This window comes from Pseudomonas sp. AP42 (assembly GCF_001728935.1).
Lineage (GTDB): Bacteria > Pseudomonadota > Gammaproteobacteria > Pseudomonadales > Pseudomonadaceae > Aquipseudomonas > Aquipseudomonas lactis.
The window spans coordinates 1-55778 of sequence record NZ_LYSO01000010.1; the positions used below are offsets into that span (position 1 = coordinate 1).

The following is a 55778-nucleotide window of genomic DNA, read 5'->3' on the forward strand; positions in this document are numbered from 1 at the left end:
TAAGATCAAAAGCCAGATCAAGATCACAAGCAGATCAAGAGCAAGAGCTACTCGCTTCGCATCGTGGTTAGCGTTGGCTGCTAGAGCTTACAAAGTTGTATAGACACTTATGCTGCGATAGCGGTGGGTCAGTTTGCTGATTATTCGCTGATACTCCGCCATCGCAGGCAAGCCAGCTCCCACATTGATTAGTGTGTTGCTCTGGGCACCATTCATCACGCCGTCAACAAACCTGTCCATATCCCCTGCGAGGCTGGGTGGATGACTGATATAATCCCAGGCCTTTCGTGGAGAACAGACTTTTATGCCGACGTCCTTTCTGGAAATTGTTGAACTGCCTGACGGCCGAATCGAACTGCGCCGGGCGGAGGACGAGGGTTCTCTGGTTATTCTGGATTTCTCCGAAGACGCCAAGGTCTTCCTGCAAGGCCAGCACGTCGAAGTGGCTAAAGCCATGTTGAGCGTGGGCGTGCAGATGGCAGGTCGCCTTGCCGAAGGTGAGCCGGAGAAAGAAGAAGGGCCGCGCGTTCTTCACTGAGTCCTTGGTGAAGGCTGTTTCTGTGGCGCGCCCGTCATTACCCCAATCGAATATTCAAACTCTGCGCATCACCCGTGCGCGCAGCGCTGATCAGTTGCTGCCTGGCGCTGGCATTCAGCGGGTTCAACCAGCTCACCACTGTATGGCTGCGGCCCAGGCGCAAGGCTTCGCAGGTTAGCTGCTGGGCACTTTGCGCGCCGCGTGGTTGCAGCAACAGGATGCGCTCACGGTTGAGCCCGGCGTCCCGCAGCCAGGCCTGGGTAAGGCTGGCGGGCGGGGCGATCAGTGTCAGCCAGCGGGCGTCCTGATCTTCGCTTAATTCGCGCAGGATAGGTGCCAGCAGGTTCAGGCAGCTCTCAGCCGCACCGCGCAACGACAATTCACTGAACGCCTCAGGTTCGCCGCCCCAGGGGGCTTCGACCGTGTCCTTGAGGATTGGCGCAAGGGGTTGGGCCATGAAGGCCTCGAACAGCGACAGTTGTGTGTGTTGTGGGGTGTGCACGAGCTGCATGATGCCTCCTTTAGCGGCGAATGACGCCGACACTCAAGCCTTCGATCACCAGGTCCTGGTCTTTCAGGTTGACTTCGATCGGGGCAAACTCAGGGTTTTCGGCCAGGAGCCAGACCTTGCTGCCTTCGCGCTTGAAGCGTTTGACCGTGACCTCGTCGCCGATACGGGCCACGACGATCTGGCCATTGCGGGCTTCGCGGGTGGTATGGACGGCCAGCAGGTCGCCGTCAAAGATACCCACGTCCTTCATGCTCATGCCGTGCACACGCAACAGGTAGTCGGCGCGAGGATGGAAGAAGGTCGGGTTGATGTTGCAGGATTCCTCGACGTGCTGTTGCGCCAGGATCGGCGCACCCGCGGCGACGCGACCGATGATCGGCAATGTCGACTCGTCGGCCTTGGCTTCGAAGCCAGGGATACGGATACCCCGCGAAGCGCCCGGGGTCATCTCGATCGCACCTTTGCGAGCGAGGGCCTTGAGGTGTTCCTCGGCGGCGTTCGGGGACTTGAACCCCAGTTCCAGGGCAATCTCCGCACGGGTAGGCGGGTAACCATTGTCATCAAGGCAGCGCTTGATAAAAGCCAGAATCTCAGCTTGGCGTGGCGTCAGTTTTAGCATGTTGATCGCTCTGTCTTTTTATACAGTGACTGGGATTATATACAGTGAACTGCGCTTGGCAATCATCCTTTTTAGCGGCTCCGCTGGACGGTCATCCGTCAGCCGTCGTACACAGCAGAAACGGCGCTGCCTACAGAGCTGCGAGGATGTGATTAAATAGCGATGAAACAGATGACCGACCAGCCGCAAAGCGGACCCCCAGGCTTGACAAGACACACTCTGAAACGTATGTTTCAAACAAGTGTTTGTTTGTCAGGCGGAGTAGCCATGGCCCAGTCGGAAACCGTTGAACGCATTCTCGATGCTGCCGAGCAATTGTTCGCGGAAAAAGGATTTGCTGAAACTTCATTGCGGCTGATCACCAGCAAGGCTGGGGTCAACCTCGCCGCCGTGAACTATCATTTCGGCTCGAAAAAGGCCCTGATCCAGGCAGTGTTCTCGCGCTTTCTGGGCCCGTTCTGCGCAAGCCTCGACCTTGAGCTGGAACGCCGCCAGGCCAAGGCCGATCACAAGCCTAGCCTGGAAGAGCTGCTGGAAATCCTCGTGGAGCAAGCGTTGGTCGTGCAGCCTCGCAGCGGCAACGACCTGTCGATCTTCATGCGCCTGCTGGGTTTGGCGTTCAGCCAGAGCCAAGGCCACTTGCGCCGTTACCTGGAAGACATGTACGGCAAGGTGTTCCGCCGCTATATGCTGCTGGTCAACGAAGCGGCCCCGCGTATTCCGCCTATCGAACTGTTCTGGCGCGTGCATTTCATGCTCGGTGCCGCCGCCTTCAGCATGTCCGGTATCAAAGCGTTGAGGGCGATTGCCGAGACCGATTTCGGCGTGAACACTTCCATCGAGCAAGTCATGCGCCTGATGGTGCCGTTCCTCGCCGCTGGCATGCGTGCCGAAACCGGCGTCAGCGATCCGGCCATGGCTGCCGCCCAGTTACGCCCACGCAGCAAAACCGTACCGGTCGCCGCCAAGGTTTGATCGCTGCGGGTGGGCGCGGCCGCTTGCATCCGCTAAGCTAGCCGCCATGCCGATTTCAGCTATTTATTCGCAACCCGTCGTCCTTGCCGTGCCTGGCAAGGACGACGGGTTGTGTGCGTTATTTAAGGAAGGTTTATGACTGCTGCCCTGCAAGGTTCTTTGATGGTCGACGTCGCCGGTACCTGGCTCACGGCCGAGGATCGTCATCTGTTGCGCCAACCGGAAGTGGGCGGCCTGATCATTTTTGCGCGCAATATCGAGCACCCACGCCAGGTTCGCGAGTTGAGCGCAGCCATTCGTGCAGTGCGCCCCGACCTGCTGCTGGCCGTGGACCAAGAAGGCGGCCGCGTGCAGCGTCTGCGCCAAGGCTTTGTACGCCTGCCGGCCATGCGTGCGCTGGCGGATAACCCCAACGCCGAATACCTGGCCGAACAATGCGGTTGGATCATGGCCACCGAGGTGCTGGCGGTGGGCCTGGACCTGAGTTTTGCCCCCGTGCTGGACCTGGATTACCAACGCAGCGCCGTGGTCGGCACCCGCTCCTTTGAAGGCGACCCCGAGCGCGCTGCCGTGCTCGCCGGTGCCTTTATCCGCGGCATGAACAGCGCCGGCATGGCCGCCACCGGCAAGCACTTCCCTGGCCACGGTTGGGCCGAGGCCGATTCCCACGTCGCCATTCCCAACGACGAGCGCAGCCTGGAACAGATTCGCGCCAATGACCTGGTGCCTTTCGCACGCCTGAGCAAGCAACTGGCCGCCGTGATGCCGGCGCACGTCATCTACCCGCAGGTCGATGCCCAGCCTGCCGGCTTCTCACGCCGCTGGTTGCAGGACATCCTGCGCGGTGAGTTGCAGTTCGACGGGGTGATCTTCAGTGATGACCTGTCCATGGCCGGCGCCCATGTGGTCGGCGATGCGGCCAGTCGGATCGAAGCGGCCCTGACCGCCGGCTGTGACATGGGCTTGGTGTGCAATGACCGTGCGGCCGCCGAGTTGGCGCTCAGTGCAGCGCAGCGGATGAAGGTCACGCCCTCGGCGCGGATTGCGCGTATGCGTGGGCAGGCGGTTGCGTCGACGGATTACAAACAGGATCCACGCTGGTTGGCGGCGCTCACAGCGTTGCGAGACGCTCAACTGATTGAATAAACGTCGCCTGCGCTGTTAAAGAAAGAGGCTTGGTGTAGGAAGCGTCTGGCTGTTGCTATAGCTATCTCTTACCGCTTTGTGGGAGTCGGCCTGCTTTAAATCGCGTTGCCGACCGTTGTAGAGTGCTGCCCCATGAATGACCTGATCGCACGTATCGTCGAGTTGGATTGGCAAGAGCGCTTTGACCCTCGTTCACTGGAGCGTGGTTTCGAGTACGCTGGCGAAAGTCGTCTCGAAATTGTCGAAGTGGGAAAACACCGGTTGATCGCGCGTTGCAAGGGCTCCGGCCGCAACGTCTACAACCAGGTGATCACCCATGTTGTCACATCAAATTGGGCGACTGTCGAGTGTGTGTGTTCTTGTCCGGTAGCGATCAATTGCAAGCACGCGGCCGCGGCGCTGTTTATGTTGACTGTCCTGCACGAAGACCTGAACCCGCCTGTAAAACAGCAAAAGACACCGGTTGAGCGCCTCAGCCCCCAGCTCGAAAAGTGGCTTGAAAGCATCCCTGAACCCACGCCTGTGGATGAGGAACAACCCAGGAATACGGGCACCTCTTTGCTGTACCAGCTCTCCCCCGACCCCTATTCGACGAGGTGGTCATTAGAGCTATATCGAGCGCGTGTGACGAAAAAAGGTGAGTACAGCGATATCAAGCCGCTGTACTCGATCGATGAGACATTGCGACGTGCTCCCGCCTATATGCATGAGCTGGATACACGCATTTGTCGATTGCTGTTGTTGAGCCGGTCTTATAGTTCCTATAACACCCGTTATCAGCTGGCCGGCGAACCAGGGGCCGAAATTCTTCAATTGGCGCTGAAAACCCAACGTCTGTTTATTGAGCAGGGCTCTGGCCTGGCGCTTAAGCCCGGCCCGGCCCGGCCCGCGCGTTTTGATTGGGCCATGTTGTCCGATGGCAATCACATTCCCAAGTGGATCAGCAACGGGCGCGAGTTGGGCGAGGTATTGCCCCTTAAACCGCTTCATTATCTTGACCGCGATAACCTGGCTATCGGGGTGGTCGAGCACGGGCTGGACGATAATCTGGCCATGCATCTTTGCGCCTTGCCGACGATTCCAGCTGATCAGGTCGCGTTATTCAGCCATCGCATCAGTTCGATATCCAAGGTGATTCCTCCGCCGCGGGAGCTGACCGAGCGTGTGGTGGATACGTTAGAGCCTCAAGGATGTCTCACTCTGGGAAGCGATGAGTCCTACGTCTACAGCCAGGCGCACCATCGGCAAATGCTCACTTTTGAACACCGCGCCGCCTTGGCTTACCGATACGACGCCTGCCTGGTCAGCGGCAAGGGCACTGAGGACATCCTGTTTCTCAACGGCACCGAAACCCAACATATCCAACGCAAGCCGGTGGCTGAAAAAGCCCTGCGCAAGACCCTCACAAAGATCGGCCTTAAAACGGTCACTCGCAAAACCCGTGCGTTGCCTGCCAGTGCGGGAGAGATGTTCGATCTACCCACTGATGAAGCCTGGCTGCGTTTTGTTGAACGCGATTTGGCGGTTTTGCGCGAGGCCGGGTGGGAGGTGGTCATCCATCCGGGCTTTTATTACGACGTGGAGGCGGTGGATCACTGGTACGCGGATATCGAAGAGACGCCGGGTCATGAATGGTTCAACCTTGAACTGGGCGTCGAGGTCAATGGCGAGCGGCACAGCCTGTTGCCAATCATGCTCGAGTTGATGCGTCGTCAACCCAAGCTGCTTGATGCCACTTACATGGCTGAACGCGACGATGATGAGCGGGTATTGGTCAGTTTGGGCGCCGGCACTCACACCAAAGTCGCGCTGCCTTACGGCCGTATCAAACCCCTGATGGCGACCCTCGGCGAACTCTACCTGCGCGCACCTGAAGGCGATGCACTGCGGTTGAGCGCGCCCGACGCGGCACGGCTCAGCACCCTGGATGCAATACCCTTGGTCTGGCAGGGCGGCGAGCGGCTGCGTGATTTCGCCAAGCGTCTCAAGGAGGCCACGCACGTCAATGTACCTGCTCCTCAGGGCCTGAACGCCGAACTACGTGGCTACCAGCTCGAAGGTCTTAACTGGATGCAAGCCCTGCGCGAGCTGGACGTCGGCGGGATTCTTGGGGATGACATGGGCCTGGGGAAAACCCTGCAGGCCCTTGCCCATTTGCTCTGTGAGAAACAGGCCGGCCGCTTGCAGGCGCCTGCTCTGGCGGTGATGCCCACCAGCCTGGTCCCCAACTGGATGGATGAAGCCGCGCGTTTTACCCCTCAACTCAAGGTCCTGGCGCTGCACGGCTCGCAGCGCCAGGCTGACTTCGCGCGCCTGGCCGATTACGACCTGGTACTCACCACTTACGCGCTGCTGTCGCGAGACCTTGAAGTGCTGCAGCCTCAATGTTGGAGTGTGCTGATCCTCGACGAAGCGCAAAACATCAAGAATCCCAACAGCAAGGCAGCCCAGGCGGCTCGTGAGTTGGAGGCCGGCCAGCGTTTATGCTTGAGCGGTACGCCGTTGGAAAACCACTTGGGTGAGCTGTGGTCACTGTTTCATTTCTTGTTGCCGGGCTGGTTGGGCGATAGCAAGAGCTTTAATCGCGATTACCGCACGCCCATCGAAAAACACGGTAATGCGCAGCGTATGCAGCACCTCACGGCACGTATCAAGCCGTTCCTGTTGCGGCGCAAAAAGGAACAGGTTGCCACGGAGTTACCGCCCAAGTCGGAAATCGTGCACTGGGTAGAGCTCAGCGATGCGCAGAGGGATGTCTACGAAACAGTGCGTGTGGCCATGGATAAAAAGGTGCGCGACGAGATCAGTCGTCATGGCGTGGCCCGCAGCCAGATCATCATCCTCGAAGCCCTGCTCAAACTGCGCCAGGTGTGCTGTGACTTGCGTCTGGTCAAGTCTGTGCCGATGACTAAAGCGGCCAAGGCCGACACTGGCAAGCTGGGCAGTTTGATGGACATGTTGGAAGAGTTGCTCAGCGAGGGGCGGCGGATTTTGCTGTTCTCGCAATTCACCTCGATGCTGGCGTTGATCGAAGAAGAGCTCAAGCTGCGTGGGGTTGAGTATTCGATCCTGACGGGAGACACCGTTGACCGACGTACGCCCGTTGAGAACTTCCAGGGCGGCAAGACACCACTATTCCTGATCAGCCTGAAGGCAGGCGGGACGGGCTTGAACCTGACGGCGGCGGATACGGTGATTCATTACGACCCGTGGTGGAACCCGGCGGTGGAAAATCAGGCGACCGACCGTGCGTACCGCATCGGGCAGGACAAACCGGTGTTTGTGTACAAGATGATTGCCCGGGGTACGGTGGAGGAAAAGATCCAGGCGTTGCAACTGGAGAAGGCTGCGTTGGCCGATGGGGTGCTGGAAGGTGGCGCCAGTGCGGGTTGGAAGCTGGAGCAGCGGGATATTGAGGCGCTGTTTGCGCCTTTGCCAGGCTGAAGATCGCGGCGCGGCCATCGCAGGCAAGCCAGCTCCCACACTTGAATGTGTTTACAAATCAAAATGTGGGAGCGGGCTTGCTCGCGAAGGCGGCCTAACAGTCAGCGCTTCTCTTGCTTGTTGGGCAACGGCGCAAACAACGCCTCAATCTCTTCATTGCCCAACTGCCAATCCCCCGTGGTTCGTCCATCCAGCACGCCCGCCGCCAGATCGGACTTCTCCTTCTGCAAGTGCTGAATTTTCTCTTCCACCGTGCCCCGGGCAATCATCTTGTACACGAACACCGGCTTTTCCTGCCCGATGCGGTACGCACGGTCGGTGGCCTGGTTTTCCGTGGCCGGGTTCCACCAGGGGTCATAGTGGATAACCGTGTCGGCTTCGGTCAGGTTCAAACCCACGCCGCCGGCTTTCAGGCTGATCAAAAAGATCTGCAGCTTGCCGCTCTGGAAGTCTTTCACCGGTGTACGTCGATCCCGCGTCTGGCCGGTCAACAGGGCGTAGGCAATCCCGCGTTTTTTCAGTTCGGCCTCGATCAGGCTCAGCATTGAGGTGAACTGTGAGAACAGCAGGATCCGGCGGCCCTCGGCAAACAGCTCGTCAAGCATGTCCATCAGGCTGTCGAGCTTGCCCGAGCTGCTGCCACGGGCGGGCAGGGTAGCGTCGTTGACCAGGCGCAGGTCGCAGCACACCTGGCGCAGTTTCAGCAGGGCTTCAAGGATGATGATCTGGCTGCGGGCCACGCCCTTGCGGGTGATTTCGTCGCGGACCTTTTTATCCATGGCCAGGCGCATGGTTTCGTACACGTCGCGCTGAGCCTCGTTGAGGTCGACCCAGTGGATAATCTCGGTCTTGGGCGGCAGTTCGGTCGCCACTTGCTCCTTGGTACGACGCAGCAGGAAGGGTTTGATCCGACCGTTAAGGTGTTGCAATCGCACCTCGCTGGCGCGTTTTTCAATCGGCACGCGGTAATCACGGTTGAAACTCTTCACATCGCCCAGCCAACCCGGCAGCAGGAAGTGGAACAGCGACCACAGCTCGCCCAAGTGGTTTTCCAAGGGCGTGCCGCTCAGGCACAGGCGCTGGCGGGCATTCAGCTCGCGCGCGGCCTGGGCCGCCTTGCTGGACGGGTTCTTGATGTACTGTGCTTCATCCAGGATCAAGACGTGCAAGGGCAGGGCGGCGAGCTGTTCGATGTCCTTGGGCAGCAGGGCGTAGGTGGTCAGCAGCAGGTCGTAGTCCTGCAGGTTGGCGAAGTGTTTCTTACGCCCGGCGCCATAAAGTGCCTGCACTCTCAGTTGCGGGGTGAAGTGCGCGGCTTCATCCAGCCAGTTCGGAATCAGACTGGTAGGCATCACGACCATGCACGGCCGATCAAGGCGCCCAGCGATTTTCTCGGTAAGAATATGCGCCAGGGTTTGCAGGGTTTTACCCAGGCCCATGTCATCCGCGAGTATCCCACCCACCTCCAGTTGGCGCAGTGACTGCATCCAGCTCAAGCCTTCCAGTTGATAGGGGCGCAAGGTCGCATTCAAGCCTTCAGGCGCCGCGCAGGTGAAGTCCTTGATATCGCGCAGGCGCTGGGCGAAGTTGCGGATCTTCTCGCCGCCTTCCCATTGCAGTGGCAGGTCTTCCAGCGGGTTGAGGCGAATCGCGTCGGCCTTGGCCAGGCGCAGCGCGGTGGTGCCGGCTTCCTGCAGGTAAAACTCGCCGAGGGTCGCCAGCACCGGCTTCAAGCGGCCGTAGGGCAGCGCCACTTGCAGCGGGCCGTGGCCGTTGGGCAGGCCGGGGATGTTCACCAGGATCAGCTCTTCATCGCGGCGCCGCGCAAGCTTCTCCGGGTTGAGAATCTCGGTATGGGAGCGCATCAGGTTCAGCAGGATCGGCAGCAGGCTCAAACGTTCGCCGTTGACGATGATGCCCAGCTCCAGGTCGAACCAGTCACGTTCCGGCCCTTCATCGACCGTGGCATACCAGTCATCGACCGGGCTGAGGTCAAAGCCGAAGTCTTCATCGATCTGCAGTTCCCAGCCCTCGGTACGCAAGGTCGGCGACACATTGAGGGTGAAGTTCAGCCAGGCGCTGTCATTGACCATCTCGAACAGCTCGCCGGCACTTTCCGGCAGGGCCTTGCTCTGGCGCGTGGCGATCTTGAAGCCAAGCAGGCGCAGGTGTTCGCGATAGGCTTGTTCTTGCTCGGGTTGGCGCTTGATCCGCAGGCTCTGGGTCTCCTGGCGCACAATGATGTCGGCATTTTTTTGCCCGCTGACATAGTTGCCCAGGTAGTTGAACGACAGCGCCGCACGGTGCTGGATATAGCGCTGCATCTTGCCGTTGCGCGGCTCGAACGCGCTGAACTCCACGCTGGCCAGCCACAGGCGGGGCACCGGTTGCACGTCGTCCATCACCACCTGGGGCAGGACCACGCGGTTATCCAGCACTGCCTGGAGCTTTTCCAGCAGTTGCGCATCCTGGGCCGCTGCCGGGTAGGCCAGGGTTTCCTGAACCTTGAGCAGCACCGCCGCAATGTGTTTGCAGTTGGTGTGTACCGGGCACGTGCAGCGGCTGTCCACCAGGATCAGCAGGCCCTTGGCCGATTCGCGCAGTGAGATGGTCTGGCGGTAAACATTGCCGCCCGAGCCTTCGCAACTGGCGGTGATGGTGCTGTCGCCGCACTCGACGATGCGCACGCGGTTTTCCAGGGCGTAGCGCCGCCCGCGCTCAAGGCTTTGCTCTTTGAAGCGGTTGGCCCACGAAGGGGCCAGGGGTTTGGTCAACGACGACGTCAGGGGCATGGCGCGCAATCAGTCCTGAAGGTCGGGCGGTGGTGCGCTGGGTGGCTTGGCGGTCAGCGAGGTGATCTTGATCAGCAGCGCCAGGTGGCCGCCGTCCAGGTAGTTGAGCTGGTTGTTCTTGGTGCGCACGTCTTTCTGGCTCAAGTGTTCGCTGTTAATCACGCTGCCGTTGCCGTCGAACTGGTTGATCCAGAAATCCGCGTCGATATCGGTAAAGCGCCCCAGTTGCAGGCTCAACACGCCTTCGATAGGGAACTGGCCGAATTGCTCCTGGCCATCGGTGATCGCCACCTTCACCGGTTGCTCGCCCAGGTTCTGTTCCCAGGCTTTGTGGGCGAGCACCGTGTAGTTGGCGTCGGCGCGCAGCTTGTCGACGATATTACTCAGGCGCGGCGGGCTCATTCGCTCACCCAGGCGCGGCGCGCCCGCATCCCAGTTTTCCGGGGCGGCGCGGCTGTTGATCACAGGTTCCGCATTCTGGCGCACCAGGATCATTTCCACCTGATACAGGCTGTCGGCAAAGGCCGAAGGTGCGAGTACCACCAACAACAGGCTCAAAATGCGGAACACGCGCATGGGGGCGTCCTTAAACGGATTTCGGAATGAGGCGTTCAAACAGCGCCTCCAAGGTGTTGAAGCGTTCTTCGGCACGTTCCATCGGCACCATGAACTTGAACAGCGTAGCCCCTTCGAACTTGTAGCGGTTGGGCTGGCCCTGGATCAGCTTGATCAGCACCAACGGGTCGACCGGCGTCTGCGCTTCGAACTCGATACGCCCGCCTTGCGGCCCGGCGTCGACTTTCTTGATGCCCAACTGCTCGGCCTGCAACTTGAGCAGGGTCAGGCGCACCAGGTTCTTGGTCGGCTCCGGCAGCAGGCCGAAGCGGTCGATCATCTCTACCTGCAAGTCCTTGAGGCCTTCTTCGTCGGCCGCCGAGGCAATGCGCTTGTACAGGATCAACCGTGCATGCACATCCGGCAGGTAGTCTTCGGGAATCAACGCCGGCAAGCGCAGGTTGATCTCCGGGCCGCCGCCCAAGGGTTGGTCGAGGTTCGGTTGCTCGCCTTTGCGGATGGCTTTCACCGCGCGTTCGAGCATCTCCATATACAGCGTGAAACCCACCGCCTGGATCTGCCCACTCTGGCCATCGCCGAGCAACTCGCCGGCACCCCGGATTTCCAGGTCGTTGGTGGCCAATACAAAGCCGGCGCCGAGGTCCTGGGTATTGGCGATCGCTTCCAGGCGTTTTTCCGCATCGGAAGTGATCTGCTGGCGCGGTGGTGTCAGCAGGTACGCATAAGCCTGGTGGTGACTACGCCCGACGCGGCCACGCAATTGGTGCAACTGTGCCAGGCCGAACTTGTCGGCGCGCTCGATGATGATGGTGTTGGCGCTCGGCACGTCGATGCCGGTCTCGATGATGGTCGAGGCGATCAGCACGTTGAAGCGCTTGTGATAGAAGTCGCTCATCACTTGTTCGAGTTCGCGCTCACGCATTTGCCCATGGCCGATGGCGATGCGGGCCTCCGGCACCAGTTCGGCGAGGTCGGCGGCGCATTTCTCGATGGTCTTTACGTCGTTGTGCAGGTAGTACACCTGGCCGCCACGCAGCAGTTCGCGCAGCAGGGCTTCCTTGACCGTGCTCTTGTTCTGTTCCATCACGAAGGTGCGCACCGACAAACGACGCGCCGGTGGCGTGGCGATGATCGACAGGTCGCGCATGCCCGACACCGCCATGTTCAGCGTGCGCGGAATCGGCGTGGCGGTGAGGGTGAGGATGTCGACTTCGCTGCGCAGGGCCTTGAGCTGTTCTTTCTGGCGCACGCCAAAGCGGTGTTCTTCGTCGATGATTACCAGGCCCAGGTTCTTGATCTTCACATCGTCCGACAGCAACTTGTGGGTGCCGATCACGATGTCGATCTTGCCTTCGGCCAGATCGGCGACGGCGGCATTCACTTCCTTGGCGGACTTGAAGCGGCTCATCACCTCCACGGTCACCGGCCAGTCGGCAAAGCGGTCGCGGAAACTGTTGTAGTGCTGCTGGGCGAGCAGGGTGGTGGGCACCAGGATCGCCACCTGGCGACCGCCGTGTACCGCAATAAAGGCTGCACGCATGGCCACTTCGGTCTTGCCAAAGCCCACGTCGCCACACACCAGGCGGTCCATCGGCTTGGGCGCGAGCATGTCGGCGCGCACCGCTTCGATGGTGGTTTGCTGGTCGGGGGTTTCTTCGAAGGCAAAACCGGCGCTGAAAGTGGCGTAGTCGGCTTTCGGGTCGGCGAACGCATAACCTTCGCGGGCGGCGCGACGGGCATAGATATCCAGCAGTTCGGCGGCCACGTCGCGCACCTGTTCGGCGGCCTTGCGCTTGGCTTTCTGCCAGGTCTCGGAGCCCAGGCGGTGCAACGGCGCCAAGGCGTCGTCGCTGCCGGTGTAGCGGGCGATCAGGTGCAGGTTGGCCACCGGCACGTAGAGCTTGGCGCCCTCGGCGTATTCCATGGTGAGGAATTCGGCGGCCTGGTTGTCGATCTCCAGGGTCTGCAAGCCCAGGTAGCGGCCTACACCGTGGTCGATATGCACCACCGGCGCGCCTTCGCGCAGCTCGGTGAGGTTCTTGATCACTGCGTCGTTGTTGGCGTCGGCGCGTTTTTCCCGGCGTCGGCGTTGCATTACGCGCTGGCCGAACAACGGGCTTTCGGCGATCAAGGCCAGCGCCGGGTCATCCAGTCGCAGCCCTTCGTCCAACGGCGCGATGGTGATCGCCAGGCGCTCTTTGCTGGCGACAAAATCCGGCCAGCTGTCGACGGTTTTCGGCCGCAGCTTCAGGCGTTCCAAAAGCTCCAGCAGCACTTCGCGGCGCCCCGCGGATTCGGCGGTGAAAAGCACGCGGCCGGGGAAGTCACCGAGGAAGTTCGACAGCGCCTCCAGCGGTTGCGTGGCTTTGGCCTGGATTGCCAAATCGGGCAGCACGCTCGCCGGGAAACGCTCGCGGCCACTGCCGGCGTCCACGTCCTGCTGGCTGGCGACCACCCGCGGCCAGTTTTTCAGGCGCGCGAAGCAGTCTTCCACCGGCAGAAAAAGTTCAGCAGGCGGCAATAAAGGCCGGGACGGATCCACGCGGCGCTCTTCATAGCGGTTGCGCACGTCGTTCCAGAAGTTTTCCGCCGCCTGTTCGATACCCGGCAGCGAGAACACCTGGGTGTCCTGGGGCAGATAGTCGAAGAGGGTGGAAGTTTCGTCGAAGAACAACGGCAGGTAGTACTCGATACCGGCGGGCGTGATGCCGCTGCTCAAGTCCTGGAAGATCGGGCAGCGACGGAAATCCACGTCGAAGCGTTCACGAAAGCGCGCCTTGAAGCGGGTGACCGCGTCTTTTTGCAGCGGGAACTCCCGCGCCGGCAGCAGCTTGATCGAATCGACCTTGTCGATTGAGCGCTGGTTCTCTGGATCGAAGGTGCGCAGCGTCTCGATCTCGTCATCGAACAGGTCGATGCGGTACGGCAACTTGCTGCCCATCGGGAACAGGTCGATCAAGGCCCCGCGCACCGCGAACTCACCGTGCTCGTACACCGTGTCGACGCAGCGGTAACCGCTGGCTTCCAGGCGTGTACGCATCTGCTCCACATCGAGCTTCTGGCCCACGTCCAGCACCAGGCTGCTGCCGAGCAGGAACTTGGTTGGCGCCAGGCGATGCAGGGCAGTGGTGATCGGCACCACCAGCACGCCATGGGCCAGTTCCGGCAAGCGGTACAGGCTGGCGATACGCTGGGAGATGATGTCCTGGTGCGGCGAGAACAGATCGTAGGGCAGGGTTTCCCAGTCGGGAAAATGCAGCACCGGCAAATCCGGGGCGAAGAAGCTCAGCTCCTGCTCCAACCGTTCGGCGCTTTGGCTGTCGGCGGTGAGCAGCAGGGTAAAGCGCTTGGCTGCGCTGGCAGCCTCGGCAATGGCCAGGCTCAGGGCGGCACCGGGCAGGTTGCCCCAGTGCTGTTTACCTGCCGCGGCAGGGAGTAGCGGTAGACGCAGAACGGGCACGGAAGGTTGAGCTCCAAGCGTTGCGACAAAGTCGGTAATTGTAACGGCCCCAGGTGCCGCCTGTCAGTTGCTGACTGTGCCTATTACGGTTTGTAGGAAATGTAGTGGCTAAGACAAACAATGGCGGGTTTTGACTCAATATGTAGTGCCAAAATGCGCGAATGTTTAGGAGGGTTACGGACAAGTCGGCCTGCTCGCCAAACTAGTGGCCTTCTGGAACCCGCGTGTTTCCTGGGCTGTAGCGCGGTGGTATTTTTTTGCAAGGGCTTTTTGTTGCCCTTCGCGCATTGCTCAACGCTCAGTCGGGCGACATAATGTAGCCCCTTTTTTCTGCCCCTACATGTGGAAGGTTCCCGTGACTCAGAAGCCCGACCAGTGTCTTGGTGAATGGATCGACCGTGAAGCACTCGCTGAAGCGATGATTCCGCTTATCGGTCAGCTGTACCGCAATAACAATGTGGTGAGCTCGATCTATGGCCGCAGCCTGATCAACCAGTCTGTCATCGCGATTCTCAAAGCCCACCGCTTTGCGCGCCATCGCTCCGCCGACGACAGCGAACTCTCCGTCCACGAAACATTCCCACTGCTCAAAGCCATGAGCGAGCTCAAGCTCGGCGCGGCTTCGGTAGACCTGGGCAAGTTGGCGTACAAATTCCGCAAAGAAGGCGCTGGCCGCACCGCCGAGCAGTTCGTGCGTGAAGAAATGGCCGATGTGGTTGGCCAGCAAAACGCTGCCGCCCGTAAAGGCACCGACGTGGTGTTGTACGGCTTCGGTCGTATTGGCCGCTTGCTGGCGCGCATCCTGATCGAAAAAACCGGTGGCGGCGACGGCCTGCGCCTGCGTGCCATCGTGGTGCGCAAAGGCGCCGAGAACGACCTGACCAAGCGCGCCAGCCTGCTGCGTCGCGACTCGGTACACGGTTCGTTCAATGGCACCATCACCATTGACGAAGAAAACAACACCATCACCGCCAACGGTAACCTGATCCAGGTGATCTACGCGAAGAACCCGACTGAGGTGGATTACACCCAGTACGGCATCCAGAACGCCCTGCTGGTGGACAATACCGGCGTATGGCGTGATGCCGAGGGCCTGGGCCAGCACCTGGCGTGCCCGGGTGTTGACCGCGTTGTGCTGACCGCGCCTGGCAAGGGCAAGCTCAAGAACATCGTGCACGGCATCAACCACGCTGAAATCACCGCTGACGACAAGATCGTGTCCGCCGCTTCCTGCACCACCAACGCCATCGTGCCGGTGCTCAAAGCTGTGAACGACAAGTTCGGCATCGTTAACGGCCACGTTGAAACCGTTCACTCGTACACCAACGACCAGAACCTGATCGACAACTTCCACAAGGGCGATCGCCGTGGCCGTAGCGCCGCGTTGAACATGGTGATCACCGAGACCGGTGCTGCTACCGCTGCTGCCAAGGCCCTGCCTGAGCTGGCTGGCAAGCTGACCGGTAACGCCATCCGTGTACCGACGCCGAACGTGTCGATGGCCATTCTCAACCTCAACCTTGAGAAAGCCGCCACCCGTGAAGAGATGAACGAGTACCTGCGCTACATGGCGCTGCACTCCGACCTGCACAAGCAGATCGACTTCGTCAATTCCCAGGAAGTGGTCTCCACCGACTTCGTGGGCTCGCGCCATGCTGGTGTGGTGGACGCCGAAGCGACCATCACCCAGGACAACCGTGTTGTGCTGTACGTGTGGTACGACAACGAGTTCGGCTACAGCTGCCAGGTGGTTCGCGTGATGGAAGACATGGCTGGGGTCAACCCGCCTGCGTTTCCGCGCTAAGCCTTTGCGCTGAATGAAGAAGCCCCGACTGGTTCGGGGCTTTTTTATGCCTGTGGGTTTTGTGGTGTATGGGAGGGCCTTATCGCAGGCAAGCCAGCTCCCACAGTTGAAATGCATTTACCTGTGGGAGCGGGCTTGCCCGCGATGACGATGGAACCGTCAACGCCGCCCTCACTTGAGTAGCGTATTGCGCAAACTGTCCGACAGCCCTTTGGGACCCAGCCAGATACCCAGGTAGGCCTTCGCTAATTCAGCGTCCGGGCTGCTGAACACCACCTGCCCATTAATCTCCAGATTCAACCCGCGCCCCGGACGAAAATCCAGGGCATAGCGATCGCCGCTGCGAATATCCCGAAAGCGCGCGTGCAGCTTGGCTATCTCCGAGTTCAACCCGGCATTGGCCTGCTGGCGTTCCAGGGTGACGGTGGCCGCCTTGATCACATCATTGCGGTCGATGTCGCGAAAGTAATACAGCGCCAAGCGCACAGCCTTCTGCTGGTCCCAGGCCTGCTTTGCCGGCAGGTCAGCCGGTGCATACAGCGCCGCCGCATACACATCCGCCCAGAGATAGTTGAACACCGCCTGGTTTTTCAAGGCCAGCCCCTCGACCTGTGCCGGGAAGCTCGCCTGCTTGAGCCGCTGCGCATCGTTGGCGTGCGCCGTGAGCGACACCATCAGCATTAAACAAAAAAATAGTTGTCGCATAATGGCTCATCCTGAATTCGGCGCTGGTTTGCGTCCTGTAGTATGGCAACACTGGCCTACGACGCGACCAAGGGTTAATGTTCGCGGCGCTCGGCCTTCTATAGACTGTGCCCCGGTTCACACACTTGAGCCAAATTGTCCTTCATGCACGCTGGCCGCGGCATGATTTAGCCCGGCGTCCAACCGTACGCCTGGCCTGTTCTGAGGAGTACGCATGGCTGTCTACAACTACGACGTGGTGGTACTGGGTTCCGGCCCAGCTGGAGAAGGTGCGGCGATGAACGCTGCCAAAGCAGGGCGCAAGGTGGCGATGGTCGATAGCCGTCGCCAGGTCGGCGGTAACTGCACCCACCTGGGTACCATCCCGTCCAAGGCGTTGCGTCACTCGGTACGGCAGATCATGCAGTTCAACACCAACCCGATGTTCCGGGCCATTGGTGAGCCGCGCTGGTTCTCGTTCCCGGACGTATTGAAAAGCGCTGAAAAAGTCATCTCCAAGCAAGTCGCCTCGCGTACCGGCTACTACGCCCGTAACCGCGTCGACCTGTTTTTCGGCACCGGCAGCTTCGCCGACGAGCAAACCGTCGAAGTGGTCTGCGCCAATGGCGTGGTCGAGAAACTGGTGGCCAAGCACATCATCATCGCCACCGGTTCGCGCCCGTATCGCCCGGCGGACATCGATTTTCACCACCCGCGTATCTACGATAGCGACACCATCCTGAGCCTGGGCCACACCCCGCGCAAACTGATCATCTACGGCGCCGGCGTGATCGGCTGTGAATACGCCTCGATCTTCAGCGGCCTGGGTGTTCTGGTGGAGCTGGTGGACAACCGTGACCAGTTGCTCAGCTTCCTCGACTCGGAAATTTCCCAGGCGTTGAGCTACCACTTCAGCAACAACAACATCACCGTGCGCCACAACGAAGAGTACGAGCGGGTCGAAGGCCTGGACAACGGGGTGATCCTGCACCTCAAGTCCGGCAAGAAGATCAAGGCCGACGCCTTGTTGTGGTGCAACGGCCGTACCGGCAACACCGACAAGTTGGGCATGGAAAACATCGGGGTCAAGGTCAACAGCCGTGGCCAGATCGAAGTGGATGAGAACTACCGCACCTGCGTGCCGAACATCTACGGCGCCGGTGACGTGATCGGCTGGCCAAGCCTGGCCAGTGCCGCCCATGACCAGGGCCGCTCGGCCGCTGGCAGCATTGTCGACAATGGCAGCTGGCGCTACGTGAACGACGTGCCGACCGGGATCTACACGATTCCCGAGATCAGCTCCATCGGCAAGAACGAGCACGAACTGACCAAGGCCAAGGTGCCTTACGAAGTGGGCAAGGCGTTCTTCAAGAGCATGGCGCGTGCGCAGATCGCCGGCGAGCCGCAAGGCATGCTGAAAATCCTGTTCCATCGCGAAACCCTGGAAGTGCTCGGCGTGCATTGCTTCGGCTACCAGGCCTCGGAGATCGTGCACATTGGCCAGGCGATCATGAACCAGCCGGGTGAGCAAAATACCCTCAAGTATTTCGTCAACACCACCTTCAACTACCCGACCATGGCCGAAGCCTATCGGGTAGCGGCCTACGACGGCCTCAACCGGCTTTTTTGAGCGGCTCCGGCCGGTGGCCTGAGCCGGCCGGGGAGACCGATTTCAGTAATTCTCGAGGGTGGCAGTGGCCAAACCGGGAAAGTCTGTAATCAGGCTATCTACGCCGAAGTCGGCGAGCCTGCGCATCAGCGCAGGTTCGTTGACTGTCCACACGGACACATGCAAGCCCTGGCGCTGGGCTTTTTCCAGCCGCTCGGGGGTGCACAGCGTCCAGTTCAATGCCAAGTACTCACAGCCGTAGTTCTGCGCGACCTTCAGCGGGTCGAGCCAGGCGTATTCAGCGACCAGGCCGCGTGACAGGTCTGGGGTGAGTTCCACGGCGGCCTTGAGCACTTCCCGCGAGCTTGACGTCACCGTAACCTTGTCCATCAAGCCAAAGCGCACAGCCATTTCGCGAATCGCCAGCACGGTGGTGGCGGCTCGGGTACGCGAGGCACTTTTGACTTCCAGTTGCCAGTGATCGAAGTCGCACTGTTCGAACAACGCCTCCAGGCGCGGGATCGGGCAGGGGCTGACCCAGCCTGGGCCGCCTTTGCGCGCGTCCATCTTCACCAGGTCAGCCGCCGAATACTCGACGACTTTGCCGCGTCGGTCGGTGGTGCGCTTGAGCGTCGGGTCGTGGATGACCATCAACTCGCCGTCCATGGACAGGTGCAAGTCCAGCTCGCAGCGGCGTACGCCGTGCTTGAGGCACTCCTGAAAGCTGGTCAGGGTGTTTTCCGGTGCTTCGCCTTTGGCACCGCGGTGGCCGTAAATCAGGGTCACAGTTGCTCCTTTGCGCCAGGATGGCTGGCGTCGTGAATACGCATTCAGAGGTCTTCGCTTTGTTCTCGCGCCAGGCGGCGTTCCTGGGCCTGTTTCTGCAGGATATAGCGCGCCAGCAACTGGCGTTGGGCATCGGTCATGGACTCGAATTCCGTGCCTACATCAAAGCCGTCGCCCTTGGGGTCGCAATGGGTCACCCGCGCGCGCAGCAACAGGCCGAGCGCCTGGGGCATCAGCACCAGCTTGACCGCCAGGTGAGTGTCGGCGGCCAGCGGCGTGGGGTGCTGGAAGTCGATGCCGCCTTCGGAGAGGATCACCGGTTGCGGCGCACCTACCTCGTTCAGCAAACCGCGGGCCATGACCTGGCTGAGCAGGTCCAGGCGTTTGTTCTGCACTTTGAGGAACGCCGCGAGGCTGCGGTCTTTCTCGTTGATCTGGCGCAGCAGGTGCTGGGCTTCGAATTCGCTCAGGTGCAGTTCGCTGAGCAGATTGAACAGCGGCGAATCATCCAGCAACACTTCCTTGCTCGCCGCGTCGGGGCCAGACAGGGGTTTGATTTGAAGTGCGATCATGTCATCGATACGGTAGTATTCGCGGCGCTCTTCTTCATCTAATGTCGACATGGCGAACCCCAGGTAACGGTAATGGTCTGAGTGTAAAGCTGCTGACCAGACCCCGCCACCGGGACGTCTTCTTTTCCTCCGAACAAGCCCCGACATGTTCAGACCTCTCTTCGTATTTATCGGCACGCGTTATACCCGTGCAAAGCGTCGCAATCATTTTGTGTCGTTCATTTCCTTGACCTCGATGATCGGTCTCGCCCTGGGCGTGGTCGTGATGATCGTGGTGCTGTCGGTGATGAATGGCTTCGATCATGAGATGCGCACCCGCGTACTGGGCATGGTGCCCCACGCGACCATTGAAGGCGATGCGCCGATCAATGACTGGCAAAGCCTGGCCGCCAAGGTCCAGCAGAACCCCAAGGTGGTGGCGGTCGCGCCGTTTACCCAGATGCAGGGGCTGCTGACCAACGACGGCAAAGTGCAGAAGATCCTGCTCAATGGCATCGACCCGGCCCAGGAACACAACGTCTCGATCATCGATAAGTTCATGCTGCAAGGTAAGCTCGACGCGCTGGCGCCTGGCAGCTTTGGCATTGTCATCGGTGACAAGGCCGCGGCCAAGCTGGGCGTGGGGGTTGGCGACAAGCTGACCTTCGTCGCCCCGGAAGTCACCGTGACCCCGGCCGGCATGTTCCCGCGCATGAAGCGCTTTACCGTGGTGGGCACCTTTCACGTTGGCGCTGGCGAGATCGACGGCTACATCGGCCTGACCAACCTCACCGACCTGGCTCGCCTGCATCGCTGGCAGCCCGACCAGGTGCAGGGCCTGCGCCTGAAGTTCAACGACCTGTTCGAAGCCCCGCGCGGCGCCTGGGAAATTGCCCAGCACCTGGGGGAGACCGAGTATTACGCCCGCGACTGGACCCGCACCCACGGCAACCTGTATCAGGCCATCCGCATGGAAAAAGCCATGATCGGCCTGTTGTTGTTGCTGATCGTCGCCGTGGCGGCCTTCAACATCATCTCTACGCTGGTGATGGTGGTGAACGACAAGAAGGGCGACATCGCCATCCTGCGTACGTTGGGCGCCACGCCGGGGCAGATCATGGCGATCTTCATGGTGCAGGGCACCGTGATCGGCGTGGTCGGCACCTTGATCGGCACGGCGGTGGGCATTCTGGCCGCGCTGAACGTCAGCGCCGCCATCGCCCTGCTTGAAAAGGTGATCGGCCACAAGTTTCTCAACGCCGACGTCTACTTCATCGATTACTTGCCGTCCCAGGTGCAAACCCAGGACGTGCTGATGGTGGGCGGCGCCGCGTTGGTCCTGAGCTTCCTTGCCACCCTGTATCCAGCCTGGCGCGCGGCACGTACCCAGCCAGCACAGGCATTACGTTATGAGTGAATCGGGCATGAGTGAAAAAGCAATCCTGAGCTGCCGCAACCTGGGCAAATCCTACGAGGAGGGCCCGGAGTCGGTGGTGGTGCTGTCCAACCTGCAGCTTGAACTGCACCCTGGCGAGCGCGTGGCGATCGTCGGCAGTTCCGGTTCCGGCAAAAGTACCTTGCTCAACCTGTTGGGCGGCCTCGATACGCCGTCCCAGGGCAGCGTATGGCTGGCCGGTGAAGAACTGTCGGCCTTGAATGAAAAGGCTCGTGGCCAACTGCGCAACCGCTCGTTGGGCTTTGTGTACCAGTTCCACCACTTGCTGCCGGAATTCACCGCCCTGGAAAACGTGTGCATGCCGCTGTTGATCGGCAAAACCGCAATTCCCGAAGCGCGCCAGCGTGCCACGGCCTTGCTCGAACGCGTCGGCCTGGGCCATCGCCTGGAGCACAAGCCAGCGGAGTTGTCCGGCGGTGAGCGCCAGCGTGTGGCGATTGCCCGTGCCCTGGTGAACAACCCCGGCCTGGTGATGCTCGACGAGCCGACCGGCAACCTCGACTCCCACACCGCCCAGGGCATCAAGGACTTGATGCTGGAGTTGAGCACCCAGATGCGCACCGCGTTCCTGGTGGTCACCCATGATATGAGCATGGCCCGGCAGATGGACCGCGTACTGCATTTGCAGGAAGGTCATCTGGTCGCTATCTGACCTGTTGCAAGCCCGGTTTTTTGAGGCCGGGCTTTTTCATTTTTCCAACGGTGCCCGCGAATGTTCAGACCGTTATCGATTTTTATCGGCACGCGCTATACCCGCGCCAAGCGCCGCAACCGTTTTGTCTCGTTTATCTCGATGACCTCGATGATCGGCCTCGCCCTGGGCGTACTGGCGATGATCGTGGTGCTTTCGGTGATGAACGGCTTTCAGCGAGAAATGAGCTCGCGCATCCTCGGCATGGTGCCCCACGCCACTATCGTCGGCGTAAAGCCGATTGACGATTGGCAGCCGGTGGCCGCCGCTGCGATGAAGAATCCGCAAGTCACCGCCGCCGTGCCCTTCACCCAGATGGATGGCATGTTTTCCTATAAGGGCGCGATGCAGCCGATCGAAATCAGCGGCGTCGACCCGGCCCAGGAAGGCAAGGTGTCGATCGTGGCCCAGCACATCGTGCGCGGTAAACTCGACGACCTCAAACCTGGTGAGTTCGGGGTGGTGGTCGGTGATATCACTGCACGCCGCTTTCGCCTGAGCGTGGGCGACAAGCTGACCCTGATCGTGCCGGAACTCAGCAGCGCCCCAGGCGGTATCACCCCGCGCATGCAGCGCCTGAACGTGGTGGGCATTTTCAAGGTTGGCGCCGAGCTGGATGGCTCCATGGCCCTGATCCACATGGCCGACGCCGCTGAAATCCAGCATTGGCAGCCCAATCAGGTGCAAAGCGTGCGCCTGGCGGTGAAGGACCTGTATGCAGCGCCCAAAGTCTCGGCGGACATCGCCGCCAGCCTGGGCGCGGCTTACAAGCCGGATGACTGGACCCACACCCAGGGCAGTCTGTTCAGCGCGATGAAAATGGAAAAGACCATGATCGGCCTGCTGTTGCTGATGATCGTCGCCGTGGCCGCGTTCAACATCATCGCCACCTTGATCATGGTGGTAAACGACAAGGGCGCGGACATCGCCATCCTGCGTACCATCGGCGCTACACCTCGGCAGATCATGGCGATCTTCATGGTGCAGGGCACCGTGATTGGCGTGGTCGGCACCTTGATCGGCGGCGTGCTGGGGGTGATTGCGGCGCTGAACGTGAGTGAGCTGGTGGGCTGGCTGGAGCGGGTGAGCGGGCAGCATATCTTCAGTTCGGATGTGTACTTTGTCAGCAACCTGCCGTCGGAGCTGCAAGGTGGGGATGTGTTGCTGATTTGCTCGGCGGGGTTTGTGTTGAGTTTCTTGGCGACGATTTACCCGGCGTATCGGGCGGCTAAGATTGAGCCGGCGCATGCGCTCAGGTATTCGTAACCTTTAAAACCGCTTTCGCGAGCAAGCCCGCTCCCACATTTGTCCGCGTACACCCTTTGGAATGCGGTTAAATGTGGGAGCGGGCTTGCTCGCGAAGAGGCCGGCCCAGCTTGCATCAATCCCCCTTGGGCAACTCAATCACAAACCTTGTCCAGCCCGCCTGCGACTCACAATAAATCCTCCCGCCATGCGCCCGCACAATCGACTGGGTAATCGCCAACCCCAGCCCCGCATGTTCACTGCTGCCCGCACGCCTGGACGGATCGGCTCGGTAGAAACGGTCAAACAGCCGCGGCAATAACGGCGCAGGAATGCCTTCCCCGCTGTTCTCCACCGTCAGTGTCACGCCACTCTCGATCCGCACCCGCACTTCACCGCCCGGTGGGGTAAAGCGCAGCGCGTTATCCAGCAAGTTCGACAGGGCCCGGCGCAACATGCCGCGATCGCCCATCGTCTGGGCGGTGCCTTCGCGCACCAGCGTCACCTGCGCGTCCTCCGCCAGCAGGGTAAAAAATTCCAACAGTGCGTCGACCTCATCACCCAAATCCAGCGCTTCTCGGCTGGGCATCAGCAAACCGTGGTCAGCTTTGGCCAGGTAAAGCATGTCGTTGACCAGTTGCGCCATCCATTGCAGCTCTTCGAGGTTGCTGTGCAGCGCCTCGCGGTAATCCTCCAGCGGGCGCGGTTGGGTGAGGATGACTTGGGTCTGGGTCAGCAGGTTGGACAGCGGTGTGCGCAGTTCGTGGGCGATATCCGCGCTGAAGGCGGACAGGCGCTGAAAGGCGTCGTCCAGGCGCGCCAGCATAGCGTTGACGGCCTGGGCCAGTTCCGCGAGTTCCACCGGCATTTGCTCTTGGGGTAAGCGTTGCGTGAGGGAGTGGGCGGAGACGCTGGCGGCCACTTCGCCCATGCGCCGCAGCGGTCGCAAGCCACTGCGCGCAGCCCAGGCGCCGAGCAGGGCAGTGGCCAGCGCCGAGAGGCCGACGGTCAGCCAGATCAAGCGTTGCATGCGTTGCAGAAAGTGCTGGTGGTGGGTGATGTCGAGGATCAGGGTCAACTGGGGCGAATCCAGTTGGCTTGGCGTCAAGGGCGCGATGAAGACGCGGTAGTCGGTGCCCGCCTGCTGCAGGCTATGCAGGCCGGGCGCCTGGGGCAAGCTAAGGTTGGGCGCGCCGTCCAGCCAACGTTGACCCGCCCCGGTGATGCGCAAGGTGAGGTCGGGCTGGTGATCGAGTTCGGCACGCAGTTGAGGGGTGCGCTGGGCGAGGTCTTCCGGTGAGGCGACACCCTGCAAGGTGCTGCGCAGGGCCACCAGTTTGCTTTCGAGCTGTTGCTGGTCCAGCTCCATGAAGTGCGCCTCGCTGGCCCGGTTGAACAACACCCCGGCGATCAACGAGACCACCGCCGTGCAGGCGGCAAACAGCAGCGCCAGGCGGCTGGTCAGGGACAGGCGCTTGATCACGTGAACCGCTCCTCCAGCACGTAACCCATGCCGCGCACGGTGTGGATCAGTTTGTTGGGGAAATTGTCGTCGACCTTCAGGCGCAGGCGGCGAATGGCGACTTCGATGATGTTGGTGTCGCTGTCGAAATTCATGTCCCACACCTGGGAGGCGATCAGCGTCTTGGGCAGCACTTCACCCTGGCGGCGTAGCAGCAGCTCCAGCAGGGCGAACTCCTTGGCGGTGAGGTCAATGCGCTGACCGCTGCGCTCGACGCGGCGGCGGATCAAGTCCAGGCTCAGGTCGGCCAGTTGCAACAGGGTGTCCTGCGGCGTGCTGCTGCCCCGGCGCAACAAGGTGCGCACCCGCGCCAGCAGTTCGGAAAAGGCGAAGGGTTTGACCAGGTAATCGTCGGCGCCCAGCTCCAGGCCATGTACTCGGTCTTCGACGGCATCGCGAGCGGTGAGGAACAGCACCGGGATGTCCAGGCCGGCACTGCGCACCGCCTGCAGGATTTGCCAGCCGTCGCGGCCGGGCAGCATCACATCAAGGATCAACAAGTCATAGTCGCCCGTCAGCGCCAAGTGCTGGCCACTGGTGCCGTCCGCCACCAGCTCGGTGGTAAAACCCGCCTCGGTCAGGCCCTGGCGCAGGTAATGACCGGTTTTGGGTTGGTCTTCGACGATCAGCAGTTTCATATCGGGCTCTTGATAGGGGCTATGTAGGAGCGAGCTTGCTCGCGAAAAACGCCAACGGTAACGCGGGCTGTCAGGCTTGACGCGTTGTGCTTAAGTCCTTCGCGAGCAAGCTCGCTCCTACAAAAAAACATTGGGCTTTATACCGTGCTCGTCAGGGTATGGGCGCAAGCTGACAAAGTTGTAATCTAGCAGTCAGCTGGCTGGCAGCGAGGCCATCTTAAAGTGTTGCCCAAGCTGGATACCTATTGTGGAGAGTGAAAGATGGCGTTGCGTACACCCCTGTTATTGGCGGGCTGCCTGCTGGCGTTGAGTTTCAATGCACTGGCGGATGCGACTCACACCTACGCGTTCGGCCAGCCGGCCCCGGCGGATAAAGCCACGCGCACCGTTGAAGTCACGCTGCGGGACATTGCCTTTGAGCCCAAGTCCCTGGACGTCAAAGCCGGTGAAACCGTGCGCTTTGTACTGGTCAACAAAGGCCAGTTGCTGCATGAGTTCAACCTGGGCGACGCGGCCATGCATGCCGCCCACCAGAAAGAGATGATGCAGATGCAGGCCAGCGGCATGCTGACTGCCACTGGCATGGGCAAGATGCACCACAGCGCCATGGGCCATGGCGACATGGGCGGTATGAAGCACGACGATCCCAACAGCGTGCTGGTGGAGCCGGGCAAGACGGCCGAGCTGACCTGGACGTTCAAGCAGGCCACAGGCCTTGAGTTCGCCTGCAACCTGCCTGGGCATTATCAGGCGGGCATGGTCGGCAAACTGACCGTTGAGTGAGGCGTTTGTTAAGGGCGGGGGCAAAGGCTGGTAGACTGGCGCGGTTTATTTAGCCAGGTTTCCGCCATGCATCCCGCTGCCGAACATTCGCCGCTGGGCAAGTCCAGTGAATACATCTCCACCTACACGCCTTCGTTGCTGTTTCCGATTCCACGCGCCGCCAAGTGGGCCGAGCTGGGCCTGAGCGCCGAGACCCTGCCGTACAAGGGCGTGGATTTCTGGAACTGCTTCGAACTGTCCTGGTTGTTGCCTTCCGGCAAGCCGGTGGTGGCCATCGGTGAGTTCAGCATTCCCGCCGACTCGCCGAACATCATCGAGTCCAAGTCGTTCAAGTTGTACCTCAACTCGCTGAACCAGACCGCGTTTGCCGACACGCAAAGCCTTGAAGCCACCCTGCGCACCGACCTCAGCTTTGCGGCCGGCAAGCCCGTGAACGTGCGCATTCGCAGCCTGGCCGATATCGAGGCCGAAGGCGTGATGGCATTGCCGGGGGTGTGCATTGACGACCTGGATATCAACGTCAGCAGCTACGAACACCCGCGCCCGGAACTGCTGCGTTGCGATGATTCGCGCGTGGTGGAGGAGAGCGTGCACAGCCACCTGCTCAAATCCAACTGCCCGGTGACCAGCCAGCCTGACTGGGGCAGTGTGGTGGTGGAATATCGCGGTGCGGCGCTGGATCATGCCAGCCTGCTGGAATATATCGTCAGCTTTCGCCAGCACTCGGACTTTCATGAGCAGTGTGTGGAGCGGATCTTCCTGGACTTGCAGCGCTTGCTCAAGCCGGAGAAGTTGACCGTGTATGCGCGGTATGTGCGCCGGGGTGGGTTGGATATCAACCCGTACCGCAGCACTGAAAATACCCAGTTCCTGAACGTGCGCCTGGCGCGTCAGTAAGCCTTCATACAAAAAACTGTGGGAGCTGGCTTGCCTGCGATTGCGATCTTTCAGTCATTCATCAAGTGACTGATACACCGCTATCGCAGGCAAGCCAGCTCCCACATTTGGTTTTGTGTTTGGCTTGGGCTCGGGTTAGATGCCGATATTGCCCAGGGTCAGCACGATATTGCGCAACGTCCCGGCAATGCCTGGATGGTCCAGTTCAAAACCTTCCACTGCCCGGTTCACATCGTCAGCGATGCTGGGCGTTTGGGTGGCCGGTTCCATTTCCAACTGGACTTCGAACTTGGCGATCAACTCTTCCAATGCTTGACGTTTCTCGGCGGGCAACTCGGGATGGTTCTCCAGTTGCTCACGCACAATATCGGCCTGCTGTTGTAACTTCTCGCGATCAGGCATGACGTTCTTTCCTTTTATCGATAGGCACTGGCATAGACCGCGGCGCGCCGTGAAAGGTCTACGGGCTGACCTGTAGATTAATCCACTGGGGCCAACTGTGCATGATCTCGATCAGGGCTTCTCGCCCTTGAGCTGGCGCAGGCGGATGTCGGCCAGGCAGGTGCCGAGTTCGCCGAGGTGGTCGATCACCGAGTGCACGCCCAGGCCATAGAGTGCCACCGTGGCCTTGCCACGCTTGTGTTCGCGTTGCTGCTCGGTGAGCGCCTGCCATTGCTGGGGCGACAGGCCGCAGAGCGAACCGCAGGAGGCCAGGCCGATGGTCCACAAGCCGGCGTTCAGGCCCGATTGCAGCAGGCGCGGCTCGCCGCTGACCAGTACGCAGCCTTCCAGGCGTTCGATGTTCAACTCCATCAAGGCTTGCCAGCAGGCGTGGGGCGCGGGCCAGCGAATGGAGGAGGGCGAGGCGGCCTTGAGCCAGCCAGGCAGGCCGGCGCACAGTGGCGTGGTTACCGAGGGCGGCAGTTCATCCAGCCAGGCGCAGGGCACGCCTTGTTCTTTGAGGCTGCGCAGGCTTTTCAACGCCCCCGGTGTGGCCTCGGCGCCGGCGCAAGGTGAGTCGGTGCGCGCCAGGGAACCAAAATCCACCAGGCAGCCACTCAGGCCAAATAACACGGCGGTCAACGAGGGGGCGGCGGCGACGGCAATCTCGGCGTGTGGCATCTGAACGTCCCTGAAATAGCTGAAACGCTATCGGGGCGGCATGACAAGGGGATGACACTGTCGATATTTGTAGGAATTTTGTGCATTTTCCGTAAGACGATTCCAGGTAGCTGCCTAAATCGACACTTCCGTCATATACTGACAGCCTTATTCAGGGCATAGCGCCCATGACAGACCATTCAAGGAGCAAAAGCTATGCGCTGGAGCCAGTACTTCGCTCAGCTATCGGTGTGTGCCACCATCCTGTTAGCGCCTTTCGCAGCCCAAGCGGCCTCGGAAGATGACCCATGGGAAAGCGTCAACCGCCCCATCTTCACCTTCAACGACACCGTTGACACCTACGCCCTCAAGCCCCTCGCCCAGGGCTATCAGTTCGTCACCCCGCAATTTGTGCAGGACGGCGTTCACAACTTCTTCCGCAACATCGGTGATGTCGGCAACCTGGCCAACAACGTGCTGCAACTCAAGCCGCACAATGCAGGCGTCGACACCGCCCGCCTGTTGGTCAACACCACGTTTGGCGTACTGGGCTTTATCGACGTCGGCACCAAAATGGGGCTGCAGCGTAGCGATGAAGATTTCGGCCAAACCCTCGGCTACTGGGGCGTGGGCAGCGGCCCGTACGTGATGATCCCGTTGCTGGGCCCAAGCACCTTGCGTGATGCGCCGTCCAAATACGTCGACAGCTACACCCAACCGTACCGCTACATGAACGACATCGGCTGGCGTAACAGCACCTTCGGCCTCAACGTCGTCGACGTGCGCGCCAGCCTGCTCGACAGCGAAAAGCTGATCAGCGGCGACAAGTACACCTTCATTCGTAACGCTTACCTGCAGAACCGCGAGTTCAAGGTCAAGGACGGCAAGGTCGTCGACGACTTTTAAGCTGTGACGTTTTGAAATGAAAAAGGCGACCTTTATAGGGTCGCCTTTTTTGTGCGCGCTTTTCAGCGCATTTTCAAAATCTTCAAGCCTAGTTGCTGCTCGTCCCCGGCCGCCTTGGCCCACACCACCTCTGTATCGGCCTCAAGGCCTTTGAGGGCAGCGTGTTCTGAGTCGATGCGCACGGTCAGCAGGTCGCCCACAGTGAACCGGCGGGGTGCCTGCACCTGCATGCCGGAACTGGAGAGGTCCACGCAGGTGCCGGCAATCTCCTGCCCGGCATGGATCAAAGACACATCGGCATCTATTCGCATGCGGATGAAATCGCGTTTTTCGGCGTAGTCGCGCTCGTGTTCGCTCACAGCATCCATCCTTACTTTGCGTTGTGGTTGTGAGGGTTCTTATAACTCCCGGTGATTTGCGGTGTAAAGACGCCCGGCGACCATCGGCATGAGCTTGAAACCCCTCACGGATGGGAGTACCGTCTGCGCCTTAGAAGGGCACCTCTGCTTTACCGTTGTGCATGGGCCAAATCCCAATGCTTTGTAGGACAGAGAGGCTAGAAAGCGAATCCAGTACGTGAGCCCGGCCATTGCCGAGCCGCCTACGCCAACCTAATTCTGGCGCCGTTTGCCCACATGCAAAAAACCAGTGCCACGCTGCTGATAATCGATGACGACGAAGTAGTGCGCGCGAGCCTCGCGGCCTACTTGGAAGACAGTGGCTTCAGCGTCCTGCAGGCCAGTAATGGCCAACAGGGTCTCCAGGTATTCGAGCGCGACAAGCCCGACCTTGTGATCTGCGACCTGCGCATGCCCCAGATGGGCGGCCTGGAGCTGATTCGCCAGGTGACCGACCTTGCCCCGCAAACGCCAGTGATTGTCGTGTCCGGTGCCGGTGTCATGAACGATGCCGTTGAAGCCTTGCGCCTGGGCGCCGCCGATTACCTGATCAAGCCCCTGGAAGACCTGGCCGTGCTGGAGCACTCGGTGCGCCGCGCCCTGGACCGTGCACGCCTGCTCCTGGAAAACCAGCGCTACCGCGAAAAGCTCGAGACCGCCAACCGCGAACTCGAAGCCAGCCTGAACCTGTTACAGGAAGACCAGAACGCCGGTCGCCAGGTGCAGATGAACATGCTGCCGGTAAGCCCCTGGACGATTGACGAATTCAAGTTTGCCCACCAGATCATCCCGTCGTTGTACCTCTCGGGTGATTTTGTCGACTATTTCCGCGTCGATGAGCGCCGCGTGGCGTTCTACCTGGCCGACGTATCCGGCCACGGCGCGTCTTCGGCGTTTGTCACCGTGTTGTTGAAGTTCATGACCACACGGCTGTTGTTTGAGTCCAAGCGCAATGGCACCTTGCCGGAGTTCACCCCCTCCGAGGTGCTGGGCCACATCAACCGAGGCCTGATCAGCTGCAAGCTGGGTAAGCACGTGACGATGGTCGGCGGCGTGATCGACGAAGAAACCGGTCTTTTGACCTACAGTATTGGCGGTCACCTGCCGATGCCTGTTTTGTACACTCCTGACAGTGTGCGCTACCTGGAAGGGCGTGGCCTGCCCGTAGGCTTGTTTAACGAAGCCACCTACGAAGACCACATCCTGGAACTGCCGCCGACCTTCAGCCTGACGCTGATGTCTGACGGTATTCTGGACCTTCTTCCAGAGCCTACACTCAAAGAGAAAGAAGCCGCCTTGCCCCAAAAGGTCAAGTCGGCGGGCGGCAGCCTGGATGGCCTGCGGCAGGTTTTTGGATTGGCCACGCTAGGGGAGATGCCGGATGATATCGCCCTATTGGTGTTGAGCAGGAATCTTTGATGAGTACCGGAAGAATCCAATTCGCCGAGCAAGACGGGACCTTCGTCCTGAAATTTGTCGGTGAAGTGCGCCTGACCTTGTGTTCGGCCCTGGATGCGACGATCGAGCGGATCTTCACAGCGCTGAACTTTTCGGCGATCGTGATCGACCTGACCGAAACGCGCAGCATCGATAGCACCACCCTGGGCCTGTTGGCCAAGTTGTCCATTCTGTCGCGGCAGAAGGTCGGCCTGTTGCCGACCGTGGTCACCACCCACGAAGATATCACCCGTCTGTTGCAGTCCATGGGCTTTGACCAGGTGTTCAACATCGTTGACCGCCCAATCCCCTGCCCGGAATGCCTCACCGACCTGCCGTCCCAGGACCAGTCCGAGGAAGTCGTGCGGGTCAAGGTGCTGGAAGCGCACAAGATCCTGATGGGCTTGAATGAGTCCAACCGCGAAGCCTTCCACGACCTCGTCAACGCCCTCGAGCGGCACTGACGGCCTCCCTGCTCAAACACACACAGTCCAATGTGGGAGCTGGCTTGCCTGCGATTGCGCACTGTCAGTCGATGAAGTGTTGGCTGGCCCACCGCTATCGCAGGCAAGCCAGCTCCCATACTGGACGGCGGTGACACCGACGCACAAAAAAGGGCGACACCCTCACAGGTGCCGCCCTTTTTGCCGCTAGCTGCCGTTACAGCTTGGCCGACAACAACGCCTCCAGCTTCTCCTGGTCCCGAGCAAACTGACGAATCCCCTCCGCCAGCTTCTCAGTCGCCATCGCGTCCTCGTTGGACTCCCAACGGAACTGCGCTTCAGTCATATGTACACGGGCCTCACCGGCGTGGCCTGGCGCCAACTTGCGCTCCAGCTTGCCTTCATCCGCCGCCAGCTTCTCCAGCAGGTCCGGGCTGATGGTCAGGCGATCACAGCCTGCCAGCTCTTCGATCTGGCTGAGGTTACGGAAGCTCGCACCCATCACCACCGTCTTGTAGCCGTTAGCCTTGTAGTAGTTGTAGATGCGCGTCACCGACTGCACGCCCGGGTCATCGGAACCGGTGTAGTCGTTGCCGTTGGCTTTCTTGTACCAGTCGTAGATACGGCCCACGAACGGCGAAATCAGGAACACACCCGCTTCGGCACAAGCCACGGCCTGAGCGAAGGAGAACAATAGCGTCAGGTTGGTCTGGATGCCTTCTTTTTCCAGCTTCTCGGCGGCGCGGATGCCTTCCCAGGTGGAGGCGATCTTGATCAGCACGCGGTCACGGCCAACGCCGGCTTTGTCATACAGGTCGATCAGACGGTGCGCACGCTTGAGAATCGCGGCCTCGTCGAATGACAGACGCGCATCCACCTCAGTGGAAATACGGCCCGGCACTACTTTGAGAATCTCTTGACCCACCGCCACCGCAAAGCGGTCACTGGCCAGGCCCACATCGCCGTTGCAATCCTGCACACACTCATCCAGCAGCTTGGCATAGCCCGGAATCGACGCAGCCTTGAGCAGCAGGGAAGGGTTGGTGGTGGCGTCTTGTGGCTTGAGCTTGGCGAGCGTGGAGAAATCGCCGGTATCGGCTACGACGGTGGTGAATTGCTTGAGTTGTTCCAGCTTGGAAGTCATGGGCGTGCTCTGTCCTGTGGGTCTAGTGACATTACCCGAGCGCTGGCAGGCGCTCAAGGGCGCAAATGCGTTAGGTCGTTTGCGAGGGCAATAACCTGAAAACAGCCGTTTGAATTACCGGCAGTGGTGCTCAGTTGGAGGGCAAGATCGATGGCAGGTTCAACCCAACTGCCCGATAACCATCCCATCGGCCCCAATACTGTAGGAGCGAGCTTGCTCGCGAAAAACGTCAACGATAACGCGTGCTTCCTGAATAAACGCGGCGCCTATGGGTTTTTCGCGAGCAAGCTCGCTCCTACAAAAAGCCTACCCCCTGCAGCTATCCAATCAACGCCCCTCCAACAATTCCCCAGCCTGATCCAACAACGCCAACGGATCACTCGCCTTATGAATATCCACCGACAACAACTGCCGAAACTTACGCGCCCCCGGGAAACCGGTCCCCAGCCCCAGAACATGGCGCGTAATGTGATGCATCGCGCCACCTGTCGCCAAGTGCTCGGCTATATACGGACGCAACTGCGCCAACGCCTCAGCGCGGGTGATCACAGGCGCGGTGCTACCAAACAACTGCTGATCCACTTCCGCCAGCAAATACGGATTGTGATAAGCCTCCCGCCCCAACATCACCCCATCAAACGTCTGCAAATGCTCCTGGCACTGCTCCAACGTCTTGATCCCGCCGTTGAGATTAATCTCCAACTCTGGAAAATCCCGCTTCAACTGCGCCGCCACGTCATAGCGCAACGGCGGAATGTCCCGGTTCTCCTTGGGCGACAACCCCTCCAGAATCGCAATCCGCGCATGCACGGTAAAACTGGTGCAACCGGCATCCTTCACCGTGCCGACGAAATCACACAGCTCGGCATAACTGTCCCGGCCATTGATGCCGATACGGTGCTTCACCGTCACCGGAATCGACACCGCATCGCGCATCGCCTTCACACAGTCCGCCACCAGGGCAGGGTGCGCCATCAGGATCGCGCCGATCATGTTGTTCTGCACCCGGTCGCTGGGGCAGCCGACGTTCAGGTTCACTTCATCGTAACCGGCGGCCTCGGCCATGCGGGCGCAGGCGGCCAGATCGGCCGGGACACTGCCGCCCAATTGCAGCGCTAGCGGGTGCTCGGCTTCGTTGTGGCGCAGGAAGCGGTCGTGGTCGCCATGGAGGATAGCGCCGGTGGTGACCATCTCGGTGTAGAGCAGGGCGTGTTTGGAGAGCAGGCGTAGGAAGAACCGGCAGTGGCGGTCAGTCCAATCCATCATGGGGGCGACGGAGAAGCGGCGGGAGAGTGGGGCGGTTTGTAGGGACATGGGGGGTCTGAGTCAGCGAGGCGAATGGGGCGTAGTTTATCAGGAACGGATCTCGGGTGCCGGAGAGGCAAGTTTTGCGCGCATTACCACTTCGAACGAGGACGTTGCCGTGTGTGGAATACGCCAAGGATCTGCAGTCGATCACCACGCACTCTATACGGGATCAGATAGGACCAGTTGGGAACTGCCCATTCGCGGGTATGTTTCACCCGACCTTCGCGTCCCATGGAAGGAAACTGAGCCAGCCTGTCGACACCGGTGAAATGGCATCTGAGAAGTCGTCAGCGGCTTTTGGATTTTCGAGAGCGATATAGTTCGCTTCGTCTTCCAGATTTTTTAGTGCTTTTTCAAGCCACTCAACCCGCATTCCTGCTCCAGCGCCTGGCGCGCATGGCCGCCACTTGGTCATCGGTGGCGAATTTACCTTCGTCGGCTTCCTTTACTGCCAGCTCGATTTGGGCGGTCAGCGTTTTTTCGTGCTCGATATAGTCGCGAAGAACGTCCATCGCCAGGTAGCTAGCTGTCTGGCCGTTGGTTTTGGCCAGGTCGGCGAGAGAGTTGGACAGGTCTTCCGGCAGGTTTAGGGATATCCCAGTCATGGCGGCCTCGATGGTGGACGGTTGTGGGGCATCTTACACCGTGAAGCGTCGGGTTGAAGCAGCAGGCCGTCGCGAGGTGTGTCTGGGAGTGAGTCGTTTGCTTTTCCTTTGCCAACTCAAAAACCGATATCGTGGCGGATAAATAAATCTGTCCCCTTTTGTTGCAGGCATATAGTTTCAGATGTAGCTTCGCAGCCGGTGTTGGCTCTTGTACGGGGAAACGCTAGGCGTTGCGCGAGGTCACCATCAGGGAGGCTGGTGAGGGACGCTTGGTTTCCGAAGGCGAGTAAAAAGGCCTCCGCATCCGATCAAGTTTGGAAGCCTTATTTTACTCAAGCGATGTTTGACCCAGTGACCGTAACTTTTAGGTCAATAGCAGAACTTCGAATTAGTCCGTCGCGGGCTGGTGACACTGCGCAGTCTAATAAATTTGCATTCTGCAATATTAAATATAGAAAATTGTCGAGTGTGGATTAGTTATTCTGAGTTTTTTGCTTGTTTGGTGAGGTCTGCAGTTTTTCCTCAATCATTTTTAATATTTGAGTTAAGTCTACTGGGTTTTTTATTCCGTCTCGGGCGTCTATTCGGCCGCGAACAGCAACGATATACCAGTATATTGCGACACGATAACGCTCAAACATTTCAAATGTAACATTGATGGTTTCGCCCTTCTTAAAGTCAAGCCAAGGACAAGCTTCTAATATCCTTCGGTCTGCTTTTCCGCTTTTATGTACAATAATATTACGGATCTGGCTTAGCTCATAAAGTGTTTTTCTAACATCCTCTTGAATTTCGCCCCCTAAGCCCACCGGAGCCAGAAGCGCTTCAAACTTTCCAGCTCCCAACTTCAAAGGTGCATCCACTAACTGCTTCAGTGTTTCTGCAAGAAACTCAGCTTGCTCGTCGGGGGAGGCTGCGCGAAACTCTATTAAAGGGCCTTTAAGTTTAGCCAAAATTGAGTGATCGAAAAATTCGGAGGGGGTTAGCAATGAGTGAACAACTAACTCATCTACCATGGCTTCGGTCAGCGCCCAGAGTCGGACGGCGCAAAGACTATATAGGTACGGCAACCCATCTTTGCGTTGACTTTCTGCAAACTCTGATATTTTTGCAGCGTGCTCCTTTGCAGCATCTAGCTGAGACTCAGATTCGTAATCGGGTTTTTCGTTGAGTACTTCCGCAATTCTGCGCCGTAAATCAATTGTTTCTACAGATCGAGTTGCTTGGTTTAAAGCATTTCTGCATACGCCGGCGAATAGCTCTAGCTCTTCAAGCTCTTCTCCTTTTTTGTGGATTATGTGAGTGAGATTTAGCATCTAGCCTCCATACTTTATTCTTGGATAGGTAATTTGTTTGTGATGTACTAGTTATCATTGGGCACAAAAAACCGCCAATGAAGGCGGTTTTTTGGTGAACCCTACAGGCTATAGGCGACCTGCCATCACACCAATAGGCTCAATTTGTCTACCACGCTTGGCGGCTGCCATAAAACGACGCTGATTCGCAGAAACCGAACCGCCTAGGCGCTGGGCTTCCGCAGCGTACTCAGCAACCAACATTGGTTTTGCTGTCTGCTTTTTCATCGCATGCATCCCTGAAGGGTGATGGTTCATTGGGCCCATGTTATTCGTCCTCTACAGAAATGACAAGGCGCCGCTCATCGTCGAACTCGAAGCCGTTCTCGCAGTACCAAGGGATCGCGCCTGACGCTGGGTCCTGAACCTCAATCCACTTCAACTTCGACATTCGTGCGAACGCGTCGATCGCGGTTAGAGCGATGGGGAGCACGTATCCCTTCAGGGGATGACTGGAGTCCGGCTTTCCCTCCAGGAGAATGAGCTTGATAGTCAGCTTACTGTCCCGTGGGTTCGCATATGCCATGCCGCAGAGCTCTACGTCATACCACAGCGCCAAGTCGATCCCCTTGGGCCACTTCTGCTTCCAATAGGATACGTCCTCCCAAGAAAGCAAAGCTCCTTCCTCGCCCCAATTGAAGCTTGCCGCAACTGCCGCTTGGTTTATGGGCTCCAGTCGGACACGGGAAACATCGAGATCAGGCGGGTCCTGCGAGGCCTGCTCCTCGGCTAACAGCTCGAGGGCTTGCCTGTAAGCCTCTCCCCGATAAACCTGGTATTTCAGGTGGTTGTTACGTGGCGCCATCAATAGTCCTTAGATTTCTTAGCTGTTGCACCCTCACTATTACCGGGGACGGCCTCACTATAACAGTGGCTACGAAAACCACCACATCGCCGCAACCCTTAATGGCTACTCGCCGTAAGCTGTGATTAATGTAGAAAGCCTTTCCAATTGCGCCATGTTGTTTGAGGAGGGGAGGTGGTACAAAAGTGGTATGGGGAGTTTAGGGTTAGTTACAAGGCAAGTATTACAAGGACTCTATAGTTAGTTTGTCCAATCCATCATCGGGACGATTTACCGAGTGTGGAGTGATTTCGGGAACAGGTTAAATCGTCTAGGAAATTTCCCACGCTTTTCTCGGCTTGCCCCTAAGACCACCCCTAGCTAACCTCCTCAAGCCGCTGCCAATCCAGCGGTCGGATGTGGAAGTCCGTACCAAGCTAAGACGCAATCGTCACAAACACCTACCGGCGTTTTTTTACGTCTGTATCATGTGTTTCGGCGGCTGTGCGCGGGGCACTTCGGTGCGCCGGGTCCTTAGCCCTGGTCTTCCACACCTGCGTACAGCTGCCACCTCTCATGTGGAAGTGAGATTGGTAGTTCCTGAATAGTTAAGGAGCTTCGCCATGTACAAGATCACACCTAATCCGCCTTATGCTTCAAACGCGGCATCCTCTGATCCAAAGCTTCAAGCCGCAGCCCAGCGGGCAATCCATCATCACTTGCCCCCATCCGAAGACGCTGCACCCACCGAACGCCCAAGCAACAACCTATTCCTCGTAAACCCAACCATCGACCCCGAAACCCTCCTGGCCAACGCCGCCGAAAACCTCGCATCCGCCAACGAAATGGCCGCCACCTTGGCGTTCGACCTCGACGACTCCCAACGCGCCAGCGCCCTGGGCATCCAGCAGTTAATCGAGTTGAGTTCGCTACTCGTTGACCGAGCCCAGGAGCAGGTTGCGCCTGTAACCGCCTCAGTCAAAGCCTGATAACCAACCCTGCCGCCTCACCCAAGGCGGCAACCTGAACTCATGCTGTCCCCCCGCAAAGTTTCATAATTCCCTGCGCCGTTGAGGCCTACGATTGCCTGCAAGAGAGGACCCCAGCGCCTCCAGCCCATAGGGAACTGAAACCATGATCTCGAACCTCGTCAAAGTTGTGATGATCACCGGCACGTTGATGTTGAGTGCTTGTTCATCTTCATCGAGCGTGACCGGCAGCGACCCGTGCTTTTCAGGCGGGTGCCAGGCGTTTGGTGACCATAGTCCCAACAAAGCCGCGAAGATGAATTTCGGTGGCAGTGGGCTGGGGAGTAGTTATGGGGAGTATGGTTCGGGGTTGTTGCATGATGATTGATGGGGTGGGGGGCAAGCACTAATACCTGTCAGTTAAGCGTCATCGCCTTCTGTAGGAGCGAGCTTGCTCGCTCCTACAAGAAGCCCTCCCACAGTTTGATCCAGTAGGGCGTTAGTGGCCGCCTTTCATGCGCCGGGCAATCATGTAGAGGCCCAGGCCCACCAGCGCTGTGGCAGCACCGATGTAGCCAGTGCTGGTCCAGCCCAACCCCGCCGTAATCGCCATCCCCCCAAACCACGGCCCCAGCGCATTCGCCAAGTTAAACGCCGCATGGTTCGAAGCCGCCGCCAGGCTTGGCGCTTCATGGGCAATGTCCATCAACCGAATCTGCAACGGCGCCGCCAACGCGACCATGGTGCCCACCAACCCCATGCTCAGCAGCACGCCCCACAGCGAAGACGCAGCGAAGGGGAAGAACAACAACACCGCCATCGACCACACCAATATCAAACCCACCGCCCGAAACTGCATGCGATCAAACAGCTTGCCACCGGCAATGTTGCCGATGATGCCGCCGACGCCGAACGCGGCAAGGCCAAACGGAATCCACTGCGGCGAGACTTTGGTCACTTCCAGCATGGTCGGCGCCAGGTAGCTGAATACGCAGAACATGCCGGCAAAGCCAATCGCGCCGATGGACAGGGCCATCCATACCTGGGGTTTGGTGAAGGCGCGCAGTTCTTTGCGCGGGTCGCTGCGTTGTTCGTCGTGGCGGTGGGGTACGAATTGCCAGACCAGGGCGATGGTGAGCAGGGCGATCACGCTGACCAGGGCGAACGCCGAGCGCCAGCCCAGGTGTTGGCCGAGGAAGGTGGCGATGGGGTTGCCCAGCAGCATGGCAAGGGTGAGGCCCATCATCACGCGGGCCACGGCGCCGGCGCGTTTGTCGGTGGGTACCATGCTGGAGGCGACCACGGCGGCGATGCCGAAGTAGGCGCCGTGGGGCAGGCCGCTGATAAAGCGGAAGGCCACCAGCGAGCCGAAGGTGGGGGTGAAGGCGGTGGCGAAGTTGCCCAGGGCGTACAGGCCCATCAGCAACAGCAGCATGTGTTTGCGCAGCAGCTTGGCGCCGAGGATGGCCAGCAGCGGGGCGCCGACCATCACGCCCAGGGCGTAGGCGCTGATGGCGTGGCCCACCTGGGGTTCGCTCAGGCCCAGGTTCTGGGCGATGTCGGGCATCAGGCCCATGATGGCGAATTCGCCGGTGCCGATCGCGAAAGCGCCCACGGCCATGGCCGCTTCCATTTTGGCGGCGCTGCGCGCGGGCAGTACCTGCCCGGGTGTTTGCTGGATTGTCATGGGTAACTCTGTGTGGAGGGTGTGCACGAAGGACGTCGTCGATGCTACGCAAGCCGCGACGAAGGTGTCTAGAACCGTCATTTTCGGCAGAGTTCCACGCCTGTGACCGCAGGTCGCGGCTGCCAGGCTTGACAGGGGCGCATTAAAACCCGGGATTTAGGCCTGTCAATTGGCCAAACGGCGCATAAACGCTGTTTAGCGTGATATTCTGCGCGCCGTCTTGGGCTAGTCTTTCCCTGGTGCGTACACCCGTATACGTCCCAGCGGTTGGCTGTCGCCCAGGTAGCTGAAGCCAATAATGATAAGAAGTCAGCGCAGAAGGGACATAACAGTGAGGTCGATCCATCGGCCTTGTGTGCCCACCCTGCAGCCTTTATGTGACTGTGCAGACCCCGCGGTACGTTGCCTGACGTAGCGTGAACGAGGGTTACTCATGATCAGGGGCGGTAGGGCGGATGGCGTTTTATCATAGGTGCTACTGATGTTTAAAAAAGTAAACACTGCCCTGCTGGGGCTGGCTTTGTCGATGGGGATCACGTCCGTTCACGCGGAAGAGGCAAAGAAAGTCGATGTGCTGCTGATCGGCGGCGGCATCATGAGTGCGACCCTGGGTGTCTGGCTCAATGAGCTGGAACCGGACTGGTCCATGGAGATGGTCGAGCGCCTCGATGGCGTGGCCGAAGAAAGCTCCAACGGCTGGAACAACGCCGGTACCGGTCACTCGGCCCTGGCTGAGCTGAACTACACCCCGGAAGACAAGAACGGCAACGTTGAGATCCCGAAAGCGGTCGAGATCAACGAAGCGTTCCAGATCTCCCGTCAGTTCTGGTCCTGGCAGGTTCAGCAGGGCGTGTTGAAGAACCCTCGTTCGTTCATCAACTCCACTCCGCACATGAGCTTTGTGTGGGGCGATGACAACATCAAGTTCCTGAAAAAACGCTACGAAGCCCTGAAGGCCAGCCCGCTGTTCGCTGGCATGCAGTATTCCGAAGACCCGGCGCAAATCGCCAAGTGGGTTCCGCTGATGATGGAAGGGCGTGACCCCAACCAGAAAATCGCGGCCACCTGGAGCCCGATCGGCACCGACGTGAACTTCGGCGAGATCACCCGCCAGTTCGTCGCTCACCTGCAAACCACGCCGAAGTTTGACTTGAAACTGTCGAGCGAAGTGCAGGACATCACCAAGAACGCCGACGGTTCGTGGCGTGTGAGCTACAAAAACCTCAAAGACGGCACCAAGACTGAAACCGACGCCAAGTTCGTGTTCATCGGCGCCGGCGGCGGTGCCCTGCACCTGCTGCAGAAGTCGGGCATTCCTGAAGGCAAGGAATACGCAGGCTTCCCAGTCGGTGGTTCGTTCCTGGTGACCGAGAACCCGACCATCGCTGAGCAGCACCTGGCCAAGGCCTACGGTAAGGCCTCGGTAGGTTCGCCTCCGATGTCGGTTCCGCACCTGGACACCCGTGTGCTGGATGGCAAGCGCGTGATTCTGTTTGGCCCATTCGCGACCTTCTCGACCAAGTTCCTGAAGGAAGGCTCGTACCTGGACCTGCTGACCAGCACCACCACCCACAACATCTGGCCTATGACCAAAGTGGGTATTCGTGAATACCCACTGGTCGAGTACCTCGCCGGCCAACTGATGCTGTCCGATGACGACCGCTTCAAGGCGCTGCAAGAGTACTTCCCGAACGCCAAGCAGTCCGACTGGCGCCTGTGGCAAGCCGGTCAGCGTGTGCAGATCATCAAGCGTGACGAAGAGCAAGGCGGCGTGCTGAAGCTGGGTACCGAAGTGGTCAGCTCTGCCGACAACACCATCGCCGGCCTGTTGGGTGCATCGCCAGGTGCGTCCACCGCGGCTCCGATCATGCTGACCGTGCTGCAAAAGGTGTTCAAGGACAAAGTAGCCAGCCCGGCCTGGCAGGAAAAACTGCACCAGATCGTGCCAAGCTACGGCACCAAGCTGAACGACAGCCCTGAAGCGGTTGCCAAGGAATGGGCCTACACCGCCGGTATCCTGCAACTGACCCCGCCACCTGCGATCCCGCAGCTGGCTGCTCCACAGGCCACCGAGGCTGCCAAGCCTGCGGCTGAGCCAAGCAAGCCGGTTTCTGACCTGGCGCTGTAAGCCACACCCACGAAAAAGCCCGCTGAACCGGTGACGGTCAGCGGGCTTTTTTGTGTGTATTCAGAGGGTGAACCCCTTTTTGAGTTGTTCATGCAGATGAAGCGCCAAATGGTTTGCGCTATCGGACAACAAGTAGATGTGGTGGCGCGGCAATTCAGGTAGGCGAACGCCGGGGATATTTTGAGTCAACCCAACGGTTATTCGACTTTCTTCAATCAGTCCAACGGCCAATCCGCAGAACACTGCGGCTTCTACCGCAGTAGAACTGGCACTTTCCAGCAGGACTCGATAGTAGGCTCCATGCTCTTTCAGCGCTCGTATCGCTGAGGCTCGATAGGGGCAACCGGTCAATTGCACTGCGATGGGTAGCGGCGCCTGTTCGGGTGTTTTGAATTGGTCGGAAACAACCCATACAGGCTGTATCGAACCCAACTGTTCTCCTTGCTCCAACGGCTGAGCACTGACGATCAATGCCAAATCAATCTGTTCCCGGCTGAACATGGTGAACAGTTCGCCACTGGATCTGGCTTCTATTTCCAACTCAAGCAAGGGATTGTCAGCGATAAGCTGCGGCAGGAAGTCGCGCATGAAAGCCGGCGCATAAGAATCGGGAAGCCCCAGGCGAATCCTTCCTTGCATGCGCTGGGGGGTTAAGGAGGCCAGTAAGCGGTCGTGGCTCTTGAGAAAGTCGGTGGTTTCGCTGAGTAGTTTCTTGCCATACATCGTCAGCTCAACACCTTGGTTACTCCGGCTGAACAGGCGTTGGCCGACTAAGTCTTCCAGCTTTTGAATCTGCGTCGTAACGGTCGAAGCGCTCCGATGCACATGGCTCGCTGCTTCATTGAAGCGACGGAAGCGGGCGACCGCATGAAAGGTTCGCAGCAGATCGATATTGAGTTGCTTGCTCATGATTCTTCTTTTTGGGATTAGTTGTGCAGATTATTCAAATATACAAAATCATGCGCCCTGACTAGGCTTTGGGTCAAACAGGTGCGTATGTGCGTTGGCGCCTGACAATAAGAAAAGGAGCCCATGTATGGATATCAATGAGCTGGTAGCGTCTTCGCTAAAAGACAACCATGGATATGACGTCCCGATCTGGACGATTGAAAATGCCGAAAAGTACGCATCGACATCCACCGATATCAAGGACCGAGATCGACAGGTCAGTGAAGAAATCCTGGGCTTGATGACCTCGTTGAATCTGGAGGGTGTGAACCGAGTTGACCTCTGTGCGGCACCCTGTGGCAATGGTGCATTAAGTGAGATTTTACGCGCCGTAGCCAATGATTTGGTCGATCTGGTAGGTCAGGACCGTTTGCATTACGTCGAATTGGGACCAGAGCCGATCAAGACGTCCGCGCTGCTTCATCATCTGCTTGAGAACGGGGTACAAGCGGTCCATTACACGGCGGTCGATATCAACCGAGCCTCACATGACGTAATGCGTCGGGCGGTGGAACCACTGCTGGTGGCCCCTGAGAAGTTTCGTTACCTGGCCACCGATTTTCGCGCGTTGTGCCGGGGCGATATTGAGTGTGGCCAGGATGTGACATTAGTCACGATGCTGGGGTTTCAGGAAGGCAACGAACTACCTGAAACGATCGGTCAAATCATTCGCCGGATCGGTGGGGCTCGGACCTACGTCTTGTCAGAAATGCAGCTGTCCATCCCCAATGATGATGAGCATATCCATCGCTTTTATCGGCATCACTGCATGACTCGCTTTTCTGAACTGGTGGGGTTGAAGCTCGGTTTTGACCAGGTGGGCAGCGAGCATGAGGTGATCGTTTCAGACATTGAAGTCGATGATGACTGGTATCGCGTAGCGGCGACCTTGCTTCCTGTTCTCAGTGGTCAAGATGAAGGTTATTTGTTGACCAATGTGTGCTTGAAGTATACCCGCCAGCAATTTAGCCGTGTGCGTCAAGACTACGGCGGATGTCGCGTCATAGGTGAGTTTTGCAGCGGCGACGGCAGCGTTCTCTACCAGTTATCGGAGTACCGAATGGATCACGGTATAGCCAATTGAGGGAGGAAGTCACGATGAAACAGCAAAGTGAGCTACCCGTATTCGCACAAGGGGCTGCACGCCTGAAGTCAGCCCTGCAAGCATCACTGGTTCCCGCATCCCGATGTAAGCATCCCGGGGCCCTGCTCGACACGTTGCAACACTGGAGTGACAGTTTTTTGCGCAGTGATGGCCCATGCCTCACAGGTCATCGCAGCTTAGCGAACCTGGGGTACATGAGGTCGCCACTGGCGATGGCCCAGCCCGAGCAATTGACGGCCGTGGCCCAGGTCTCGGGGCTGTTCAGTGAGCAGGGCATCGCCGCGTTGAGGCGAGCGTGTTATCAGCTGGAGGCGGGGTCCAGCACCAGCGACTGGATTATCTCTAACCGTACCCGTGCGGCAACGCGGTCATCGACACTTATCCGGGAGATGATGGACAGTCGGGCGTTCCTGCTGGCGGTGTCAAAAATTGCAGGTGTGCCGCTGGTTCCGCACCCTTTCTTGCGCGCCCGTTCCCAGGTCAATTACTTCTACCCGCCCCAGGCTCCGCACGATAGGGCACAGATCGGTATGTGGCATACCGATGGAACCAGCTTTGTGCTGAACATAATGCTGTCTGAGCCCAGCGAGTACGAAGGTGGAGAGTTCGTTTATTTTGAGGGCCCTGTGGAGCGCTTTGATGTCGCAAGCCTCAATGACAACGTGCGAAGCTGTGGTGTGAAAGCCAGTGGCGATGCGGTGTATATCTACGGCAGTCGAGTGTTTCATGGCGTGCGCCCACTCACTCAAGGCCGGCGCATGTCGTTGGTGTTGTCGTTTCACTGTCCTTACAGTCAGGCGGATGTCAATAAGTTCTGGCACTTGGCATCCGACGATGGCGTGCTGCGTACCATCAATCCGTGGTTCCAGCTCAAGCGTGACCTGGTGCGACCCGCCAGCGAGCAATATCGGCGTTTGGGGATTGACCCCATCACGTTTGGCGAACTCGTGCCGTTGCAGTTGCAGGGGGCACGATGACGGCTCGTATCGGCTACACGCGGTTGTTACTGCTTCAGGTTGTCTTTGTCCTGTCTTGGAGTTCCGGCTTTATAGGTGCCAAGTTAGGCGCGCAGAGTGCTGGAGCCTTCAACCTTTTGTTCTGGCGTTTTTTGTTGGTTTCGTTATGCCTGGCGCTGTTTTTGAACAGACGGTTGCTGAGGGTTTCCTGGCAGCAGATCCGTCATCACGCGGTTGTCGGGTTCCTGTCGCAGTTCCTGTATTTGAGTTGCCTCTACGTGGCGATCCAGAACGGTCTGCCGCCTGGCATCGCGGCGATCATTGCGGCGTTGCAGCCGTTGATGACCGCGGCATTGTCGACGGGCATGGCGTCCGAGCGCAGTGGAGGCTGGCAGTGGTTGGGCTTGATGATCGGCTTTGTCGGTGTGTCGATTGTAATTGCTGGGCAGTATGGCGGTGGCGGGCAGCGTGTCGGGCTGGTCATGTATCTGCTGCCTCTGGTGTCGGCACTTGGGTTAACGCTGGCGACCTTGTACGAGCGTCGCTCGGTGCAGAGCCAGGACAGCGGGTTGGTGTTGCCGCTGTTTATCCAGTCGCTGTTGACCTTGATAGGTTTTACCGTGGCCGTGATCTACACCGACACCCTGAGTATTCCCCATGACACCAACGTACTGATCTCGATTGTGTGGCTGACCGTATTCTCCACTTTCCTCGCCTACATGAGCCTGTGGATGCTGCTGCGGGTGATGACTGCAACGCATGTGGCGGCGCTGGTGTACCTGGAGCCGCCGGTGACTCTGGTGTGGGCGGCGTTGATGTTTGGCGATGTGATTCATGCATCCACTTACGCGGGCGTTGCCGTAGTCGTGGCGGGGCTGGTACTGGTGCGCCTGAAGCGACCGACTGTCGCCTGTACTTCCTGAGGCTTGCAGGTTCAGCAATCTGACAGACACCGCCTGTTAAAAAGTACCCAGGGCCAAGCAGGAGCGCGGCTGTAACAAGGGGGGATTTTTACCAGTGCAGGTGTTGGGCGTTCGCGCCCGAGGGTTTTGTATGTTGCTACGTTATGCAGCATTGGCCGCCATGGTGGTGGCAGCGTCTGGGTGTGTACAAGAGCGTGTGGTGCATGAGCGCAGGCCGGTACAGCATGAGTATGTTGATGTGGTGGCGCCGCAGCCGCCACCGGTGCAGGTGATCGAAGTCGAACCGGCGGTACGCGAGGGGTATATCTGGTCACGCGGTTATTGGCGTTGGGAAGGCGGGCGTTACGTAGCGGTGCACGGCCATTGGGAGCCGGTGCGCCAGGGCTATCGCTACGTGCATCCGCACTGGGTGCAGCGTAGTGATGGCTACCATTGGCAGGTCGGTGGCTGGATACGCTGACCAAACCTCCTCACCCTTTCCTCTGTAGGAGCGAGCTTGCTCGCGAAAAACGTCAACGGTTACGCGGGCATTCAGGTTGCACGCGGTGCCTGTGAGTTTTTCGCGAGCAAGCTCGCTCCTACACAAAAAAGCGGGCTAGCCGAGCCGTTTCATCCCCGCTGCCTTGGCCGCGTTCAGATCAAAGGTGGCGGTGTACTCGCAGCCCGCCGCATGACCACAGCGTTCAACCAGGCAGTCGGCAAAGTCGGCTTTGCCTGCGGTGAACTTGCGCAGTGCCTGCCAGATGATATCGGCGTGCTCGACGGTCAGCTCTCGCGTGTGCAACAAGGTTTCCAGCACCATTACCACGTCGCCTTTGGCCGACTGGTAACAGGACTGCAACACCCACACCAACTCCGTAAGTGTCACCAGGCTGACAAAGCCTGGCGAGGCGGCGGTGAGCGATTCGACCAGTTGGGATGCTTTAGCGGATTGAACCGGGTCGTCCTGGGTCACGTAACGCACCAGTACGTTGGTATCCAGGCCAATCATCCAGCTGTTGCTCCCTGGGCCGCGATGGCGCGGTTCATGTCTTCGATAGACACGGCATGGGCAGGCTTGCGGATCAGACCCTTGAGGTCCTTGACGGTTTTGCTTGCGGCAATCATGGAAAACTTGCCGTCTTCCATTTCAACGAATTCCACCCGGTCGCCTGTTTCCAGGCCCAGGGCCGTCCTGACCTGGACAGGGATGGTGATTTGCCCTTTTGAAGTGAGTGTGGCGGTGGCCATAGTGAAGATCTCCATCGTGATACTCCTTAACTTAGGGTAAGGAATGACAGAGGACAATATCCGTTGGTCCATAGGTCGCTCGCTGAGGTGGGTGAGTTGGAAGGAATAGTAAAACCCTAGTCCGAACTCTTGAACCTCACACGCCGAGCCATGCCCCAAACGGATACAAACTATGACCGACCGCCGCTAGCTCATTGCACCACGCGATAGCACGGTACATACGCCGCGCCGCCTGGCAACTTCATGCGGTGCTGGGCCACGAAGGCCTTCAGCAGCTCATCCAGCGGTTTCATGATGGCCGGGTCACCGTGAATCTCATACGGGCCGTTTTCTTCGATCAGGCGAATGCCCTTGTCCTTGACGTTACCCGCCACAATCCCGGAGAACGCCCGGCGCAGGTTGGCCGCCAGTTCATGGGCCGGCAGCGCGTGGTTGAGTTGCAGGCTGGCCATGTTTTCGTGGGTGGGGTCGAATGGGCGCTGGAAGCCTTCGTCGATCTTCAGCAGCCAGTTGAAGTGGAACGCGTCGTTACGCTCGCGGCGGAACTGCTTCACCGCCTTGAGGCCGGTGGTCATCTGGCGGGCCACTTCAGCCGGGTCGTCGATGATGATCTGGTAATGCTTCTGCGCCGCTTCGCCCAGGGTGGCGCCGACGAACGCGTGCAATTGTTCCAGATAAGGCGCGGCATGTTTGGGCCCGGTGAGCACCACCGGGAACGGCAGGTCGCGGTTGTCGGGATGCATGAGGATGCCCAGCAGGTACAGGAACTCCTCGGCCGTGCCGGCGCCGCCGGGGAAGATGATGATACCGTGACCGACACGCACGAAGGCTTCCAGGCGTTTTTCGATGTCCGGCAAAATCACCAGCTCGTTGACGATGGGGTTCGGCGCTTCGGCGGCGATGATGCCTGGCTCGGTCAAGCCCAGGTAACGGCCATTGGTGATGCGTTGCTTGGCGTGGGAAATGGTCGCGCCCTTCATCGGGCCTTTCATCACGCCGGGGCCGCAACCGGTGCACACATCGAGGCTGCGCAAGCCCAGTTCGTGCCCGACTTTCTTGGTGTATTTGTATTCTTCGGTGTTGATCGAATGGCCGCCCCAGCACACCACGATCTTGGGCTCCACACCCGGGCGCAGCGTACGGGCGTTGCGCAGCAGGTGGAACACGTAGTCGGTGATGCCTTGGGAGTTGCTCAGGTCGATACGCTGGCTGTCCAGCTCGTTCTCGGTGTAGACGATGTCGCGCAGGGCGCTGAACAGCATTTCGCGGGTGCTGGCGATCATCTCGCCATCGACAAAGGCATCGGCCGGGGCGTTGAGCAGTTCCAGGCGTACGCCGCGGTCCTGCTGGTGAATGCGTACTTCAAAGTCTTTGTAGGCGTCGAGGATGGTCTTGGCGTTGTCGATATGCGCGCCGGTGTTGAGAATCGCCAGGGCGCATTGGCGGAACAGGGTGTAGATGCTGCCGGTACCGGCTTCGCTCAGTTGCTGCACTTCACGCTGGGACAGGGTTTCGAGGCTGCCCTTGGGGCTGACAGAGGCATTGATGACTTGACGTTGGGGCATTCTAATTCCTTGAAAGCATAGCCACCGCGCCCGCTTGGGGGCGATGGCTTGAGAAAGGTGAGCGCCACTTAAGGTCGCACGAGACGGATATTTACCTCAGGCGCAAGGCCGAGCGCAAATGCCGTCCAACACCATCATGCCGCAGAACTTACTGAATCAGCTTCCAGTTTTTGTAGAAAACCCGACGCAGGGTAAAGACCAGGCCGGCAAACCCTGCGATCACGGCGTTGAGCACCGAGGGCAGCAAGGTCGGGCGCACAATATCAATGAACAGGCAGTAGCGTTTGGCGTCGTTCTTGTTGAAGGACGCGTGCATCAGCGTGTCATCGAAGATAAACAGCGGGTCGTCGTGCCAGTAGTGCTTGTGCTTGCCCACCTGGATATACACGCCCTCATGGTGCGGTGCCGGCGCCATGTTGTAGAGCACACGGAACATCATGCGCAGGGGGCCGAAGTGGAACGACGTCGAGCGGTTCTCGTTGAACACCGAGACGCCGATGGTTTTCACGAACGGCAGTTTCTTGCGCAGTTGCGGGATATCCAGCGTGGTTTCGATCGGGCGACCGTACCACTGGAAGAACAACATGCCGCGTTTCTTCTCGGCCATGCGCTCGTCCAGGTAGCTGATGATTTCATCCTTGCGAGCCATGGCGTCGTCGATCACCTGTTGCAGGTCTTCGCGCCAGGCTGGTGGCAGGTCGTTCAGGGTGTAGACATGTCGGTTGCGGCTGCTGAGCAGGTCGAGCAGGGTGTTGAACGGTGCCAGCACCCAGGTATTACGGCCGTTGCCGATAAAATACTTCTTGATGGTGTCGCGGTCGTACAGGCCGTTACGCAGGAAGTCATAAACGCCGCAGCACACCACCAACAGCAGAAACACCAGGCAACTGCGCGGGAAACAGTAGATCAACAGCAGAACGCCGAGCACCCAGGCCAGGGACACCAGCTTTTTGCCGACAGCATTTTTGCTCATGAAACGAGGCTCCAAAGCCGAAATATATTGAAACAATATCGTCATCATAGGGGTTTATGAGGCTCGCAGGCGTTTTTTAATAGGGTGAAATTGTGAAGCCGCTGCACAATTTGTAACCGTTGCCGTGCAGGCTCCGACGTTTTGTGGATTGAATTTTGAGAACAGAAGATTTGCGACTATCGTGACGCTTCGGTTTTTCAGGCGTCATAGACCGGTACGATTGAAGTTGAATGGCCACTATTGGCCTTCGGCACCTTGGAAGAGGCAGAAATTTTTATGATCATCAAACCGCGGGTTCGTGGCTTTATCTGTGTGACCGCTCACCCTGTTGGCTGTGAAGCGAACGTCAAAGAGCAGATCGACTACGTAACCAAAAACGGCGTCATCGAAGGCGGCCCTAAAAAGGTACTGGTCCTCGGTGCCTCCACCGGCTACGGCCTGGCCGCGCGCATCAGTGCTGCGTTTGGCTGCGGCGCCGACACCCTGGGCGTGTTTTTTGAGAAAGAAGGCGAAGAAGGCAAGCTGAGCTCCGCCGGCTGGTACAACAGCGCGGCGTTCGAGAAGTTTGCCGTGGAAAAAGGCCTGTACGCCAAGAGCATCAACGGCGACGCGTTCTCCGACGAGATCAAGCGCCTGACCATCGAGACCATCAAGAAAGACCTGGGCAAGATCGACCTGGTGGTCTACAGCCTGGCCGCGCCACGCCGTACCGACCCGCAAGGCGTGGTGCATAATTCCACTCTCAAGCCAATCGGCAAGGCCGTGACCCTGCGCGGTATCAACACCGACAAGGGCGTAGTGGTCGACACCACGCTTGAGCCTGCGACCCAGGAAGAAATCGACGGTACCGTGAAGGTCATGGGCGGCGAAGACTGGCAGCTGTGGATCGACGCCCTGCGTGACGCCGATGTATTGGCCGAAGGCGCCAAGACCACCGCGTTCACCTACTTGGGTGAGAAGCTGACCCAGGACATCTATTGGAACGGCTCCATTGGCGAAGCCAAGAAAGACTTGGACAAGAAAGTTTTGACCCTGCGCGAAAACCTCGCTGCGCTCAAGGGCGACGCCCGCGTGTCGGTGCTCAAGGCCGTGGTCACCCAGGCCAGCTCGGCGATCCCGATCATGCCGCTGTACCTGTCGCTGCTGTTCAAGGTGATGAAAGAGCAGGGCACCCACGAAGGCTGCATCGAGCAGGTCTACGGCCTGTTCAAAGACAGCCTGTACGGCAGCCAGCCGAAGCTCGACGCCGATGGCCGCCTGCGTGCCGACCTGGCCGAGCTGGAACCGAAAGTCCAGGACGCCGTGGCCGCACTGTGGAACCAGGTGACCGACGACAACGTCAACGAGATCAGCGATTTTGCTGGTTACAAGGCTGAATTCCTGCGCTTGTTCGGCTTTGAAGTCGACGGCGTGGATTACGACGCGGATGTGAACCCGACCGTCAAAATCAACGGCCTGATCCAAGCTTAAAACGCGGTAAAAAATGTGGGAGCGGGCTTGCCCGCGAAGGCGGTGTGTCAGTCGCAGCATCTGAGGCTGTACTACCGCTTTCGCAGGCAAGCCCGCTCCCACATTTGATCTTCGTTGCTTTAAGCATTGCGTTCGCTCAATTAGGCCGTGCCTCCTCCCACCTGTCTTTTCAGACACTTCTTACGCCCCGCCGCGCGCCTCCCTCTTGTAGATCTGTCAGACTCCAGCTGCTATCAAGCCACGCTAACGGAGGATCTGATGACGATTCGTGCAGTAGTTTTTGATTTCGGCGGTGTCCTGTTCGACTGGAGCCCGCAGCACCTGTACCGCAAGCTGATTGCCGATGACGTCGAGCGCCAGTGGTTCCTCGACACCATCTGCACGCAAGACTGGAACACCGAGCAAGATGCCGGTCGCTCCCTGGCCGAAGCCACCCGCACCCTGATTGCCCAATACCCCGAACACAAGGCCCTGATCCAGGCTTATTACGAGCGCTGGCCCGAAATGCTGCGGGCTGAATTACCCGAGGGCGTGGCGATTCTCGAAGCGTTGCACCAGGTTGATATGCCGCTGTTCGGGCTCACCAACTGGTCGGCTGAAACCTTCCCTTACGCCCGGGCCAACTACCCGTTCCTGACGCGTTTTCGCAATATTCTGGTGTCCGGCGAGGTGAAGCTGATCAAGCCTGACCCGGCGATCTACCACGCCAGCCTCAGTCAGGTGCGTGAACACTTGCCAGACATCCAGGCCAGTGAAGTGGTGTTCATCGACGACGTCGCCGGCAATATCGAGGCCGCCATCGCATTGGGCTGGCAGGGCATTCACCACGTATCGGCCGAGCGCACCGCCACGCGCTTGCGTGAGTTGGGCGTGGCGTTCTAGCGCGCCCATTTCTCCATCACAAAGTCGACGAACGCCCGCAGCTTGGGCAGGCGGTAGCGGTCCTGGCGATACATCAGGTGCATCGGGCGGCTGGGCAGTTTATAGGGGGTCAGCAAGGCCACCAGCTTGCCGCTCGCAAGGTCCGGTTGCACCAGGGCATCGGCCAGCATGGTGATGCCCATGCCGTTGATGGCGGCTTGGCGCAAGCCTTGGGAGCTGTTGATGGTCAATGAGCCAGCTACCGGCACCTGCACCTCACCTTCATCGCCTGTCATGCGCCAGAGTTTGTCGGTGTCGCGCCAGTTGTCGTTGGCGGGGTAGGCAAACGCCAGGCAGTCATGCTGCTGCAGGTCGGCCGGGGTTTGCGGCGTGCCGCGTCGCGCCAGGTAGGCAGGGGAGGCGCAAAGGGTGAGGGTGTAGGCCTGCAGGGGCCGGGCGATCAGGCTGGAGCTTTCCAGTTCGCCGAGACGGATCGCCACGTCAAAACCGCTGTCGACCAGGTCCATGCGTTCATTGCTCATCACCACGTACAGGTCGATAAGGGGGTAGCGCTGGGAAAACTCACTCAAGGCCGGCACCAGGCGTTCAGTGCCGAACACCGGCGGCGCGGTGATGCGCAGGCTGCCTTTGGGGGTTTCGCTGTGGACCTGCTCGGCCAGTAGCTCGGAGTCGGCCACCAGCCCCAGCACTTCCAGGCAGCGCTGATAATACTGCCCGCCAAATTCGGTGAGGTTCTGTTTGCGCGTGGTGCGTTTGAGCAGGCTGACGCCAAGCCGTTGCTCCAGCGCTCGCAGATGGTTGCCCACCATGGTGGTCGAGATCCCGCATTCCTGCGCGGCGGCGGTCATGCTGCCGGTTTCGACGACTTTCACGTACACCGACATTGCCTGGAACAGGTCCATTATCAAGCCCTGGTTTAAAGTTATTGCAGCGATTCTACGTTTATCCAGCGAGGGTGGTTAACCATACTGGATCCACCCCAACGATGCACTGGAGCCGCCACCATGACCGCCGCCTGCCTGATGAGCACTTATCAACCCCTGGCCCTGAGCTTCAGCCGCGGCCTGGGCACGCGCCTATGGGACCAGCAAGGCCGCGAATACCTGGACGCCGTGGCCGGCGTGGCGGTGACCAATGTCGGCCATTCCCACCCAAGGTTAGTGGCCGCCATCAGCGAACAGGCCGGCTTGCTGCTGCACACCTCCAACCTCTACAGCATCGACTGGCAACAACAATTGGCCCGGCGCCTGGCCCAACTGTCCGGGCTGGACCGCGCGTTCTTCAACAATTCCGGCGCCGAAGCCAACGAGACGGCGCTGAAACTGGCGCGTTTGCACGGTTGGAAAAAAGGCATCGAACAGCCGTTGGTGGTGGTGATGGAGAACGCCTTCCACGGCCGCACACTGGGCACCATGGCCGCCAGCGACGGGCCTTCGGTGCGCCTGGGGTTCCAGCGCCTGCCTGGCGACTTCATCAAGGTTGGCTTTGGCGACATGGCGGCTCTGGCGGCGCTCACCGCACAGTTCGGCACGCGCATTGCGGCGGTGTTGCTTGAACCGATCCAGGGCGAAAGTGGTGTGTTGGTGGCGCCGTCGGGTTACCTCAAAGCCCTGCGCGAGCACTGCACACGCCACGGCTGGTTGATGATGCTCGACGAAATCCAGACCGGCATCGGGCGCACCGGCACCTGGTTTGCCTTCCAGCACGAAGGCATCGTGCCAGACGTGATGACTCTGGCCAAAGGCCTCGGCAATGGCGTGCCCATCGGCGCCTGCCTGGCCCGCGCCGCCGTCGCGCAGCTGTTCACCCCAGGCAGCCATGGCAGCACCTTTGGCGGCAACCCGCTGGCGTGTCGCGTCGGGTGTACGGTGCTGGAGATTATCCAGGAGCAAGGCTTGCTCGAAAATGCCGCACGCCAGGGCGAACACTTGCTGGCGCGCTTGCGCATGGAGTTGGAGGAACATCCCCACGTGCGGGCGATTCGTGGCAGGGGCTTGATGATCGGCATTGAGCTGGCCAGCCCTTACCGCGACCTGGCCCAACGGGCGGCGCAGGAGCATGGGCTGTTGATCAACGTCACGCGGGGCAAGATCATTCGGCTGTTGCCGCCGCTGACGTTGGAGCGCAAGGAGGTGGAGATGATCGTACGGGCCATCACCCGCCTACTGGACTGAAATACGATTAGAAAATGTGGGAGCGGGCTTGCTCGCGAATGCGGTGTATCAGCTTGCAGATGCATTGGCTGATACACCGCATTCGCGAGCAAGCCCGCTCCCACAGGGGAGCCTGTATACCTTTAGAGATCACCACCATTCAGCCATTCCTGGTTCATGGTCTCCGTATCTCCCAGGTACTCCAGCAACCACGCCATGGCGGGCGACAGCTTGTTCTGCGCCCACGCCACACACGACGGGCTGGCCGGAAATGGCCGGCTCAACTGCAGCGCCACCAACTCCCCGCGCTCCACCCACGGCAACACCTGATGGGCCGGCGCCATGCCCACACACAACCCATCGCGCAGGCAATCCAGGGCCGACGCCCAGTTGGGCACCACCAGGCGGCGCTGGTTATCCAGGGTCCAGGTGTCGCGCTTGGGCAGGTTGCGGGAGGTGTCGGTCATGCACAGCGAGGCAAAGGGGCGCAGTTGGTCATCACTGAGCAAACCTTGCACCGCCGTCAGCGGATGCCGGGCGCTGACCACGCACAGCCAGTTCAACAGGCCCATGTCGCGGAAGCTGAAGTGGCTGGCCACCGGCACCGCGCTGGTGGCGCCGATCACGATGTCGGTGCGTTCATCCGCCAGCGCATCCCACACGCCGTTGTACACCTCGTATTCGAGCAGCAATTCCACTTCGGGAAACTGCCGATAAAAGTCGAGCACCAACTGCCGGCAGCGCTGAGGTTTGACGATGGAGTCCACCGCCACTTTCAATTGGCCGCTCCAACCATTGGCCACCTGTTGGCACAGGCGTCGGGTGCCGAGCATTTTTTTCATCACGCCGCGGGCTTCGTCGATGAATAAACGCCCGGCGGGGGTCAGTTCCACGTCGCGATGCCGGCGCACAAACAGCGGCACGGCCAGCCATTCTTCGAGCTGGCGCACGGTGTAACTGATGGCCGAGGGGACGCGGTGCAGTTCCTGGGCAGCGGCGCTGAAGCTGCCGTGACGGGCGACGGCGTCGACCACATCCAGGGAATATTCCGACCACATAGGTGCTGCCTTCAAAATTATTGATGAGAGTGTCCAATTATTATCGCTTCACACAGATATTGTCAGCTTCATAATGGGCGCCAGTCAGCAAATAGTTTGATGGCAGTATTTACAAGGCTTCGATGAAAAATTCTTTTGGTTTTACCTGGTACCTGGCGGGGCTGAGCATGCTCGGTTATCTGGCCATGGACATGTACTTGCCGGCGTTTGGCGCCATGGGCGAGCAGTTGAATATTGGTACTGGCGCGGTGGGCGCCAGCTTGAGTATTTTCCTCGCAGGCTTTGCGCTGGGGCAGTTGCTGTGGGGGCCGCTCTCGGACCGCCTGGGGCGCAAGCCCATTCTGCTCGCGGGCCTGAGCCTGTTTGTGCTCGGTTGCCTGGGCATGTTCTGGGTCGAAACCGCGCCGCAGCTGTTGGCCCTGCGCTTTATGCAAGCGATTGGCGTATGTGCCGCCGCTGTGAGCTGGCAGGCGCTGGTGATTGACCGCTACCCGGCCGACAAGGCCCACCGCGTCTTCGCCAGCATCATGCCGTTGATGTCACTGTCCCCGGCCCTGGCACCGCTGTTGGGGGCCATGGTGCTGAATCACTTTGGTTGGCAGGCGATCTTCGGCGTGTTGCTGGTGGTGTCGTTGTTGCTGCTGGTGCCGACCCTGTTCTTGCGCAACATGCCCAAGCGTCTGGAGCACAAGGGCAGCCCGGTGCGCCTGGGCTATGGGCAATTGCTCACCTCGCGGGTGTTTACCGGCAATGTGATGATCTTCGCCGCCTGTTCGGCCAGCTTCTTCGCTTGGCTGACGGCCTCGCCGTTCATCCTCGGTGGCATGGGCTACAGCCCCAATGACATCGGCCTCAGCTACGTACTGCCGACCCTGGCGTTTCTCATCGGCGGCTACAGTTGCCGCAGCGCCTTGCAGCGCTTGCCGGGTAAAACCCTGCTGCCGTGGTTGCTGGTCGCCTACTGCTTGAGCATGGTGGCGTTGTACCTGGTGGCCACCTTGAGCGTGCCGACCCTGACCACCTTGTTGATCCCGTTCTGCCTGATGGCGCTGTGCAACGGCGCCAGCTACCCGATTGTGGTGGCGAATGCGCTGATGCCCTTTGCAGAAAACTCCGGCAAGGCGGCGGCCCTGCAAAATACCCTGCAGTTGGGCCTGTGCTTCCTGGCCAGCCTGCTGGTGTCGTCGATGATCGAACAGCCGCTGTTGATCACGGTGATTGTGATGCTGGCGACCGCGCCGCTGGCGGTGTTGGGGTATTGGCTGGCACGGCCGAAGGGCAATTCTTCAGAGTTGGCAAGCGCCTGAGCTGATAACTCGGTCAAAAAATGTGGGAGCGGGCTTGCTCGCGAATACGGTGTGTCAGTACCGAATGTGCCGGCTGACACACCGTATTCGCGAGCAAGCCCGCTCCCACATTTGGAGTCGGTTTCATCAGTGGTTAGAACGTGACTTCCATGTTCAACGTCGGCGTCGAGGTGCGGCTACCACGGCCGCCGTCCACGCCGAATTTGTTATGCCAGTA

53 protein-coding genes and 1 pseudogene (1 of these 54 running past the window's edge) are annotated in these 55778 nt (G+C 59.4%); 25 read left to right on the top strand and 29 right to left on the bottom strand.

Annotated features, from left to right (window positions below; translation table 11 throughout):
* The first annotated feature begins 304 nt into the window (after positions 1-304).
* Positions 305-538 carry a hypothetical protein gene (locus A7K61_RS05785; RefSeq protein WP_003189656.1) on the top strand — a complete coding sequence of 78 codons (234 nt, stop codon included), beginning with the start codon at positions 305-307 and terminating at the stop codon, positions 536-538.
* Between the two features lie 37 nt (positions 539-575).
* Here A7K61_RS05785 and sulA read toward each other — a convergent pair whose 3' ends face one another.
* Complete coding sequence (sulA, locus tag A7K61_RS05790) at positions 576-1049, bottom strand: SOS-induced cell division inhibitor SulA (RefSeq protein ID WP_044272906.1); 474 nt, start codon at positions 1047-1049, stop codon at positions 576-578.
* Between the two features lie 10 nt (positions 1050-1059).
* Positions 1060-1668 (bottom strand): transcriptional repressor LexA, encoded by a 609-nt coding sequence (gene lexA, locus A7K61_RS05795; protein ID WP_003172575.1) that lies wholly within the window; start codon positions 1666-1668, stop codon positions 1060-1062.
* 267 nt (positions 1669-1935) lie between these two features.
* Here lexA and A7K61_RS05800 point away from each other — a divergent pair, with 267 nt between their 5' ends.
* The 3 genes from A7K61_RS05800 to A7K61_RS05810 all read left to right on the top strand — a co-directional run bounded on the left by A7K61_RS05800 (position 1936) and on the right by A7K61_RS05810 (position 7233).
* A complete protein-coding gene (locus A7K61_RS05800) occupies positions 1936-2643 on the top strand; it encodes a TetR/AcrR family transcriptional regulator (RefSeq protein ID WP_069557141.1) in 708 nt (235 codons plus the stop codon).
* A 135-nt stretch (positions 2644-2778) separates the two neighbouring features.
* Positions 2779-3789, top strand: a complete 1011-nt coding sequence (gene nagZ / locus A7K61_RS05805; RefSeq protein ID WP_069557142.1) for a beta-N-acetylhexosaminidase — start codon at positions 2779-2781, stop codon at positions 3787-3789.
* Positions 3790-3921: 132 nt separating this feature from the next.
* Entirely contained in the window at positions 3922-7233 is a 3312-nt protein-coding gene (locus A7K61_RS05810) for a DEAD/DEAH box helicase (RefSeq protein WP_069557143.1), read from the top strand.
* 101 nt (positions 7234-7334) lie between these two features.
* Here A7K61_RS05810 and A7K61_RS05815 read toward each other — a convergent pair whose 3' ends face one another.
* The 3 genes from A7K61_RS05815 to mfd are packed head-to-tail and all read right to left on the bottom strand — an operon-like array spanning position 7335 to position 14061.
* On the bottom strand, positions 7335-10025 hold the full coding sequence (locus A7K61_RS05815; protein WP_047710334.1) for a DEAD/DEAH box helicase: 2691 nt from the start codon (positions 10023-10025) through the stop codon (positions 7335-7337).
* Positions 10026-10034: 9 nt separating this feature from the next.
* A complete protein-coding gene (locus A7K61_RS05820) occupies positions 10035-10601 on the bottom strand; it encodes a CsiV family protein (RefSeq protein WP_003189665.1) in 567 nt (188 codons plus the stop codon).
* Between the two features lie 10 nt (positions 10602-10611).
* Positions 10612-14061 carry a transcription-repair coupling factor gene (gene mfd, locus A7K61_RS05825; protein ID WP_044272911.1) on the bottom strand — a complete coding sequence of 1150 codons (3450 nt, stop codon included), beginning with the start codon at positions 14059-14061 and terminating at the stop codon, positions 10612-10614.
* A gap of 340 nt (positions 14062-14401) precedes the next feature.
* Between mfd and A7K61_RS05830 the strand changes: the two genes are divergently transcribed.
* Complete coding sequence (locus A7K61_RS05830) at positions 14402-15865, top strand: glyceraldehyde-3-phosphate dehydrogenase (RefSeq protein ID WP_032873405.1); 1464 nt, start codon at positions 14402-14404, stop codon at positions 15863-15865.
* Between the two features lie 171 nt (positions 15866-16036).
* Here the strand turns inward: A7K61_RS05830 and A7K61_RS05835 are convergent, their stop codons facing one another.
* Positions 16037-16570 carry a chalcone isomerase family protein gene (locus A7K61_RS05835; RefSeq protein ID WP_069557144.1) on the bottom strand — a complete coding sequence of 178 codons (534 nt, stop codon included), beginning with the start codon at positions 16568-16570 and terminating at the stop codon, positions 16037-16039.
* A 214-nt stretch (positions 16571-16784) separates the two neighbouring features.
* On the opposite strand from A7K61_RS05835, the gene sthA reads away from it, so the two are divergent.
* Positions 16785-18179 (top strand): Si-specific NAD(P)(+) transhydrogenase, encoded by a 1395-nt coding sequence (gene sthA, locus A7K61_RS05840; RefSeq protein WP_003189670.1) that lies wholly within the window; start codon positions 16785-16787, stop codon positions 18177-18179.
* A 42-nt stretch (positions 18180-18221) separates the two neighbouring features.
* Here sthA and A7K61_RS05845 read toward each other — a convergent pair whose 3' ends face one another.
* Positions 18222-18944, bottom strand: coding sequence for a glycerophosphodiester phosphodiesterase family protein (locus A7K61_RS05845; RefSeq protein ID WP_003189671.1), 723 nt, complete (start codon positions 18942-18944; stop codon positions 18222-18224).
* Between the two features lie 44 nt (positions 18945-18988).
* Positions 18989-19567 (bottom strand): PilZ domain-containing protein, encoded by a 579-nt coding sequence (locus A7K61_RS05850; RefSeq protein WP_003189673.1) that lies wholly within the window; start codon positions 19565-19567, stop codon positions 18989-18991.
* 94 nt (positions 19568-19661) lie between these two features.
* On the opposite strand from A7K61_RS05850, the gene A7K61_RS05855 reads away from it, so the two are divergent.
* The 3 genes from A7K61_RS05855 to A7K61_RS05865 are packed head-to-tail and all read left to right on the top strand — an operon-like array spanning position 19662 to position 22908.
* A complete protein-coding gene (locus tag A7K61_RS05855) occupies positions 19662-20912 on the top strand; it encodes a lipoprotein-releasing ABC transporter permease subunit (RefSeq protein WP_069557145.1) in 1251 nt (416 codons plus the stop codon).
* 7 nt (positions 20913-20919) lie between these two features.
* Positions 20920-21603: a lipoprotein-releasing ABC transporter ATP-binding protein LolD gene (lolD, locus tag A7K61_RS05860; RefSeq protein ID WP_019818240.1), complete on the top strand. Its 684-nt coding sequence runs from the start codon at positions 20920-20922 to the stop codon at positions 21601-21603.
* A 60-nt stretch (positions 21604-21663) separates the two neighbouring features.
* On the top strand, positions 21664-22908 hold the full coding sequence (locus tag A7K61_RS05865) for a lipoprotein-releasing ABC transporter permease subunit (protein WP_032892838.1): 1245 nt from the start codon (positions 21664-21666) through the stop codon (positions 22906-22908).
* Positions 22909-23023: 115 nt separating this feature from the next.
* Here the strand turns inward: A7K61_RS05865 and A7K61_RS05870 are convergent, their stop codons facing one another.
* Both A7K61_RS05870 and A7K61_RS05875 read right to left on the bottom strand, forming a co-directional pair.
* The gene (locus tag A7K61_RS05870) at positions 23024-24370 is read right to left on the bottom strand and encodes a heavy metal sensor histidine kinase (RefSeq protein ID WP_044272916.1); all 1347 of its coding nucleotides are present in this window, start codon (positions 24368-24370) and stop codon (positions 23024-23026) included.
* Positions 24367-25047, bottom strand: a complete 681-nt coding sequence (locus tag A7K61_RS05875; protein ID WP_047710336.1) for a heavy metal response regulator transcription factor — start codon at positions 25045-25047, stop codon at positions 24367-24369. Before A7K61_RS05875 ends, A7K61_RS05870 begins: the two co-directional genes overlap by 4 nt.
* A 261-nt stretch (positions 25048-25308) precedes the next feature.
* Here A7K61_RS05875 and A7K61_RS05880 point away from each other — a divergent pair, with 261 nt between their 5' ends.
* Positions 25309-25830 carry a plastocyanin/azurin family copper-binding protein gene (locus A7K61_RS05880; protein ID WP_069557146.1) on the top strand — a complete coding sequence of 174 codons (522 nt, stop codon included), beginning with the start codon at positions 25309-25311 and terminating at the stop codon, positions 25828-25830.
* A 66-nt stretch (positions 25831-25896) separates the two neighbouring features.
* Complete coding sequence (queF, locus tag A7K61_RS05885) at positions 25897-26727, top strand: NADPH-dependent 7-cyano-7-deazaguanine reductase QueF (protein WP_044272922.1); 831 nt, start codon at positions 25897-25899, stop codon at positions 26725-26727.
* 135 nt (positions 26728-26862) lie between these two features.
* Here queF and A7K61_RS05890 read toward each other — a convergent pair whose 3' ends face one another.
* Positions 26863-27129 (bottom strand): DUF4404 family protein, encoded by a 267-nt coding sequence (locus tag A7K61_RS05890; RefSeq protein ID WP_014717525.1) that lies wholly within the window; start codon positions 27127-27129, stop codon positions 26863-26865.
* Between the two features lie 111 nt (positions 27130-27240).
* Entirely contained in the window at positions 27241-27849 is a 609-nt protein-coding gene (locus A7K61_RS05895; RefSeq protein WP_069557147.1) for a phosphatase, read from the bottom strand.
* Between the two features lie 195 nt (positions 27850-28044).
* Here A7K61_RS05895 and A7K61_RS05900 point away from each other — a divergent pair, with 195 nt between their 5' ends.
* The gene (locus tag A7K61_RS05900; RefSeq protein WP_032892828.1) at positions 28045-28734 is read left to right on the top strand and encodes a VacJ family lipoprotein; all 690 of its coding nucleotides are present in this window, start codon (positions 28045-28047) and stop codon (positions 28732-28734) included.
* 62 nt (positions 28735-28796) lie between these two features.
* Here A7K61_RS05900 and A7K61_RS05905 read toward each other — a convergent pair whose 3' ends face one another.
* Entirely contained in the window at positions 28797-29093 is a 297-nt protein-coding gene (locus tag A7K61_RS05905; protein WP_044272925.1) for a PilZ domain-containing protein, read from the bottom strand.
* Positions 29094-29369: 276 nt separating this feature from the next.
* On the opposite strand from A7K61_RS05905, the gene rssB reads away from it, so the two are divergent.
* Complete coding sequence (gene rssB / locus A7K61_RS05910) at positions 29370-30551, top strand: two-component system response regulator RssB (RefSeq protein WP_014717527.1); 1182 nt, start codon at positions 29370-29372, stop codon at positions 30549-30551.
* On the top strand, positions 30551-31033 hold the full coding sequence (rssC, locus tag A7K61_RS05915; protein WP_003172602.1) for an anti-sigma factor antagonist RssC: 483 nt from the start codon (positions 30551-30553) through the stop codon (positions 31031-31033). Before rssB ends, rssC begins: the two co-directional genes overlap by 1 nt.
* Before the next feature lie 196 nt (positions 31034-31229).
* Here rssC and tal read toward each other — a convergent pair whose 3' ends face one another.
* From tal to A7K61_RS05945, 7 genes and pseudogenes are all read right to left on the bottom strand, one after another.
* Positions 31230-32156, bottom strand: a complete 927-nt coding sequence (gene tal / locus A7K61_RS05920; RefSeq protein ID WP_019818234.1) for a transaldolase — start codon at positions 32154-32156, stop codon at positions 31230-31232.
* A 327-nt stretch (positions 32157-32483) separates the two neighbouring features.
* A complete protein-coding gene (gene dusA, locus A7K61_RS05925) occupies positions 32484-33470 on the bottom strand; it encodes a tRNA dihydrouridine(20/20a) synthase DusA (RefSeq protein WP_069557148.1) in 987 nt (328 codons plus the stop codon).
* An 83-nt stretch (positions 33471-33553) separates the two neighbouring features.
* Positions 33554-33837: pseudogene (locus A7K61_RS05930) on the bottom strand (type II toxin-antitoxin system RelE/ParE family toxin).
* Positions 33827-34069, bottom strand: coding sequence for a CopG family ribbon-helix-helix protein (locus tag A7K61_RS05935; RefSeq protein WP_032902648.1), 243 nt, complete (start codon positions 34067-34069; stop codon positions 33827-33829). The pseudogene A7K61_RS05930 and the gene A7K61_RS05935 overlap by 11 nt, the downstream one beginning before the upstream one ends.
* A gap of 473 nt (positions 34070-34542) precedes the next feature.
* Positions 34543-35385 carry a hypothetical protein gene (locus tag A7K61_RS05940; RefSeq protein WP_069557149.1) on the bottom strand — a complete coding sequence of 281 codons (843 nt, stop codon included), beginning with the start codon at positions 35383-35385 and terminating at the stop codon, positions 34543-34545.
* Between the two features lie 108 nt (positions 35386-35493).
* Complete coding sequence (locus A7K61_RS33085) at positions 35494-35652, bottom strand: hypothetical protein (RefSeq protein ID WP_171905459.1); 159 nt, start codon at positions 35650-35652, stop codon at positions 35494-35496.
* 40 nt (positions 35653-35692) lie between these two features.
* A complete protein-coding gene (locus A7K61_RS05945) occupies positions 35693-36229 on the bottom strand; it encodes a hypothetical protein (RefSeq protein ID WP_069557150.1) in 537 nt (178 codons plus the stop codon).
* Positions 36230-36831: 602 nt separating this feature from the next.
* Here A7K61_RS05945 and A7K61_RS05950 point away from each other — a divergent pair.
* Positions 36832-37197 carry a DUF6124 family protein gene (locus A7K61_RS05950; RefSeq protein WP_069557151.1) on the top strand — a complete coding sequence of 122 codons (366 nt, stop codon included), beginning with the start codon at positions 36832-36834 and terminating at the stop codon, positions 37195-37197.
* Positions 37198-37342: 145 nt separating this feature from the next.
* Complete coding sequence (locus tag A7K61_RS31015) at positions 37343-37564, top strand: hypothetical protein (protein ID WP_083263050.1); 222 nt, start codon at positions 37343-37345, stop codon at positions 37562-37564.
* Positions 37565-37675: 111 nt separating this feature from the next.
* Here the strand turns inward: A7K61_RS31015 and A7K61_RS05955 are convergent, their stop codons facing one another.
* Positions 37676-38863, bottom strand: coding sequence for an MFS transporter (locus A7K61_RS05955; protein WP_069557152.1), 1188 nt, complete (start codon positions 38861-38863; stop codon positions 37676-37678).
* 481 nt (positions 38864-39344) lie between these two features.
* Between A7K61_RS05955 and mqo the strand changes: the two genes are divergently transcribed.
* A complete protein-coding gene (gene mqo, locus A7K61_RS05960) occupies positions 39345-40991 on the top strand; it encodes a malate dehydrogenase (quinone) (RefSeq protein WP_034135222.1) in 1647 nt (548 codons plus the stop codon).
* A 60-nt stretch (positions 40992-41051) separates the two neighbouring features.
* Here mqo and A7K61_RS05965 read toward each other — a convergent pair whose 3' ends face one another.
* The gene (locus A7K61_RS05965; RefSeq protein WP_044272932.1) at positions 41052-41900 is read right to left on the bottom strand and encodes a LysR substrate-binding domain-containing protein; all 849 of its coding nucleotides are present in this window, start codon (positions 41898-41900) and stop codon (positions 41052-41054) included.
* Between the two features lie 127 nt (positions 41901-42027).
* Here A7K61_RS05965 and A7K61_RS05970 point away from each other — a divergent pair, with 127 nt between their 5' ends.
* The 4 genes from A7K61_RS05970 (at position 42028) to A7K61_RS05985 (ending at position 45383) form a co-directional block, all read left to right on the top strand.
* On the top strand, positions 42028-43023 hold the full coding sequence (locus A7K61_RS05970) for a hypothetical protein (RefSeq protein WP_044272934.1): 996 nt from the start codon (positions 42028-42030) through the stop codon (positions 43021-43023).
* Between the two features lie 14 nt (positions 43024-43037).
* Positions 43038-44021 (top strand): hypothetical protein, encoded by a 984-nt coding sequence (locus A7K61_RS05975; protein WP_069557153.1) that lies wholly within the window; start codon positions 43038-43040, stop codon positions 44019-44021.
* The gene (locus A7K61_RS05980) at positions 44018-44923 is read left to right on the top strand and encodes a DMT family transporter (RefSeq protein ID WP_069557154.1); all 906 of its coding nucleotides are present in this window, start codon (positions 44018-44020) and stop codon (positions 44921-44923) included. The genes A7K61_RS05975 and A7K61_RS05980 overlap by 4 nt, the downstream gene beginning before the upstream one ends.
* A gap of 130 nt (positions 44924-45053) precedes the next feature.
* Entirely contained in the window at positions 45054-45383 is a 330-nt protein-coding gene (locus A7K61_RS05985) for a YXWGXW repeat-containing protein (protein ID WP_069557155.1), read from the top strand.
* Positions 45384-45518: 135 nt separating this feature from the next.
* Here A7K61_RS05985 and A7K61_RS05990 read toward each other — a convergent pair whose 3' ends face one another.
* The 4 genes from A7K61_RS05990 to A7K61_RS06005 all read right to left on the bottom strand — a co-directional run bounded on the left by A7K61_RS05990 (position 45519) and on the right by A7K61_RS06005 (position 48691).
* Positions 45519-45914, bottom strand: a complete 396-nt coding sequence (locus A7K61_RS05990; RefSeq protein WP_044272939.1) for a PIN domain-containing protein — start codon at positions 45912-45914, stop codon at positions 45519-45521.
* A complete protein-coding gene (locus tag A7K61_RS05995; RefSeq protein WP_032892812.1) occupies positions 45911-46168 on the bottom strand; it encodes an AbrB/MazE/SpoVT family DNA-binding domain-containing protein in 258 nt (85 codons plus the stop codon). Before A7K61_RS05995 ends, A7K61_RS05990 begins: the two co-directional genes overlap by 4 nt.
* A 176-nt stretch (positions 46169-46344) precedes the next feature.
* Positions 46345-47718, bottom strand: coding sequence for a nucleotide 5'-monophosphate nucleosidase PpnN (gene ppnN, locus A7K61_RS06000; protein WP_032892811.1), 1374 nt, complete (start codon positions 47716-47718; stop codon positions 46345-46347).
* Between the two features lie 148 nt (positions 47719-47866).
* Entirely contained in the window at positions 47867-48691 is an 825-nt protein-coding gene (locus tag A7K61_RS06005) for an aspartyl/asparaginyl beta-hydroxylase domain-containing protein (protein ID WP_056791828.1), read from the bottom strand.
* A gap of 276 nt (positions 48692-48967) precedes the next feature.
* Between A7K61_RS06005 and fabV the strand changes: the two genes are divergently transcribed.
* Positions 48968-50161, top strand: a complete 1194-nt coding sequence (gene fabV, locus A7K61_RS06010) for an enoyl-ACP reductase FabV (RefSeq protein ID WP_003189732.1) — start codon at positions 48968-48970, stop codon at positions 50159-50161.
* Between the two features lie 258 nt (positions 50162-50419).
* Entirely contained in the window at positions 50420-51043 is a 624-nt protein-coding gene (locus tag A7K61_RS06015) for an HAD family phosphatase (protein WP_047710349.1), read from the top strand.
* On the opposite strand, the gene A7K61_RS06020 is transcribed toward A7K61_RS06015, so the two are convergent.
* On the bottom strand, positions 51040-51945 hold the full coding sequence (locus A7K61_RS06020) for a LysR family transcriptional regulator (protein ID WP_047710350.1): 906 nt from the start codon (positions 51943-51945) through the stop codon (positions 51040-51042). The genes A7K61_RS06015 and A7K61_RS06020 overlap by 4 nt on opposite strands.
* 102 nt (positions 51946-52047) lie before the next feature.
* On the opposite strand from A7K61_RS06020, the gene A7K61_RS06025 reads away from it, so the two are divergent.
* Complete coding sequence (locus A7K61_RS06025) at positions 52048-53217, top strand: aspartate aminotransferase family protein (RefSeq protein WP_044272944.1); 1170 nt, start codon at positions 52048-52050, stop codon at positions 53215-53217.
* A gap of 122 nt (positions 53218-53339) precedes the next feature.
* On the opposite strand, the gene punR is transcribed toward A7K61_RS06025, so the two are convergent.
* Positions 53340-54254 carry a DNA-binding transcriptional activator PunR gene (punR, locus tag A7K61_RS06030; protein ID WP_069557156.1) on the bottom strand — a complete coding sequence of 305 codons (915 nt, stop codon included), beginning with the start codon at positions 54252-54254 and terminating at the stop codon, positions 53340-53342.
* Positions 54255-54376: 122 nt separating this feature from the next.
* Here punR and punC point away from each other — a divergent pair, with 122 nt between their 5' ends.
* Entirely contained in the window at positions 54377-55561 is a 1185-nt protein-coding gene (punC, locus tag A7K61_RS06035; RefSeq protein ID WP_069557157.1) for a purine nucleoside transporter PunC, read from the top strand.
* A 133-nt stretch (positions 55562-55694) separates the two neighbouring features.
* Here the strand turns inward: punC and A7K61_RS06040 are convergent, their stop codons facing one another.
* Positions 55695-55778, bottom strand: the final stretch of a protein-coding gene (locus A7K61_RS06040; protein WP_047710354.1) for a nucleoside-binding outer membrane protein. 750 nt of this gene lie beyond the right edge of the window; 84 of the gene's 834 nt are visible here — the last part of the coding sequence; its start codon lies off the right edge, out of view; it ends in the stop codon at positions 55695-55697.

What these genes read in the sequence shown, in the direction of transcription:
- A7K61_RS05815 (WP_047710334.1), bottom strand. Translation starts at nt 10,025, where the DNA reads ATGCCCCTGACGTCGTCGTTGACCAAACCCCTGGCCCCTTCGTGGGCC.
- A7K61_RS05995 (WP_032892812.1), bottom strand. Translation starts at nt 46,168, where the DNA reads ATGGAGATCTTCACTATGGCCACCGCCACACTCACTTCAAAAGGGCAA.
- lexA (WP_003172575.1), bottom strand. Translation starts at nt 1,668, where the DNA reads ATGCTAAAACTGACGCCACGCCAAGCTGAGATTCTGGCTTTTATCAAG.
- A7K61_RS05935 (WP_032902648.1), bottom strand. Translation starts at nt 34,069, where the DNA reads ATGACTGGGATATCCCTAAACCTGCCGGAAGACCTGTCCAACTCTCTC.
- A7K61_RS05965 (WP_044272932.1), bottom strand. Translation starts at nt 41,900, where the DNA reads ATGAGCAAGCAACTCAATATCGATCTGCTGCGAACCTTTCATGCGGTC.
- A7K61_RS05875 (WP_047710336.1), bottom strand. Translation starts at nt 25,047, where the DNA reads ATGAAACTGCTGATCGTCGAAGACCAACCCAAAACCGGTCATTACCTG.
- rssB (WP_014717527.1), top strand. Translation starts at nt 29,370, where the DNA reads ATGCAAAAAACCAGTGCCACGCTGCTGATAATCGATGACGACGAAGTA.
- dusA (WP_069557148.1), bottom strand. Translation starts at nt 33,470, where the DNA reads ATGTCCCTACAAACCGCCCCACTCTCCCGCCGCTTCTCCGTCGCCCCC.
- queF (WP_044272922.1), top strand. Translation starts at nt 25,897, where the DNA reads ATGCATCCCGCTGCCGAACATTCGCCGCTGGGCAAGTCCAGTGAATAC.
- A7K61_RS05820 (WP_003189665.1), bottom strand. Translation starts at nt 10,601, where the DNA reads ATGCGCGTGTTCCGCATTTTGAGCCTGTTGTTGGTGGTACTCGCACCT.
- A7K61_RS31015 (WP_083263050.1), top strand. Translation starts at nt 37,343, where the DNA reads ATGATCTCGAACCTCGTCAAAGTTGTGATGATCACCGGCACGTTGATG.
- A7K61_RS05785 (WP_003189656.1), top strand. Translation starts at nt 305, where the DNA reads ATGCCGACGTCCTTTCTGGAAATTGTTGAACTGCCTGACGGCCGAATC.
- A7K61_RS05890 (WP_014717525.1), bottom strand. Translation starts at nt 27,129, where the DNA reads ATGCCTGATCGCGAGAAGTTACAACAGCAGGCCGATATTGTGCGTGAG.
- nagZ (WP_069557142.1), top strand. Translation starts at nt 2,779, where the DNA reads ATGACTGCTGCCCTGCAAGGTTCTTTGATGGTCGACGTCGCCGGTACC.
- A7K61_RS05895 (WP_069557147.1), bottom strand. Translation starts at nt 27,849, where the DNA reads ATGCCACACGCCGAGATTGCCGTCGCCGCCGCCCCCTCGTTGACCGCC.
- A7K61_RS05945 (WP_069557150.1), bottom strand. Translation starts at nt 36,229, where the DNA reads ATGGCGCCACGTAACAACCACCTGAAATACCAGGTTTATCGGGGAGAG.
- A7K61_RS06020 (WP_047710350.1), bottom strand. Translation starts at nt 51,945, where the DNA reads ATGGACCTGTTCCAGGCAATGTCGGTGTACGTGAAAGTCGTCGAAACC.
- A7K61_RS05880 (WP_069557146.1), top strand. Translation starts at nt 25,309, where the DNA reads ATGGCGTTGCGTACACCCCTGTTATTGGCGGGCTGCCTGCTGGCGTTG.
- A7K61_RS05810 (WP_069557143.1), top strand. Translation starts at nt 3,922, where the DNA reads ATGAATGACCTGATCGCACGTATCGTCGAGTTGGATTGGCAAGAGCGC.
- A7K61_RS05985 (WP_069557155.1), top strand. Translation starts at nt 45,054, where the DNA reads ATGTTGCTACGTTATGCAGCATTGGCCGCCATGGTGGTGGCAGCGTCT.
- A7K61_RS33085 (WP_171905459.1), bottom strand. Translation starts at nt 35,652, where the DNA reads ATGAAAAAGCAGACAGCAAAACCAATGTTGGTTGCTGAGTACGCTGCG.
- sulA (WP_044272906.1), bottom strand. Translation starts at nt 1,049, where the DNA reads ATGCAGCTCGTGCACACCCCACAACACACACAACTGTCGCTGTTCGAG.
- A7K61_RS05975 (WP_069557153.1), top strand. Translation starts at nt 43,038, where the DNA reads ATGAAACAGCAAAGTGAGCTACCCGTATTCGCACAAGGGGCTGCACGC.
- A7K61_RS05990 (WP_044272939.1), bottom strand. Translation starts at nt 45,914, where the DNA reads ATGATTGGCCTGGATACCAACGTACTGGTGCGTTACGTGACCCAGGAC.
- lolD (WP_019818240.1), top strand. Translation starts at nt 20,920, where the DNA reads ATGAGTGAAAAAGCAATCCTGAGCTGCCGCAACCTGGGCAAATCCTAC.
- A7K61_RS05800 (WP_069557141.1), top strand. Translation starts at nt 1,936, where the DNA reads ATGGCCCAGTCGGAAACCGTTGAACGCATTCTCGATGCTGCCGAGCAA.
- A7K61_RS05970 (WP_044272934.1), top strand. Translation starts at nt 42,028, where the DNA reads ATGGATATCAATGAGCTGGTAGCGTCTTCGCTAAAAGACAACCATGGA.
- punR (WP_069557156.1), bottom strand. Translation starts at nt 54,254, where the DNA reads ATGTGGTCGGAATATTCCCTGGATGTGGTCGACGCCGTCGCCCGTCAC.
- A7K61_RS06025 (WP_044272944.1), top strand. Translation starts at nt 52,048, where the DNA reads ATGACCGCCGCCTGCCTGATGAGCACTTATCAACCCCTGGCCCTGAGC.
- rssC (WP_003172602.1), top strand. Translation starts at nt 30,551, where the DNA reads ATGAGTACCGGAAGAATCCAATTCGCCGAGCAAGACGGGACCTTCGTC.
- punC (WP_069557157.1), top strand. Translation starts at nt 54,377, where the DNA reads ATGAAAAATTCTTTTGGTTTTACCTGGTACCTGGCGGGGCTGAGCATG.
- A7K61_RS05900 (WP_032892828.1), top strand. Translation starts at nt 28,045, where the DNA reads ATGCGCTGGAGCCAGTACTTCGCTCAGCTATCGGTGTGTGCCACCATC.
- A7K61_RS05940 (WP_069557149.1), bottom strand. Translation starts at nt 35,385, where the DNA reads ATGCTAAATCTCACTCACATAATCCACAAAAAAGGAGAAGAGCTTGAA.
- A7K61_RS05865 (WP_032892838.1), top strand. Translation starts at nt 21,664, where the DNA reads ATGTTCAGACCGTTATCGATTTTTATCGGCACGCGCTATACCCGCGCC.
- A7K61_RS05855 (WP_069557145.1), top strand. Translation starts at nt 19,662, where the DNA reads ATGTTCAGACCTCTCTTCGTATTTATCGGCACGCGTTATACCCGTGCA.
- mqo (WP_034135222.1), top strand. Translation starts at nt 39,345, where the DNA reads ATGTTTAAAAAAGTAAACACTGCCCTGCTGGGGCTGGCTTTGTCGATG.
- sthA (WP_003189670.1), top strand. Translation starts at nt 16,785, where the DNA reads ATGGCTGTCTACAACTACGACGTGGTGGTACTGGGTTCCGGCCCAGCT.
- fabV (WP_003189732.1), top strand. Translation starts at nt 48,968, where the DNA reads ATGATCATCAAACCGCGGGTTCGTGGCTTTATCTGTGTGACCGCTCAC.
- A7K61_RS05830 (WP_032873405.1), top strand. Translation starts at nt 14,402, where the DNA reads ATGTGGAAGGTTCCCGTGACTCAGAAGCCCGACCAGTGTCTTGGTGAA.
- A7K61_RS05980 (WP_069557154.1), top strand. Translation starts at nt 44,018, where the DNA reads ATGACGGCTCGTATCGGCTACACGCGGTTGTTACTGCTTCAGGTTGTC.
- ppnN (WP_032892811.1), bottom strand. Translation starts at nt 47,718, where the DNA reads ATGCCCCAACGTCAAGTCATCAATGCCTCTGTCAGCCCCAAGGGCAGC.
- tal (WP_019818234.1), bottom strand. Translation starts at nt 32,156, where the DNA reads ATGACTTCCAAGCTGGAACAACTCAAGCAATTCACCACCGTCGTAGCC.
- A7K61_RS06005 (WP_056791828.1), bottom strand. Translation starts at nt 48,691, where the DNA reads ATGAGCAAAAATGCTGTCGGCAAAAAGCTGGTGTCCCTGGCCTGGGTG.
- A7K61_RS05850 (WP_003189673.1), bottom strand. Translation starts at nt 19,567, where the DNA reads ATGTCGACATTAGATGAAGAAGAGCGCCGCGAATACTACCGTATCGAT.
- A7K61_RS05835 (WP_069557144.1), bottom strand. Translation starts at nt 16,570, where the DNA reads ATGCGACAACTATTTTTTTGTTTAATGCTGATGGTGTCGCTCACGGCG.
- A7K61_RS05950 (WP_069557151.1), top strand. Translation starts at nt 36,832, where the DNA reads ATGTACAAGATCACACCTAATCCGCCTTATGCTTCAAACGCGGCATCC.
- A7K61_RS05955 (WP_069557152.1), bottom strand. Translation starts at nt 38,863, where the DNA reads ATGACAATCCAGCAAACACCCGGGCAGGTACTGCCCGCGCGCAGCGCC.
- A7K61_RS06015 (WP_047710349.1), top strand. Translation starts at nt 50,420, where the DNA reads ATGACGATTCGTGCAGTAGTTTTTGATTTCGGCGGTGTCCTGTTCGAC.